Annotated in this window: 64 protein-coding genes (1 of these 64 running past the window's edge); 55 read left to right on the forward strand and 9 right to left on the reverse strand. The window is 32.5% G+C overall.

All coding sequences use genetic code 11. From position 1 onward, the window contains the following. A partial coding sequence (locus tag GMA11_RS09485) for a transposase (RefSeq protein WP_370516562.1) occupies window positions 1–301 on the reverse strand: 301 nt, incomplete at its 3' end. A 74-nt stretch (window positions 302–375) separates the two neighbouring features. On the opposite strand from GMA11_RS09485, the gene GMA11_RS01345 reads away from it, so the two are divergent. The 9 genes from GMA11_RS01345 to GMA11_RS01385 all read left to right on the forward strand — a co-directional run bounded on the left by GMA11_RS01345 (window position 376) and on the right by GMA11_RS01385 (window position 10,095). Continuing rightward, window positions 376–741 carry a GtrA family protein gene (locus GMA11_RS01345; RefSeq protein ID WP_163545414.1) on the forward strand — a complete coding sequence of 122 codons (366 nt, stop codon included), beginning with the start codon at window positions 376–378 and terminating at the stop codon, window positions 739–741. A 22-nt stretch (window positions 742–763) separates the two neighbouring features. After that, on the forward strand, window positions 764–1,591 hold the full coding sequence (locus tag GMA11_RS01350) for a sugar nucleotide-binding protein (protein WP_163545415.1): 828 nt from the start codon (window positions 764–766) through the stop codon (window positions 1,589–1,591). Window positions 1,592–1,631: 40 nt separating this feature from the next. Then, the gene (gene rfbD, locus GMA11_RS01355; RefSeq protein WP_163545416.1) at window positions 1,632–3,329 is read left to right on the forward strand and encodes a dTDP-4-dehydrorhamnose reductase; all 1,698 of its coding nucleotides are present in this window, start codon (window positions 1,632–1,634) and stop codon (window positions 3,327–3,329) included. 1 nt (window position 3,330) lies between these two features. After that, complete coding sequence (locus tag GMA11_RS01360) at window positions 3,331–4,869, forward strand: glucosyltransferase domain-containing protein (protein WP_163545417.1); 1,539 nt, start codon at window positions 3,331–3,333, stop codon at window positions 4,867–4,869. A gap of 16 nt (window positions 4,870–4,885) precedes the next feature. Next, window positions 4,886–5,896 (forward strand): acyltransferase, encoded by a 1,011-nt coding sequence (locus tag GMA11_RS01365; protein ID WP_163545418.1) that lies wholly within the window; start codon window positions 4,886–4,888, stop codon window positions 5,894–5,896. Window positions 5,897–5,927: 31 nt separating this feature from the next. Beyond that, window positions 5,928–7,829, forward strand: a complete 1,902-nt coding sequence (locus GMA11_RS01370) for a rhamnan synthesis F family protein (protein ID WP_163545419.1) — start codon at window positions 5,928–5,930, stop codon at window positions 7,827–7,829. Window positions 7,830–7,924: 95 nt separating this feature from the next. Then, the gene (locus GMA11_RS01375; protein WP_163545420.1) at window positions 7,925–8,701 is read left to right on the forward strand and encodes an ABC transporter permease; all 777 of its coding nucleotides are present in this window, start codon (window positions 7,925–7,927) and stop codon (window positions 8,699–8,701) included. A gap of 27 nt (window positions 8,702–8,728) precedes the next feature. Beyond that, a complete protein-coding gene (locus tag GMA11_RS01380) occupies window positions 8,729–9,460 on the forward strand; it encodes an ABC transporter ATP-binding protein (RefSeq protein WP_163545421.1) in 732 nt (243 codons plus the stop codon). A 29-nt stretch (window positions 9,461–9,489) separates the two neighbouring features. Further along, the gene (locus tag GMA11_RS01385) at window positions 9,490–10,095 is read left to right on the forward strand and encodes a hypothetical protein (RefSeq protein ID WP_163545422.1); all 606 of its coding nucleotides are present in this window, start codon (window positions 9,490–9,492) and stop codon (window positions 10,093–10,095) included. 273 nt (window positions 10,096–10,368) lie between these two features. Here the strand turns inward: GMA11_RS01385 and GMA11_RS01390 are convergent, their stop codons facing one another. Further along, window positions 10,369–11,001, reverse strand: a complete 633-nt coding sequence (locus GMA11_RS01390; protein ID WP_370516563.1) for an IS30 family transposase — start codon at window positions 10,999–11,001, stop codon at window positions 10,369–10,371. A gap of 178 nt (window positions 11,002–11,179) precedes the next feature. On the opposite strand from GMA11_RS01390, the gene GMA11_RS01395 reads away from it, so the two are divergent. The 14 genes from GMA11_RS01395 to GMA11_RS01460 all read left to right on the forward strand — a co-directional run bounded on the left by GMA11_RS01395 (window position 11,180) and on the right by GMA11_RS01460 (window position 24,573). Next, window positions 11,180–12,274, forward strand: a complete 1,095-nt coding sequence (locus GMA11_RS01395) for an MraY family glycosyltransferase (protein ID WP_163545424.1) — start codon at window positions 11,180–11,182, stop codon at window positions 12,272–12,274. 57 nt (window positions 12,275–12,331) lie between these two features. After that, the gene (locus GMA11_RS01400; protein ID WP_163545425.1) at window positions 12,332–12,829 is read left to right on the forward strand and encodes a GNAT family N-acetyltransferase; all 498 of its coding nucleotides are present in this window, start codon (window positions 12,332–12,334) and stop codon (window positions 12,827–12,829) included. Between the two features lie 65 nt (window positions 12,830–12,894). Then, a complete protein-coding gene (locus GMA11_RS01405; protein ID WP_163545426.1) occupies window positions 12,895–14,583 on the forward strand; it encodes a ribonuclease J in 1,689 nt (562 codons plus the stop codon). A 3-nt stretch (window positions 14,584–14,586) separates the two neighbouring features. Next, a complete protein-coding gene (locus GMA11_RS01410; protein ID WP_163545427.1) occupies window positions 14,587–15,156 on the forward strand; it encodes a hypothetical protein in 570 nt (189 codons plus the stop codon). A gap of 52 nt (window positions 15,157–15,208) precedes the next feature. Beyond that, on the forward strand, window positions 15,209–15,706 hold the full coding sequence (locus GMA11_RS01415) for a VanZ family protein (protein ID WP_163545428.1): 498 nt from the start codon (window positions 15,209–15,211) through the stop codon (window positions 15,704–15,706). Between the two features lie 54 nt (window positions 15,707–15,760). After that, window positions 15,761–16,345, forward strand: coding sequence for a thymidine kinase (locus GMA11_RS01420; protein WP_163545429.1), 585 nt, complete (start codon window positions 15,761–15,763; stop codon window positions 16,343–16,345). 3 nt (window positions 16,346–16,348) lie between these two features. Beyond that, window positions 16,349–17,425, forward strand: a complete 1,077-nt coding sequence (gene prfA / locus GMA11_RS01425) for a peptide chain release factor 1 (protein WP_163545430.1) — start codon at window positions 16,349–16,351, stop codon at window positions 17,423–17,425. After that, window positions 17,415–18,251, forward strand: coding sequence for a peptide chain release factor N(5)-glutamine methyltransferase (gene prmC / locus GMA11_RS01430; RefSeq protein WP_163545431.1), 837 nt, complete (start codon window positions 17,415–17,417; stop codon window positions 18,249–18,251). The genes prfA and prmC overlap by 11 nt, the downstream gene beginning before the upstream one ends. Further along, a complete protein-coding gene (locus tag GMA11_RS01435; protein WP_163545432.1) occupies window positions 18,248–19,285 on the forward strand; it encodes an L-threonylcarbamoyladenylate synthase in 1,038 nt (345 codons plus the stop codon). The genes prmC and GMA11_RS01435 overlap by 4 nt, the downstream gene beginning before the upstream one ends. 1 nt (window position 19,286) lies before the next feature. Next, on the forward strand, window positions 19,287–19,739 hold the full coding sequence (locus GMA11_RS01440) for an NUDIX domain-containing protein (RefSeq protein WP_163545433.1): 453 nt from the start codon (window positions 19,287–19,289) through the stop codon (window positions 19,737–19,739). 318 nt (window positions 19,740–20,057) lie between these two features. Beyond that, window positions 20,058–20,783, forward strand: a complete 726-nt coding sequence (locus GMA11_RS01445; RefSeq protein ID WP_163545434.1) for a metallophosphoesterase family protein — start codon at window positions 20,058–20,060, stop codon at window positions 20,781–20,783. 126 nt (window positions 20,784–20,909) lie between these two features. Then, on the forward strand, window positions 20,910–23,075 hold the full coding sequence (locus tag GMA11_RS01450; protein WP_163545435.1) for a Tex family protein: 2,166 nt from the start codon (window positions 20,910–20,912) through the stop codon (window positions 23,073–23,075). Then, the gene (locus GMA11_RS01455; RefSeq protein WP_163545436.1) at window positions 23,065–23,508 is read left to right on the forward strand and encodes a SprT family protein; all 444 of its coding nucleotides are present in this window, start codon (window positions 23,065–23,067) and stop codon (window positions 23,506–23,508) included. Before GMA11_RS01450 ends, GMA11_RS01455 begins: the two co-directional genes overlap by 11 nt. A 351-nt stretch (window positions 23,509–23,859) precedes the next feature. After that, a complete protein-coding gene (locus GMA11_RS01460) occupies window positions 23,860–24,573 on the forward strand; it encodes a LysM domain-containing protein (protein WP_163545437.1) in 714 nt (237 codons plus the stop codon). 159 nt (window positions 24,574–24,732) lie between these two features. On the opposite strand, the gene GMA11_RS01465 is transcribed toward GMA11_RS01460, so the two are convergent. Next, on the reverse strand, window positions 24,733–25,419 hold the full coding sequence (locus tag GMA11_RS01465; RefSeq protein ID WP_205422851.1) for a YjjG family noncanonical pyrimidine nucleotidase: 687 nt from the start codon (window positions 25,417–25,419) through the stop codon (window positions 24,733–24,735). A 108-nt stretch (window positions 25,420–25,527) separates the two neighbouring features. Between GMA11_RS01465 and GMA11_RS01470 the strand changes: the two genes are divergently transcribed. The 5 genes from GMA11_RS01470 to GMA11_RS01490 all read left to right on the forward strand — a co-directional run bounded on the left by GMA11_RS01470 (window position 25,528) and on the right by GMA11_RS01490 (window position 28,050). Beyond that, window positions 25,528–25,863, forward strand: a complete 336-nt coding sequence (locus tag GMA11_RS01470; protein ID WP_163545438.1) for a hypothetical protein — start codon at window positions 25,528–25,530, stop codon at window positions 25,861–25,863. Further along, entirely contained in the window at window positions 25,851–26,339 is a 489-nt protein-coding gene (locus GMA11_RS01475; RefSeq protein WP_205422852.1) for an Lrp/AsnC family transcriptional regulator, read from the forward strand. Before GMA11_RS01470 ends, GMA11_RS01475 begins: the two co-directional genes overlap by 13 nt. Beyond that, entirely contained in the window at window positions 26,336–27,496 is a 1,161-nt protein-coding gene (locus tag GMA11_RS01480; protein ID WP_163545439.1) for a pyridoxal phosphate-dependent aminotransferase, read from the forward strand. Before GMA11_RS01475 ends, GMA11_RS01480 begins: the two co-directional genes overlap by 4 nt. Window positions 27,497–27,629: 133 nt before the next feature. Next, window positions 27,630–27,899: a 30S ribosomal protein S14 gene (gene rpsN / locus GMA11_RS01485; RefSeq protein WP_163545440.1), complete on the forward strand. Its 270-nt coding sequence runs from the start codon at window positions 27,630–27,632 to the stop codon at window positions 27,897–27,899. Window positions 27,900–27,930: 31 nt separating this feature from the next. Further along, on the forward strand, window positions 27,931–28,050 hold the full coding sequence (locus tag GMA11_RS01490) for a putative metal homeostasis protein (protein WP_163545441.1): 120 nt from the start codon (window positions 27,931–27,933) through the stop codon (window positions 28,048–28,050). 266 nt (window positions 28,051–28,316) lie between these two features. Here GMA11_RS01490 and GMA11_RS01495 read toward each other — a convergent pair whose 3' ends face one another. Then, complete coding sequence (locus GMA11_RS01495) at window positions 28,317–28,586, reverse strand: hypothetical protein (RefSeq protein ID WP_163545442.1); 270 nt, start codon at window positions 28,584–28,586, stop codon at window positions 28,317–28,319. Beyond that, complete coding sequence (locus tag GMA11_RS01500) at window positions 28,583–29,464, reverse strand: Cof-type HAD-IIB family hydrolase (protein ID WP_163545443.1); 882 nt, start codon at window positions 29,462–29,464, stop codon at window positions 28,583–28,585. The genes GMA11_RS01495 and GMA11_RS01500 overlap by 4 nt, the downstream gene beginning before the upstream one ends. 103 nt (window positions 29,465–29,567) lie before the next feature. Between GMA11_RS01500 and GMA11_RS01505 the strand changes: the two genes are divergently transcribed. Next, on the forward strand, window positions 29,568–30,176 hold the full coding sequence (locus GMA11_RS01505; RefSeq protein ID WP_205426210.1) for a glycoside hydrolase family 73 protein: 609 nt from the start codon (window positions 29,568–29,570) through the stop codon (window positions 30,174–30,176). 51 nt (window positions 30,177–30,227) lie between these two features. Here GMA11_RS01505 and GMA11_RS01510 read toward each other — a convergent pair whose 3' ends face one another. After that, entirely contained in the window at window positions 30,228–30,575 is a 348-nt protein-coding gene (locus tag GMA11_RS01510; protein ID WP_163545445.1) for a conjugal transfer protein TraF, read from the reverse strand. A 116-nt stretch (window positions 30,576–30,691) separates the two neighbouring features. On the opposite strand from GMA11_RS01510, the gene GMA11_RS01515 reads away from it, so the two are divergent. The 4 genes from GMA11_RS01515 to galE all read left to right on the forward strand — a co-directional run bounded on the left by GMA11_RS01515 (window position 30,692) and on the right by galE (window position 35,064). After that, window positions 30,692–31,411 (forward strand): 16S rRNA pseudouridine(516) synthase, encoded by a 720-nt coding sequence (locus GMA11_RS01515; protein WP_163545446.1) that lies wholly within the window; start codon window positions 30,692–30,694, stop codon window positions 31,409–31,411. Window positions 31,412–31,421: 10 nt separating this feature from the next. Next, complete coding sequence (locus GMA11_RS01520) at window positions 31,422–33,203, forward strand: glycerophosphodiester phosphodiesterase (protein WP_163545447.1); 1,782 nt, start codon at window positions 31,422–31,424, stop codon at window positions 33,201–33,203. A gap of 85 nt (window positions 33,204–33,288) precedes the next feature. After that, complete coding sequence (gene map / locus GMA11_RS01525) at window positions 33,289–34,041, forward strand: type I methionyl aminopeptidase (protein WP_163545448.1); 753 nt, start codon at window positions 33,289–33,291, stop codon at window positions 34,039–34,041. A 15-nt stretch (window positions 34,042–34,056) separates the two neighbouring features. Next, window positions 34,057–35,064, forward strand: coding sequence for a UDP-glucose 4-epimerase GalE (galE, locus tag GMA11_RS01530; protein ID WP_163545449.1), 1,008 nt, complete (start codon window positions 34,057–34,059; stop codon window positions 35,062–35,064). Window positions 35,065–35,117: 53 nt separating this feature from the next. Here the strand turns inward: galE and GMA11_RS01535 are convergent, their stop codons facing one another. After that, the gene (locus tag GMA11_RS01535) at window positions 35,118–35,786 is read right to left on the reverse strand and encodes an amino acid ABC transporter permease (RefSeq protein ID WP_163545450.1); all 669 of its coding nucleotides are present in this window, start codon (window positions 35,784–35,786) and stop codon (window positions 35,118–35,120) included. Between the two features lie 48 nt (window positions 35,787–35,834). Next, complete coding sequence (locus tag GMA11_RS01540) at window positions 35,835–36,716, reverse strand: transporter substrate-binding domain-containing protein (protein WP_163545451.1); 882 nt, start codon at window positions 36,714–36,716, stop codon at window positions 35,835–35,837. Between the two features lie 228 nt (window positions 36,717–36,944). On the opposite strand from GMA11_RS01540, the gene gorA reads away from it, so the two are divergent. The 18 genes from gorA (at window position 36,945) to GMA11_RS01630 (ending at window position 53,575) form a co-directional block, all read left to right on the forward strand. Further along, entirely contained in the window at window positions 36,945–38,291 is a 1,347-nt protein-coding gene (gorA, locus tag GMA11_RS01545) for a glutathione-disulfide reductase (protein WP_163545452.1), read from the forward strand. A gap of 284 nt (window positions 38,292–38,575) precedes the next feature. Continuing rightward, entirely contained in the window at window positions 38,576–38,749 is a 174-nt protein-coding gene (gene rpsU, locus GMA11_RS01550; RefSeq protein ID WP_135125629.1) for a 30S ribosomal protein S21, read from the forward strand. Between the two features lie 65 nt (window positions 38,750–38,814). Then, entirely contained in the window at window positions 38,815–39,258 is a 444-nt protein-coding gene (locus GMA11_RS01555; protein ID WP_163545453.1) for a GatB/YqeY domain-containing protein, read from the forward strand. A 138-nt stretch (window positions 39,259–39,396) separates the two neighbouring features. Continuing rightward, window positions 39,397–40,329: a PhoH family protein gene (locus GMA11_RS01560; protein ID WP_163545524.1), complete on the forward strand. Its 933-nt coding sequence runs from the start codon at window positions 39,397–39,399 to the stop codon at window positions 40,327–40,329. Window positions 40,330–40,350: 21 nt separating this feature from the next. Further along, on the forward strand, window positions 40,351–42,486 hold the full coding sequence (locus GMA11_RS01565; RefSeq protein ID WP_163545454.1) for an HD family phosphohydrolase: 2,136 nt from the start codon (window positions 40,351–40,353) through the stop codon (window positions 42,484–42,486). 13 nt (window positions 42,487–42,499) lie between these two features. Beyond that, window positions 42,500–42,988, forward strand: a complete 489-nt coding sequence (gene ybeY / locus GMA11_RS01570; RefSeq protein WP_163545455.1) for an rRNA maturation RNase YbeY — start codon at window positions 42,500–42,502, stop codon at window positions 42,986–42,988. Beyond that, window positions 42,975–43,355: a diacylglycerol kinase family protein gene (locus GMA11_RS01575; protein ID WP_163545456.1), complete on the forward strand. Its 381-nt coding sequence runs from the start codon at window positions 42,975–42,977 to the stop codon at window positions 43,353–43,355. The genes ybeY and GMA11_RS01575 overlap by 14 nt, the downstream gene beginning before the upstream one ends. A gap of 8 nt (window positions 43,356–43,363) precedes the next feature. Then, window positions 43,364–44,272 carry a GTPase Era gene (gene era / locus GMA11_RS01580; protein WP_163545457.1) on the forward strand — a complete coding sequence of 303 codons (909 nt, stop codon included), beginning with the start codon at window positions 43,364–43,366 and terminating at the stop codon, window positions 44,270–44,272. Between the two features lie 26 nt (window positions 44,273–44,298). Continuing rightward, entirely contained in the window at window positions 44,299–44,712 is a 414-nt protein-coding gene (locus GMA11_RS01585) for a cell division protein ZapA (RefSeq protein WP_163545458.1), read from the forward strand. Window positions 44,713–44,720: 8 nt separating this feature from the next. After that, window positions 44,721–45,263, forward strand: coding sequence for a CvpA family protein (locus GMA11_RS01590; RefSeq protein WP_163545459.1), 543 nt, complete (start codon window positions 44,721–44,723; stop codon window positions 45,261–45,263). 98 nt (window positions 45,264–45,361) lie between these two features. Then, entirely contained in the window at window positions 45,362–47,725 is a 2,364-nt protein-coding gene (locus GMA11_RS01595) for an endonuclease MutS2 (protein WP_163545460.1), read from the forward strand. 18 nt (window positions 47,726–47,743) lie between these two features. Further along, window positions 47,744–48,493, forward strand: coding sequence for a cell wall-active antibiotics response protein LiaF (gene liaF / locus GMA11_RS01600; RefSeq protein ID WP_163545461.1), 750 nt, complete (start codon window positions 47,744–47,746; stop codon window positions 48,491–48,493). Then, window positions 48,490–49,524, forward strand: coding sequence for a sensor histidine kinase (locus GMA11_RS01605; RefSeq protein WP_163545462.1), 1,035 nt, complete (start codon window positions 48,490–48,492; stop codon window positions 49,522–49,524). The genes liaF and GMA11_RS01605 overlap by 4 nt, the downstream gene beginning before the upstream one ends. Window positions 49,525–49,580: 56 nt before the next feature. Continuing rightward, window positions 49,581–50,207, forward strand: coding sequence for a response regulator transcription factor (locus GMA11_RS01610; RefSeq protein ID WP_163545463.1), 627 nt, complete (start codon window positions 49,581–49,583; stop codon window positions 50,205–50,207). Between the two features lie 2 nt (window positions 50,208–50,209). Further along, a complete protein-coding gene (locus tag GMA11_RS01615) occupies window positions 50,210–50,509 on the forward strand; it encodes a HesB/YadR/YfhF family protein (RefSeq protein ID WP_163545464.1) in 300 nt (99 codons plus the stop codon). 11 nt (window positions 50,510–50,520) lie between these two features. Next, a complete protein-coding gene (locus GMA11_RS01620; RefSeq protein ID WP_163545465.1) occupies window positions 50,521–51,453 on the forward strand; it encodes a magnesium transporter CorA family protein in 933 nt (310 codons plus the stop codon). A gap of 16 nt (window positions 51,454–51,469) precedes the next feature. Continuing rightward, window positions 51,470–52,702 (forward strand): peptidase T, encoded by a 1,233-nt coding sequence (gene pepT, locus GMA11_RS01625; RefSeq protein ID WP_163545466.1) that lies wholly within the window; start codon window positions 51,470–51,472, stop codon window positions 52,700–52,702. Between the two features lie 126 nt (window positions 52,703–52,828). Next, window positions 52,829–53,575, forward strand: a complete 747-nt coding sequence (locus GMA11_RS01630; protein ID WP_163545525.1) for an amino acid ABC transporter ATP-binding protein — start codon at window positions 52,829–52,831, stop codon at window positions 53,573–53,575. A 159-nt stretch (window positions 53,576–53,734) separates the two neighbouring features. On the opposite strand, the gene GMA11_RS01635 is transcribed toward GMA11_RS01630, so the two are convergent. Then, on the reverse strand, window positions 53,735–54,229 hold the full coding sequence (locus GMA11_RS01635; RefSeq protein WP_163545467.1) for an aromatic acid exporter family protein: 495 nt from the start codon (window positions 54,227–54,229) through the stop codon (window positions 53,735–53,737). A 186-nt stretch (window positions 54,230–54,415) separates the two neighbouring features. Here GMA11_RS01635 and GMA11_RS01640 point away from each other — a divergent pair, with 186 nt between their 5' ends. From GMA11_RS01640 to GMA11_RS01655, 4 genes are all read left to right on the forward strand, one after another. Next, window positions 54,416–55,582, forward strand: a complete 1,167-nt coding sequence (locus tag GMA11_RS01640) for an ABC transporter substrate-binding protein (RefSeq protein ID WP_205422853.1) — start codon at window positions 54,416–54,418, stop codon at window positions 55,580–55,582. Window positions 55,583–55,646: 64 nt separating this feature from the next. Next, on the forward strand, window positions 55,647–56,075 hold the full coding sequence (locus GMA11_RS01645) for a GNAT family N-acetyltransferase (RefSeq protein WP_163545468.1): 429 nt from the start codon (window positions 55,647–55,649) through the stop codon (window positions 56,073–56,075). A gap of 12 nt (window positions 56,076–56,087) precedes the next feature. Continuing rightward, entirely contained in the window at window positions 56,088–56,954 is an 867-nt protein-coding gene (locus tag GMA11_RS01650; RefSeq protein WP_163545469.1) for a branched-chain amino acid ABC transporter permease, read from the forward strand. Between the two features lie 10 nt (window positions 56,955–56,964). Further along, window positions 56,965–57,671, forward strand: the 5' portion of a protein-coding gene (locus tag GMA11_RS01655; protein ID WP_163545470.1) for a branched-chain amino acid ABC transporter permease. The gene runs 250 nt beyond the window's last position; the window shows 707 of its 957 coding nt (coding positions 1–707); it begins with the start codon at window positions 56,965–56,967; its stop codon lies beyond the right edge, outside the window.

The raw sequence follows: 57,671 nt of genomic DNA on the forward strand, positions 1-57,671 counted from the left end.
ACTTCCGAATAAGTTTGCCATAATTGGCATTCATATCCATAACAAGATAGCGAACGCTATGTCTTGCTTTTTTAGAAAATTGTTTAAAATAAGTGATTAAATGGTCTAATTGGCGACTAGGTAACACATCAATAATACGATGCGTCAGCCCGTCTATACAGATAAAACTCATCTTCCCTAAATGAGATGTCACAGACTTAAATTCATCAATACAAAGTACTTTTGGTAGATATAGAAATAGTGTATAATGTATTTTGATTACAGTTAGGCTGTTACCAAATAAGGATATAGAAAATGAGATGTTTTTTCAATATGTGAAAGAATATCGATTCATCAAAGGAGTGACATACAATTAGAAATATAGCCAATCATTACATGGTTAAATACATTTTCTTTGGCGCATTGACGACAGGTGTTAATTTTCTGTCTTTATGGGTATTTAAAACTTATACGGTCTTACCATTGATTTTGTCTAACTTTTTATCCATTGTTTTATCTATTTTATTTGCTTATTTTGTGAATGCAAAGTATGTTTTTTATTCGAAAGCACAAACAACAAAACAAATATGTCAGGAATTAGGAAAATTCTTTTCTGCAAGAGTGATTACAATTATTGTTGAATTAGTGGGAGTATGGTTATTAGCTGAGGTATTGTTATACTCATTGATGTATTCTAAATTGTTTGTCAATATTATTGTGTTAATTTTAAACTTTATATTTTCTAAGGTTATTTTTAAATAACATCACATGAAGGAGACGGAATATGACTATTTTGATTACGGATTCGGAAAGTCAAATAGGAAAGGAATTACAGAATTATTTTCGTGAGAGAAAAATTGAGTTTCTAGCAACGGATAAAATAAATTTTGATGCAACAAATGAAATTTTAGTAAATCAGTTTATTGAAGATTTAAAACCAGAAATTATTTATCATTGTACTGAATATACGTGTGACGATATATTAATAAATCATCTACAATATAGTGAATCATACCATATTGATACAACAAGATATATTGCAAGTGCTGCTAGTCGTATAGGTGCAAAAATGGTATATTTGAGTTCGTCTTTTGTTTTTGATGGGCAAAAAGAGATACCGTATTTGGTAGATGATATGCCTAATCCACAGTGTAAAAGTGGTATGCTTGCTTATGAAGGTGAGTTAGCTGTAAGAGAATTAGTAGAGTGTGCTTATATTATCAGAACATCCACAGTATTTGGAGAGTATGATCCTCTTTTTCAAGATTTATCTTTTGAGTCAACTGAGCCAAGAGAAGTATTTATAGACTTGCCAAATACTGTACAACAATATACATGGAGTAAATCAGTGGTTGAATTTATGGTGTTTCTTGTTAAAAATGGTGCTGATTATGGTGTGTATCATTTTGCTAATAGAGAACTTTGTAAAAAAGACGAGTTGGTACAAACGTATTTAAGTATGAGAAATATGTCAGTAGAAATTGTAAATAGTGAGAACGCTCATGACGACGAATTTCCTATTTTAGATATTTCTAAGTCAGAAAATCTGTCGTTTTATATTCCAACTTGGAAAGAGTCAGTTATAAATATGTGGAAAGAGATAAGTGATTAAATTGAAAGTATTATGCTATTTTGGTTAAGGGTGATAAATGATGAAAATAATGATTACAGGTGCACATGGCCAACTAGGAAAAGAACTAATCAAATTTTATAGATTGGTTCCAGATGTTGAACTACTATATACGGATATAGACGAGCTAGACATCACAGTTAGGAAAGATGTGCAAAGTTATATTAAAAAGAATCGGCCGAATATGGTCATCAATGCAGCAGCTTATACTGCTGTTGATAGATGTGAAGATGATAAAGAAAAAGCTTTTGCTATAAATGTTGAAGGTACAAAATATTTGGCACAAGCAACACAAGAAATAGGAGCGGTCTTTGTTCATATTTCAACAGATTATGTTTTTGACGGATTAAAGCAAGAACCTTATGTTGAAGAAGATATGACTAACCCTAAAAATTTTTATGGTATTACAAAAGCAGAAAGTGAACAAGTTGTGTTACAAACTGTTGATAGACATTATGTGATTAGAACATCATGGTTATTTGGAGAAGGACATAACTTTGTTAATACAATGCTGAATTTATCAAAAAGACAAAAAAGTATACAAGTTGTAAATGATCAAAAAGGTAGTCCAACAAGTGCGGCTGAACTAGTTCGTGCGATTGATTTCATTGTAAAAACAAATACATATGGTATTTATCACGCCTGCTGTGATGAGGCATGTACTTGGGCAGAATTTGCTGATTACGTCTTTGATTATTTAGGACTAAACATAAAAGTCGAAAAAGTGTTATCTACTGAATATAAAACAAAAGCAGAAAGACCATTGAATACAACAATGAGTACGGAAAAATTGAAAAAAATGGGATTTAGTATGATAAGCTGGAAAGAAGCAGTAGAAAAATATTTAGATAAGAAAAGAGAGTTTGATAGTAATATGGATAAAAAGAAAGTACTGGTAACAGGGGCGAATGGATATTTAGGTAGACATGTAGTAAAAGCTCTTTTAGATAAAGGGCATGACGTTTATGCATCTGATTTAAGATTTGACGATATTGATGATCGTGCTAAAAAATGTGATGTTCAATTATTCTCAAGAAATGAGCATATTTATGATGAATTAGATAGACCTGATATTGTCATTCATTTAGCTTGGAGAAATGGATTTATTCATAATGCAGATACGCATATCGCAGATTTATATGATCACTACATTTTCTTAAAACATTTAATTGATGGTGGATTACCTAGATTAAGTGTTATGGGTACGATGCATGAAGTAGGTTACTTTGAAGGTGCTATCAAAGAAGATACACCAACAAATCCAATTTCTCTATACGGTATTGCTAAAAATAGTTTAAGACAAATGTTGAATGTCGCTAAAAAAGATACAGTTGATGTGACATGGTTGCGTGCCTACTATATTTTAGGAGACGATTTAAAAAACAACTCCGTATTCTCTAAATTGACTCAAAAAGCAATGGAAGGTGCTAAAGAGTTTCCTTTCACAAGTGGTAAAAACAAATATGATTTTATCAGTGTGACAGAGTTAGCCAATCAAATCGCAGAGGCTTCTTTACAAAATGAAGTATTAGGTGTTATTAACTGTTGTACAGGGAATCCGGTATCCCTTGCAGATAAAGTAGAAGAATACATTGCAGAAAATAATTTAGATATAAAATTACAGTATGGGGCATTCCCAGATAGAGAATATGATTCATCAGGTGTATGGGGGGATCCTACAAAAATTAACCGAATTATGTCAAAAGTAAAGAAGGTGTAACATGAAGAAAGGGCGGATTGAATCATTCTTAAGAAATAATATGATGAATATCATCGTTGTTCTATTCTTTCTTTTGTTAACTTATGGCATAAAAATATTTAATATCGTGATTTCTCATGATACAGAGGCAATTATTTCTGTGCGAGATTCTCAGTATGAAGCATGGATTTCAATGGGAAGATATGGATTAGTGTTTATGAAATGGCTAATAGGAACGTATGACTTTAATCCGTATATTGCCTCATTTATGATGATAACAAGTTTATTTGTGGCAAGTCTTCTGTGGATATATGTGATTGGCTATATTCAAGATGATTTAGACATGAAAAAACAATATAGATGGGTGTTTCCAGTTATTTGTTTAACATCGCCTGTTTTTGCCGAGCAATCAGCTTTCTTATTACAGTCATATGAGGTATCTCTTTCATTAAGCATCAGTGCGATAACTGTTCTGTGTATCTATAAAGGCATTATGAAGAAAAATATAGCGTATCTGATTGCATCTGTTGTATCTATTGCCTTTTTACAATCTGTTTATCAAGCGTTATTGCTTATTACCTTTACTGGATCCGTGTGTGGATTTGTTGTTTTTTATGACAGATTCACACGTTCAGAAAAGTACGATACCAAAGGGTACTTGATGATTGTCGGAAAAATCCTACTAGTATTTGTGGGGGGCGTTCTATTATGTGCAATAACAGAAAAAATCGTATTGAGTGTATTAGGCATTCACAAAACAGCGTATATTACAGAGCAATATTTATGGGCTCATGCAAATAAATTAACTGTGATTAAAAGCATCTTATCGCATATAGGTGTTGTTTTATTTGGAGGACGAATTTTTTATTCATATACATTGTTCATTTCTATGTTAATTACATGCTTATTTGTGGCATTAAAATACAAAAATCATCAAAAAGGTTATTTTGTTTATATACTCTCTATTTTTGGTGTGTTTGTTTGTCCTTTTTTATTAACGTTCATATTAGGGCAAAGTCTTTCAGCACGTTCAGAGTTGACAATTCCCTTTGTGTGTGGATTTTTAGTTTATTATAATATAGATCAATTACAAAATATTAAAAAGTATGATGTTTTAAAAACAGCAGTTGTGGTTTTGACAGGGCTTGTTGCAATCAATCAAGCCAATACATCGGCTAGAATTTACTATACAGAATATGTAAAATATCAAGAAGATGTTATGTTGGCAACGAAGTTGTCAAATCGTCTTGAAGAAAAATTCGGAAAAGATGCGTATACAAAACCCGTTGTTTTTGTGGGATATAGATCAGCATCGCTAAACGAATCAACGTATCCAGAGAGTGCGTTAGAATTAACGGGTCGATCATTTTTCTCCGTATCATTTTCAACATTGCATGGTACATTTGTGATGGAGAATTATTTAAGAACGATTGGTATCAATTTTAAAAGTCCTTCTCAAAAGCAAATTGACATAGCAGAAAAAATCTCTCAAAACATGACATCTTGGCCGAGTGATGAAAGTATCATCGAATATAATGGCATCATTATTATAAAATTATAGAAAATAGGTGATTACTTTGAAAAAAAGACTATTTTATCTTGATTTTATAAGAGCAGTAGCAGTCATAAGTATTGTGCTAACACATTATAATGCTGTGTTTTTTTATCGAGCAGTACAACTCCCTGAAAAAACAGTTTTTACATATATGGTTGGAGGTATTCCCATCGGTAGTTGGGGTGTGTCATTGTTTTTAATCATATCAGGCGCAGCATTGATGTATACATATAATGATTCTATTTGTTTAAAAACTTTTTATAAAAAGCGACTGCTTACGCTTTTTCCTATGTTTTATTTAGTGTATAGTATGGTGTTTTTCGTCTTACCATTAGGGTATCGAGCTTTTTCTTCTGGTATTATTCCTAGAAAAAATATTTTATTTACTTTGATAGGTATGGACGGGTATTTAAGTGAAGTCGTTCCAACTTTTTATTTAGTGGGTGAGTGGTTTTTAGGGTTTATTATTTTACTCTATATTATTTTTCCACTTTTGAGAAAAGGTGTGACAGAGTATCCTAAATCTTTTGCAGTAATTTCTTTAATGGTATATATTTTTTTAGTTTTTAACTATCATATTCCATTTCATAAAGAAAAATTCTTATTACTGCGTTTGCCAGAGGTTCTGTTTGGAATGTATTTCGTTAAATACATGAAGAAAGTGTCTGTCATAACGTTGATAGGCTCATTATGTGTATTCTTTTCAGGAACACTGTTTTCAATACAGATAGATCAAATATTTAAAATAACATTGATAGGAATTAGTTCTTTCTTGATACTGGTGTATGTATCTGAAAAAGTTAAAAATAAATACACAGTGTCAGTCAGTGCTTTTCTATGTAAATATTCTTATGCAATCTTTTTAGTACATCATGTCATTATCGACAGTTTTATGAGTAGAATTAACTTAGATTTAATTGGTCTAAAGAAAAGTTACGCATTCTTTTTTGTTTGTCTTGTCCTAATAGGTATTGCCTCAATGAGTGTTTATAAATTAGATAGTATAATCAATAAGAAAATTTTTAATAAATAATTGATGAAATTCTTTGTAGAAGGGAATAAATATGATTTTAACAGAAAATATAAAAAGATTAGGTATATATTTTTTCTTTGATAAACATGGAGATGTCGATGACTATATTCCATATTTTTTAAAAGACTTGAATAAGAGTTTAGACAGAACTGTGATTGTTGTTAATGGTAAATTGACTGATAAAGGCTCACACATATTACATCAATATGGAGATATTCTTGTTAGAGAAAATAAAGGATTTGATGTTTGGGCATATAAATCTGCATTAGAGTATGTTGGTTGGGAAACATTAAAAACATATGACGAAATTGTTCTTCTAAATAGTACCATCATGGGACCAATATATTCATTCAAAGAAACATTTGATAAAATGAATTGTATGGATCTTGATTTTTGGGGATTAACAAAATTCTTTAAATATGATGCAGATCCATTCGGTTGTATCAAATATGGTTATATACCAGATCATATCCAATCGCATTTTATTGCGATTAGGAAACCTATGATAAATAGTGAAGAATTTTATCAATATTGGTCTAAAATGCCAATGATAAATAGTTATAGCGAAGCTGTTGGAAAACATGAGGCTATTTTTACGAAGCATTTTAGCGATTTAGGTTTTAAATGGGATGTATCTGTTCAATGTGATGATTTAAGAGAGTTTACAGGTTATCCATTATTGATGTGTCCTAAACTTTTGATCAAACAATATAGATGTCCTATTTTTAAAAAGAGAAGTTTTTTCCATAACATTGATGATTATTTAGACAATACGACTGGAGAGCAAACGAGTGAGTTGTATGATTATTTAGACAATCATACACAGTATCCAGTAGATTATATATGGGATACAATTTTGAAATCTTATCCTCAAGCAGATATTGTAAAGAATATGAATTTAGTATACATTTTACAAAAGAATGGAAAAAAAGATATTTCTCATATTCTAGCAACAAGAAAAATCGCATTAGTCATGCATGTATATTTTATGGATTTACTTGATGATACGTTTGAAAAAGTGAGTGTAATGCCAAAAGAAGCACATATTTACTTAACAACTAACACACGTGAAAAACAAATTTTGATACAAGAAAAATTCAAACATTCAAAATTTGCTCATCTTGATGTACGATTGATTGAAAACAGAGGAAGAGATGTGAGCAGTTTGCTCGTTGGTGTCAAAGATGTCATCATGGATTATGATTATGTATGTTTTGCACATGATAAAAAAACAGCTCAAGTAACACCAACCATTAGAGGAGCTGGCTTTGCCTATAAATGTTTTGAGAATACATTAGGTTCTCAAAGATTTGTTTGTGAAGTGATTGAAACATTTGAATCAAATAGTAGATTAGGGTTGTTAACACCACCTGAACCTAACCACGCCATTTTCTTTCCAACATTGGGAGCAGAGTGGGGGCCTAATTACGATATTACAAAAGAGTTGGCTAAAGAACTACAGTTGACAGTACCAATTAGTTCTGACAAGCCACCAGTTGCACCATTTGGCACGATGTTTTGGTTTAGACCTAAAGCAATGAAACCATTATTTGACAAAGATTGGGAATACACAGATTTTCCAGAAGAGCCAAATAAAATAGATGGTACACTACTACATGCTGTTGAAAGAATTTATCCATTCATTGTTCAACAGTCTGGTTACTATCCTGCCATTGGTATGACGGATAAATTTGCTGCGATTGAATATGGTAACTTAAAACATTATTTAAGAGGTTATAATCTTGGTATTTTAGGCGCCGGTGTAGGTCCATACTATCCAAAAATGAGAGAAGAAATGTGTTATCGTATGGCTTCTAAAGGGGGCATTGTTGTATTCACTAAAGCGTTGATAAAAAAAGTGTTGAGAAAAGTCTTACCACCGAAAATGAAAATGCATCTTCGAGAATTTTATGGAAAAATGCGTAATAGATGATGAAAAATAGGTAGTAGTATTATCAAAACTGTTTCACTTAAAGGTGCTAACAATTTAGATGTATGATTTCTTAGTGTTAAGAAAGGTTAATCGTTATGAAAAATAGTTTAATAACATTAAAAAAATATCTTCCGTTATTATGGGAATTGATAATGCGAGATGTGAAATTACGGTATAGAAAATCTGTTTTAGGAGTTTTTTGGACACTTCTAAATCCTTTAATGATGATGGCAGTGATGTCTGTTGTATTTGCGCAACTATTCAGATTTGATATTGAAAATTACCCGTTGTACGTTTTAAGTGGACAACTAGTCTTTAACTTCTTTTCTGAATCGACCTCTTTGGCTATGTCATCTATTATTTCTAATGCAGCGTTGATAAGAAAAATATATATTCCTAAATACTTGTTTACGGTATCTAAAATATTATCAAGTTTAATCAATATTTTATCATCTTTATGTGCATTGATTATTGTCATGATGATTACAAAAGCAGAGTTTCATTCTACTATATTTTTTGTATTCATTCCGATCGGCTTATTAACAGTATTTTCGTTAGGAGTAGGCTTGTTTTTATCAAGTTTTGTTGTGAAATTCAGAGATATTATCCACCTTTACAGCGTTTTATTAACAGTTTTATTATATTTAATGCCTGTTATTTATAATATGTCTATTTTACCATCATTTATATTACCTTTTGTTAAATACAATCCATTAACACAGATTTTAGTTTTTTTCAGAGATGTGACTTTATATGGAGTGTTTCCTGATCCAATGATGTTATTATACACAGTTGTTGTTTGTTTTGTAACGTTGGGTATTGGATTACGAGTATTCTATAAATTACAAGATACATTTATTTTGAATATTTAGTTTACATATTTGAAAAGAGGTGATTATATGTCAACGATGATAGAAGTTGATAATGTGGAAATCAAATTTAGTCTTTCTAGGGAAAGATTGGATAATTTAAAAGAGATGATTATAAAAAAAATAAAAGGACAAATTGCAACAGACGACTTTTGGGCATTAAAAGGCGTATCGTTAACCGTTAATAAAGGTGATGCTGTTGGACTGATTGGGTTAAATGGTAGTGGGAAAAGTACGTTATTAAAAGTGATTGCAGGTGTTTTAAAACCAACTAAAGGAACCAAAAAAATTTATGGGACGATTGCACCATTGATTGAATTAGGTGCAGGGTTTGATTTTGATTTAACAGCTAAAGAAAATATCTTTTTAAATGGAGCAATTTTAGGATACTCGAGAAAACAAATGATGTATTATTACGATGATATCGTTGATTTTTCGGAATTACATGATTTTATGGATGTTCCGATTAAAAATTTTTCATCAGGAATGCTAGCACGTTTAGCGTTTGCTATTGCAACTATTGGTACACCGGATATTCTTATTGTTGATGAAGTGCTTTCGGTAGGTGACTTTAGATTTCAACAAAAATGCGAACAAAGAATTCGTAAAATGATTGAAGCGAATACGACGATTTTATTTGTGTCGCATAGTATTGAACAAGTGGAAATGTTGTGTAATAGAGCGGTGTGGTTAGAACATGGCGTTGTGAAAATGGAAGGACCAACGCACGAAGTTGCCCAAGCATACAAAAATGCTTATTAAGATAAAGGTTAAGAAAAGAGCGTAAAAATATGAAAAAACATATTCAATACATCATAATGACCGTTATCATTATTTGTGGATTGTTTTGGTATTCTTCTCAAAGTGTCTTTAGAAGTTTATACAACACAGATCCTAATTTGAAAGCGGAAGTTTTAGGTAATTTAGATGAACAAATGACATTGAAACAATATTTTGTTCCAGAGGATTCAACCATTTCTGAAATTGAAGTTGCAATTAAAGAATTTTCTCATGATACATCTAGTAAAGTTAAGTGGTCACTTGTAGAAGTAGAGTCTAATAAAGTCATAAAATCAGGAGAGTTTGAATTAAACAAATCAACTCCAACAGGAGGAAAAGTTGTTTTATCTAAATTTTATTTAGATATGACAGATGTGACTTTAAAAAAAGGCAGTGCGTACTATATAGAGTATAAAGGCAATATAGGTGATTTATTTAAAGTGACAAAAGCACGCCAAAAAGAAACAACAATTATTGTGAATGGCGTAGAAATAGATCAAGCAACATTTACTAAAATAAAATACAATGGGTTTCATTTACAAACATTCATTATTTTATTGTTGCTGTCTGTTTATATCATTGTCTTTATGAGTGTGATGACGAGATTTTTTAGATAATGTTTATTTTATTGATTATCAAAAGAGGCTATTCCAAAAGTTAAAAATTGAAAGCACTATATGGTATCGTTTGGATTCTATAATAATTGGTGTTGCTGGCTTCCAATTGAAAAGATTAATAAGTGCATTAAAAATATTAAGCGTTTTGAGAGGTATCGTAACTTTTACAATTTAAGAGCTAGAATATGAATCGTTAATCATTTGTTTAAAAATAAGAAAACCGATAGCGAAGAAAAATCTTCGTTGTCGGTTCATAACATCGCTTAATTTTGGTCACCAACACCATTTAATATATGGCCTTTTGTTAGTATCGCGTTCATAAGAAGAGAATGGATGTGCGTCATAAATAGGACAAGTGATGGCTTCGTCTAATCTTAAAAATTCAGAACCGTTGTGTGCTGTTAGAGACTGGATGAAATAGTCTTGTTGAATAGACGTCAAAGTGGTATTCACACTTTGAGCCGTTTTATCAGGAATCAGACGAATGATTTCATAGCGTGTTTTTCTGTCTGTTAATGTCAATAATTGTTGTCTACGTTTCTTGTTTAAAATCACTAAATCTATTTCAAAATGCCCAATTTCTTTTCTCTCGTTAATCTCTTGTGTTCGCTGTTCGATAGAGAGTACATTAGCCTTTCTTGGTGGTCGTTTTTCAGTTGATGTTATCGGTTTATGTTTTCTAGGATAAAGTAAATGTTTACGCGAAATACCTGTAATCCATCCTTTGTATACCCATGTGTAAATCGTTGTACAAGAGGGCATATCAGGTAGTTGACTAATCATTTCAGGGGAATATTTATCCATGATTTTTTCTCTGATGAGGGCTTCTTTTTCTACCGTCCACGTATCTGTTCTACCTATGGCTAAACGCAAACGATGATAATCGTTTTGTGCCTTTTGTGTTATAGTATTCTTGCATCTCTTGGTATCCTTTTTTTGTGGTTATGAAAAGTATATCCTATGAGATGCTTTTTTTGTACTACTGGCTAATTTAATTATATAATTTATTTTAATATAGTACGTTGTGAAAAAATCAACAGTAGAGTATAATGTTACTAACAACTTTTGGAAGGAGGCACATCCGGTGAGTTTTCAAATGGGCTTTGTGCTAATGTTTATAGCAACCATGATTATGTCGTATATTGGCACACATATATGGTGCAAGTGGGCGACTAAAAAAGGCTTTTTAGATGTGCCGAATGAGAGAAAGGTACACAATCGACCAATTATTACAATGGGTGGTGTTGTTATCTTTATTGTGTATTGGTTAGCTGTTTTTTTGTTAACGGTTATGTTTAGATTAGTTGTTAGAGAACAAGTGCCATTATTTTTTGCATCTTTAGTCATTTTTGTGACAGGTATTATTGATGATAGATATGATATCTCTCCTTTGCAGAAATCACTTGGCATTATTATTGCAGCTACTATTGTGTATTGGACGACCAACTTTAGAATATATGGATTATTTGAACAGATTTTTGGAGACAATTTAACGGCAGATATTGTCGGATACATTGCCACTGTTGTGTGGATTTACTATATTACAAATGCCTTGAACTTGATTGATGGATTAGATGGCTTATCAACGGGTGTGTCCATTATTGCATTGAGTACTTTAGGGTTTATTAGTTATTTATTTTCTCCAGTAAGTGTTTTTATTTTGACAATGATGGTTCTCTTGCTTGTGGCAACATTATTAGGTTTTTTACCACATAATTTTCATCCTGCTCGGATTTTTATTGGAGATACAGGCGTCTTATTTATTGGGTTTATGCTCTCTGTTTTTTGTTTAATGGGGATACAAAGACCAGGGATTGTCGCAATTATTACGCCGATTGTGATTTTAGGTGTTCCATTAACAGATACGACAATGGCTATTTTAAGACGTTTTTTAAAAGGACAATCTGTCACAAAAGCAGATAGAAAACATATGCATCATTGTTTTATGATGAAAGGGAAACCTCATGCACGTGCAGTGATGTCTATGTATGGTATTGGTTTTATTTTTGCTGTTATAGCATTGATGTTAACATTAGCTGATGTTGAAGTTGACGTGTATGTGATTTTAGCTTTAACGATTGTCGGCGAGTTTTTACTCATTGATTACTTGAATTTATTAGATTTAAAAAATCCGATTTTGTTTAAAGAAACATCATATCGTGATAAAGATAAAAAATGAGAGTGAATAGCCTATTCTATTCGCTCTTTTTCAATAAATAAGAATAAGGAGAAAGAAATGATTAGGTGGGCAACATTAGATGATATAGAAGAGATGAGTAAAGTACATGCTACGACTTGGAAAAGTGCTTATAAAGGGATTTTATCTCAAAAATTTTTACAGACACTATCTGATACCTATTGGGTGAACGGATTTAGAAAAGGGATGGAAGGTCAAAAACGAATTTTTGCTGTTGCTGTAGAAAATCATGAGATTGTTGGTGTGATTGGCTTTGGAAAAAATCGGTGGGATTTTGTAGAAACGATAGCAGAAATTTATTCACTATATATTTTACCGTCCCATCAAAATAAACAGTATGGCAAAAAACTGATAGATTTTGCAATAGAGGCACTTACTGAAAAAGGATATACTAAAGTGATGCTGAATGTTGTCGATAAAAACACGCCTGCTAGATTATTTTATGAAAAAATGTCATTTGTAAATACGCAGCAGATCATGACCTCTGAAATCGCTGGTGCAAGATTTAATTGTCTTGTGTATGAGCGATTTATGTAATATTATGATATAATGTATAGGCATGAAGTGAAGAGTAGAGTATATAAATGATGAAGGAGAAAGAAATGTCAGATATAAAAATTATGTCATTGGGTGGCGTACGTGAAAATGGTAAAAATATGTATGTCGTTGAAGTTAACGATACGATATTTGTATTGGATTGTGGGCTAGTTTACCCAGAAGATGAAATGTTAGGGATTGATGTTGTCATTCCTGACTTTACCTATTTAGAAGAAAATGTGGATAGAATTGCTGGTGTTTTCTTAACACATGGGCATGCAGATGCGGTTGGTGCACTTCCGTATCTTTTACAAAATATTGAAGTACCTGTATTTGGGACAGAATTAACGATTGAAATTGCAAAATTAGCTGCTAAAGAACAAAACTTATTAAGTCGAACAGATGATTTCCACGTAGTAGATGAAGAAACAGAAATTGAATTTGACCATGTAGTCATCTCGTTCTTTAAAACGACGCACTCTGTTCCAGATTCTGTAGGTATTGTATTAAAAACAGACGAAGGTTCGATTGTATACACGGGAGATTTCCGTTTTGATCAAAGTGCAACGCCGATGTATCAAACAGATTTTAGACGTTTGGTTGCGATTGGGCAAGAAGGTGTACTTGCTTTATTGAGTGATTCAAGTAATGCAACAGCGCATATTGAAAGTGGTAGCGAATTAGAAGTTGCTTCAGATGTGTTAGATACATTTTTGAATGCCAGTGGACGTATTGTGGTGTCTTGTATGGCAAGCAATATTTTACGTGTTCAACAAGTATTAGATGCTGCACATAAGTCTGGAAGAAAAGTATTTTTAACAGGACGTTCATTAGTCGAAATAATGGATGTCGCTTTGCGATTAAAAAAATTGGTATTGCCAGATAAATCTATTTTATGCAAATTAAACGATTTGAAAAAATATGAAGATAACCAAGTTGTGATTTTAGAAACAGGACAAAAAGGAGAGCCGATTCACGCATTGCTACGTATGGCAAAACAACGTCATCCACAAGTGAATTTAAAAGAGGGAGATTTAGTGTATATCACCACTACCCCGTCTGTTGCTATGGAAACTGTTGTTGCTCGTACGAAAGATTTTATTTATAGAGTTGGTGCAAGTGTAAAATCTGTTTCTGATAATGTACGTGTATCAGGTCATGCTTCTCCAAATGATTTACAACTTTTAGTTAATTTATTAAAACCTAAATATGTCGTGCCAGTAACAGGTGAATATCAAATGATGATGAAAAATGCAGAACTATCTCAAAAAGTAGGTATTCCAGCAGAGTCAACATTCTTATTACAAAAAGGCGATGTATTACATTATCAAGATAAAACGATGCGTATTGCTGGGGAAATTCCAGTAGGGAATGTCCTAATTGATGGTATTGGTGTAGGTGATATTGGTAATGTAGTGTTGAGAGATCGTAAAATTTTATCTGAAGACGGTGTATTAGTGGCTGTTTTAACGATTTCTCGTCGTTTAGGTATTATTTTATCTGAGCCTCAAATTATTTCTCGTGGATTTGTTTACTTTAAAAATAGTATGGATATTATGAAAGAAAGTAAAGAATTAGTTAGACAAGTAGTTGAAAATCATCTGGCACAAGATGAGTTTGAGTGGAGTCGTTTGCGTAATGAAGTACGTGATGAATTAAGTAAATTCTTGTTTGATAAAACAAAACGTCGCCCAATCGTTTTACCAATTATTATGGAAGCGTCTGGGTACAGATTACCAGAAGAAAGAGGTTAGTCTATGAATCAAGTGACAGTCAAAAATATCAAAGAAATAAGCATTGCTCTTATGATGACTTTGCTTTTAACCGTCATTATTTGTTATGTTAGACCGGAACTACTACTTCCGGTAGCAATGCTACCATTTATTACAACGATATATCGTTATGGTTTTTCTGCTTTATATGGTGTAAGTATTTTATATGGTGTTATCGCGGGTATTTTAACAAGCATTATTTTAAAACAAGATATGACAATCAATATATTTATGTTTGTTGCTGCGTCATTGATATTATGTGCTTGTGGATTTTTCACAAAAAATATTCATCGAACGGTCAATAATCGTCGTATGAAATCAGTGTGGTTAAATATTGTCACAGCAACTGTTTGCAGTAGCCTTGCGTTTGTAGGATTGTACTATGTGTCTATGTCAATGAACTATGCGCTTATTAGCATTCAAAGTATTATCTATTTAGAAGTATATATGCTTTTGTCTGTTTTATTTTCAGCGTATCAATACCCAATTCTGATTTTAACAAAGCGTAGTCCGTTTTTATCGAGTAAAGAACGTTCAAAATTGTTAAATGATTAAAAAAAGTGACGTTAGGTCAATGCTATTGCCTAACGTCTTTTTTGGAGGAAATATGTCACACAAAAGAAAAGGGCAAATATGGATAGGAATTGCCATTACCATTATGGCATTTTTGTTTTACATGTCATCTAAGCCATATCATGAACAAAGTTTAGTGTCGCCTTTAGAAAAATTACTCTCTCATTTTCCATTTATAGATACATTCAGTCATATTTCTTTTTTATATGGTGGAAAAGAGATAAGTATTCAAGCGAATGGCTATATTGCTTTTATTGAATTTTTTATTCGGAAATTTGCTCATTTTATGAGTTTTTTTATATTAGGATATGCCTGGTTTAAAGGATTGAAAGTGTATATAAAAGATAGAAAAATTGTTTTTTTTCTTGCATTGATTTTATGTATATTCTATGCGGGTTTTGATGAATTTCATCAAAGTTTAACACCAAATCGTACACCACTTTTAGAAGATGTTATTTTAGATTCAAGTGGAGCGTTTCTAGCTATTCTATGGTCTATGATTTTCTCAAAAATTACACGAAAACATCGGTAAACGATAAAGATTTATGCTATAATAAATCGTTGTATATAGAAAAGGAGTATAAATATGGCGCAATTATTTTTTAGATATGGTGCAATGAACTCAGGAAAAACAATTGAAATTTTAAAAGTTGCCCATAATTATGAAGAACAAAATAAAGCTGTTGTTATTATGACGAGTGCAATAGATAATCGAGATGAGATCGGATATGTTTCTAGTCGTATCGGCTTGCGTCGAGAAGCTGTAGCCATTTATGACGAAACGAATATTTTTGATTATATTGCAATGTTAGAGATTGTGCCATACTGTGTGTTGATTGATGAAGCACAATTTTTGAAAAAAGAACATGTCTTACAACTGGCCAAAATTGTTGATGAATTGAATATTCCTGTTATGGCATTTGGTCTAAAAAATGACTTTAGAAATGAATTATTTGAAGGGTCACAATATTTATTATTACAAGCAGATAAAATTGAAGAAATGAAAACTATTTGTTGGTTTTGTCATAAAAAAGCAATTATGAATATGCGTGTTGTGGACGGAAAAGCCATTTATACAGGAGAACAAATACAAATAGGTGGGAATGAATCTTATTATCCAGTTTGTCGTAAACATTATCATCACCCGCCAATAAATGAAAATAAGGAGTAAAATATGTTTGATCAATTAGAAAGTTTAATTATACGATATGAAGAGTTATCTGAATTGATGAGTGATCCAGATGTTATTGCTGATACAAAACGTTTTATGGCATTGACAAAAGAAGAAGCTGGACTTCGTGAAAAAGTAGCAACGTATAAACGTTACAAAGACGTCGTACAAAGTATTTCAGATACAGAAGAAATGCTTGGTGAAAATTTAGATGCAGACATGGTTGAATTAGCGAAAGAAGAATTGTCTAATTTGAAAAAAGAAAAAGAAAAATTAGAAGAAGATATTAAAATTATGATGTTACCAAGTGATCCAAATGATCAAAAAAATATCATTATGGAAATACGTGGTGCTGCTGGTGGAGATGAAGCAGCATTATTTGCTGGAAGTTTATTCAATATGTATCAAAAATATGCTGTAGCACAAGGATGGCGCGTAGAAGTAATGGACGCTAATATTACAGGAATTGGTGGCTATAAAGAAATCACATTGATGATTACAGGAGATAAAGTTTATTCCAAGTTAAAATATGAAAGTGGTGCACATCGTGTACAACGTGTTCCTGAAACAGAATCTCAAGGCCGTGTTCATACGTCTACAGCGACAGTTGTTGTCATGCCAGAAGCAGAAGAAGTCGAAGTGGATATTGCTGAAAAAGATATTCGTGTGGATATTTATCATGCAAGTGGAGCTGGTGGACAGCACGTGAATAAAACAGCATCTGCTGTTCGTTTGACACACTTACCAACAGGTATTGTCGTTGCTATGCAAGATGAGCGTTCTCAGTTGAAAAACCGTGAAAAAGCAATGAAAGTATTACGTGCTCGTGTATATGATCAGTTACAACAAGAAGCACAATCAGAATACGACGCTAATCGTAAATCAGCGGTCGGAACAGGAGATCGTTCAGAACGTATTCGTACATACAATTTCCCACAAAATCGTGTAACAGATCATCGTATCGGATTAACGATTCAAAAACTAGATCAAATTCTATCTGGAAAATTAGATGAAGTTGTTGATGCATTAGTGTTATATGATCAAACGAAAAAATTAGAAGAGTTAAATAATGGAAACTAATTATGCTACGTTCATAAAAAAGGCACAATTAGAGTATAGTCATAGACCTGATTTAGTTGAACGATTACTATGTGACCGATTAGATTGGACAAAATCAGATTTGATATACCACTTACAAGATAATGTGCCAAAAACAATACAAGAGCAGTTTTTCAAGGATTTTGAAAAATTAAAACAAGGTGTTCCTTTACAATATATTGTTGGCAAAGAATGGTTTTATGGACGAGAGTTTATGGTGACAAAAGATACACTTATTCCACGTCCGGAAACGGAATTACTTGTTGAGCAAGTATTAAATCGCATGCCGATAGACGCACAGATAAAGGTATTGGATATTGGGACAGGAACGGGTATTATCGGTCTTACTATAAAATTAGAAAGACCGAATAGTCTAGTTGATATGGTTGATATTTCTAAAGAGGCATTATGTGTGGCAACACATAATGCCAAACAGTTACATGCCGATGTACATTGTTTTGAAAGTGATGTATGTTCTTCGGTTACGGAGCAATATGATGTGATTGTAAGTAATCCCCCTTATATTAGTCATGATGAAGTATGTGATATGGATGATAGTGTTTTACAATATGAGCCACATCTTGCATTATTTGCACAAAATAATGGCTATGCCATTTATGAAGTTTTGGCAAAACAATTACCTGCTGTGTTAGCAAAGAATGGTTGTGTATTATTAGAAATCGGGTATCAACAAGCAGAAAAACTAAAGAAACTATTTCAACAATCTTTTCCAGATAAATACATTAGTGTATTAAAAGATTATATGGGGTTGGATAGAATGTTAATCATTGAGGAGAGAAGAATATGAGAACAGAATTGATTACATTGGATCAAATAGATGAAGCTGTCCGTTTGTTGCAAAATGGGCATATTGTAGCTTTTCCAACGGAAACGGTGTATGGTTTGGGAGCGATTGCCAATAATGAAATAGCTGTGAAACGTATTTATGAAGTAAAGGGACGTCCTAGTGATAATCCTTTAATTGTTCATGTTGCAACAAAAGATGTATCGCCTTATATTGTCAATCCTCCAGAATATTTACCTCGATTAGTTGAAACATTCTGGCCAGGACCTTTAACAATCATTTGTCACATTAAAGAAAATGTATTTGCACCTGCTATCTCATCTGGTCGAAAAACGGTGGCGTTGCGTATGCCGAATCATTCTACGACTTTAGAATTGATTGATAAAGTAGGTTTTCCTTTGGTAGGACCAAGTGCCAATACGTCAGGGAAACCAAGTCCGACACGTGCAGCTCATGTTTTGGATGACTTTTTTGGAAAAATTGAAGGGGTTTTATATGGTGAAAATGCATCAATAGGAATTGAATCAACAGTAGTAGATTTAACAAATCCTAAAGGCATTGTTATTTTAAGACCGGGGGCTATTACAAAAGAAGAGTTAATGAAATATGAATTTCCTGTTTTTGATATGGAAGAAAAAATATTAAAAGCAGAGGATATTCCTATGGCTCCGGGAATGAAATATAAACATTATGCACCAAGACAACCTATTTATTTGGTAGATTCTCAAAGTCCAGAATTATGGGATTTAGCTATTCGTCATTTTCAATCTGAAAATAATCGTATTGGTATACTTGCTGATGAAAATTTAGTGGAGTGTTATCAAGAACAAGTCGTTCAAACATATAGTTTAGGTGGCATTGAAGATGTTGAAAGTGCATCAAAACATCTGTATGACGGGTTACGCTATTTTGATAAATCAAATGTAGATGTCATACTCGCACAAGTGTATGAAAAAAAAGGTATGGGTATTGCTTTGATGAATCGTTTGGAAAAAGCGGCAGGAAATACTTATTTTATTGATGCAAAAGGAAAATAATATGCGAACAAAAGAACGTTATAAAACAAAAAGTGCTGTCTTTGTGATGTTTATTTATGATGATAAAGTATTATGCCAAAAACGACAAAATACAGGTTTTATGGATGGCTTTTATGATATGGGAGCCAGTGGACATGTTGAAGAGGAAGAAACATTAACGCAAGCAGCTAAAAGAGAAGTCAAAGAAGAATTAAATATTGATATTGATAAAGAACGTCTAAAATTAGTGACGACCATTCATCATAAAAGTGAGGATGAAGTGTATTATTATTTTTATTTTAGTTATATATTACATGCACAAGATGAATACGATTTTTCCATTAACGAACCAGAAAAAAACGAAAAATTGATATGGTTAAATATGTCACAATTACCAGAAGATGTAACGGTCTATAATCGACAAGCTGTTGACAATTATTATCGTCATATTCCCTTATCAGAACTAGGTTTTTAATTATTAAATTATTAGAATATAAATCAATGACGAATAAATCATATATAGATAAGATAGTATATGGGTTAGCCTATATACTATCTTTTTTATTTTATGAAGAAGTCTTTGTAAGAAAAACAGACATTGGTGTATGAAAAAGTCATACGGATAGTCATAAAAGAGGATAAATATACCATGAATAAATGAAATGCTTAATATAACAGCATAAAACGTTTATTGATGATTTTTAAAAAGGAATTGATACGATATTGCACAATAAGAATTGCTCTTATTTTATGGAACGTGTTATAATAAATTGACGAGTTTGGAGGCGTGAAAATGAAAGAAAAGCTATTTATTGTTGGAGATATACATGGAGAATATGATTTATTAGAAAAATTATTACGGTATTGGAATGAAGAGGAGCAACAATTAGTTTTTTTAGGCGATTTGGCAGATAGAGGGCCAAAAACAAAGGAATGTTTTTTAAAAGTAAAAGAATTGGTTGATAAAAAAGGTGCGATTTGCATAAGTGGGAACCATGAGGATATTTTATTAAAATGGTTAGGGGATCCTCAAGAAAATATGGATTGGTATTTAAGAAATGGTGGTCAAGCAACGATTGAGGGATTGCTTTATAAAGGTGTATTGGAAGAAGAAACACCTCAAGAAGCAGCATCTATGATACAAACAAGATACCCTGAGTTGATAACTTTTATTAAGGAATTACCTTTATATTACGAAACAGATTATTGTATTTGTGTGCATGCAGGCGTTAATTTTGATTTAGAAGACTGGCATCAAACATCTAGACGTGATTTTATTTGGATTCGTGAGCCTTTCCATCAAAAAGAAAACACGCTTGGTAAACCAATTATTTTTGGGCACACACCTGTTCAATCTTTACACAGTCGTTTATTTGATACACATTTATGGTATCATAAAGGTAAGTTTGGTATCGACGGTGGGGCTGTCTACAATGGTGCTTTACACGGATTGATTATATCTAAAAGTGGCGTAGAAGAACATCATCAAATCATTCATCCAAAACATCGTTGGGAATAGCCTTTTTTCAAAAATTGTGTTGTTGATAAGAATAAAGTAGTGTGTCACTGCCATGATTTAATGATTGTCAATATAGAGAGTGAAAACTCTCTTTTTATATGCTAGAAAAGAATAGAAAGGAACGCTATGGAAGAAAAAGTATTTTCATTAACAGTTAAAAAATTACCGCAATTTAAAGCAAATCAAATTCAAACAGTATTATCATTATTAAAAGAGGGTAATACAGTTCCGTTCATTGCACGCTATCGTAAAGAAATGACTGGAGCATTAGACGAAGTACAAATTAGAGAAATCGAAGACGTACATCATTATTTAGAAAATTTATTAAAACGTAAAGAAGAAGTACAAAGATTGATTGAAGAACAAGGCAAACTAACACCTGAATTAGAACAAGCTATTCAAAAAGCAGAAAAAATGCAACAATTAGAAGATATATATCGACCTTTTAAACAAAAAAGACGTACAAAAGCAACAATCGCTAAAGAAAAGGGATTAGAGCCATTCGCTTTATGGATATTGTCTAGCCCTAAAGATGCTGATATTGATGAAAAAGCGTGTCAATTTTTATCTGAAGAAGTAGAAACGATAGAAGATGCTTTAATAGGAGCACATGAAATTATAGCAGAAACAATTAGCGATACAGCAAAGTATCGTGAATGGATTAGACAATATACATTTAAATATGGTTCTATTGTGTCTACTGTAAAAGATGAGAGTAAAGATGAAAAACATGTTTATGAAATGTATTATGAGTTTCAAGAATTGGTTACTAAAATACGTCCGCATCGTGTTTTAGCATTAAATCGTGGAGAAAAGGAAGATGTTTTAAAAGTAGATGTGACTATTGATACGCAGAAAATTATGGAGTATTTGGAAAAACAGCTTATCAAATACCCTAATAATGTTACTGCTGAATATATAAGAAAAGCAATCGAAGATGCTTATAAACGTTTTATTGCACCAAGTATTGAACGAGATATTCGTAATGAATTAACAGAAATAGCAGATACACAAGCTATTCAAGTATTTGGTGAAAACTTAAAAAATTTATTGTTACAACCACCAATGAAAGAACGTGTTATTTTAGGATTAGACCCAGCCTATCGAACAGGATGCAAATTAGCGATTATTGATGAAACAGGACGTGTACTGGCAAAAAGCGTGATTTATCCTCATAAACCAGCTCCAGAATATAAACGACAAGAAGCTGGAAAAATTTTCTGCGACTTATTAGAAATGTATCATGTTACGATGATTGCGATTGGGAATGGAACAGCTAGTCGTGAATCTGAACAATTTGTTGCTACTCAGATTAAACAGTTAAATCGTCCAGTACACTATGTCATTGTGAATGAAGCAGGCGCATCTGTTTACTCTGCAAGTGATATTGCGAGATTGGAGTTTCCAGATTATCAAGTAGAAGAACGCAGTGCCGTGAGTATTGCACGTCGTTTACAAGATCCATTGGCGGAATTAGTAAAAATTGATCCTAAATCTGTAGGAGTTGGGCAATATCAACATGATGTTTCACAAAAACAACTAACAAATCAACTAGATTTTATTGTTGAAACAGTTGTGAACCAAGTAGGTGTTAATTTAAATACAGCGAGTGCATCTTTATTACAATATGTTGCCGGTATGAATAAAACGATTGCGAATAATATTGTTGCTTATCGTGATGAGCATGGTGCCTTTAAAAATCGTTTTGAACTAAAAAAAGTTGCTAGACTAGGTGATAAAGCTTTTGAACAAGCAGCAGGATTTTTACGAGTGGTTGGTGGAGAAACGATATTGGATAATACGCCAATACACCCAGAATCTTATACAGAAACCAAAGCATTATTGCATGCATTTAACATTCAAATAGATGCTCTTGGACAAGAAGAAACAACAGATGTTTTAAAAACGATTGATGTTGAAAAAGCAACACATCTAACAGGATTAGGACAAGAAACCGTCACAGATATTTTAGAAGCACTACAAAAGCCGGGTAGAGATATGCGTGATGATATACCCGCACCAATTTTAAGAAGTGATGTCATGACAATGGAAGATTTAAAAGTCGGCATGTCACTAGAGGGTACAGTTCGAAATGTTGTTGATTTTGGGGCTTTTGTAGATATTGGTGTAAAACAAGATGGGCTTGTTCATCTATCTAAAATGAGTCAAAAATTTGTAAAATCTGCCAGCGATATTGTGTCTGTTGGTGATATAGTAACGGTATGGATTGATGCCGTCGATATAGTAAAAAACAGAATTTCTTTAAGTATGGTACCTTTAGATGACAAATGAGGAACTACAAAAACTTGTTGAATGTATCTCTTTAACATTTTTTAAACAGCCATTTGTTCATCAAGCAATTTTTAACCCTCGATTAAAAACAACGGGTGGTAGGTATCATCTTAAAACACACAATTTAGATTTTAATCCCAAAATAGTAGTTATATTTGGAAAAGATGAATTGATTGGTGTTATTAAGCACGAATTATGTCATTATCATCTACATTTACAAGGTTTAGGATATAAGCATCAAGACAAAGATTTTAAACAATTATTAAAACAAGTTGGTGGCAGTCGCTACGTCAAAAATGTCAATCAAAAACAACCAAAATATACTTATCAATGTACCGGTTGCCAACAAGTGATTTATCGACAACGACGATTTAATGTGTCGAAATACATTTGTTCAAAATGTCGTCATTCATTTAAAGAAATCCCATTTTAAGAGTGAAAAACTTTATGAAATGGGGTTTTTATTTTGCTTTTTTGATGAATTTTAATGGCATGTGGGAATTTTCTTTTTTTGTAACAAAATCATGACAAAAATAACAAACGTGTAACATCGGAAAATTTATGTAACAGAGATATTAAAGATATATAAAAGAAAACGTTTTCTTGTTTTAAACGAAAAACTTTTTGTGCTAGCATGACAAGGTGATTAGAACATCACTAATTTTTGTATAGTTAAAATACAAAACATTATTTGCTAAATAAAAGATAAAAAGAGCAAATAAGTAAAAATGAAATCAAAACATCGAAGAATGTTTCGGTTTCAAAAAGAAATGGAGATTATATCATGCATTTAAAAAATTTATATAAAAAGATGTTATCAAAAACAGCAGTAGCGATGACGGTACTAACAATGACAGCAATGTTTATACCACAGTCAGTAACAGTACATGCAGAATCGACTGTTAAATTATGGGAACCAAGAAGTATTCAACACATTAGACAAAGTATCCAAAAAACAAACGAAGGAATGAAACAATATACCGTTCAATTTGGAGATACACTATTTGGTATTTCATGGGCAACAAATATTCCTTTTTACCAATTATTACGTTTGAATGATGTGTCGGATGGACAATTACTAAAAATTGGGACTGTTTTAACACTGAATGAAGACGAAACACAATTAACGATTGAAAGAGAAGATTATAATAAAATATATGATTTAAATACAGGGGAAGAGATTGAACAAGTAAAATTTGTTGAAAATCCCGTTTTAACTCCAGCAAGTTATTCATTAAATCAATTTATGTTTTTAGGAATTATTAACTGGAGTGGTTATAAATTTACATATTATTCACAATCAGTCTTACCAGGAGGCGGATTGCGCATCCCAGGGCGTCATGTCAATGCGAATGGATATGTTGTTGACGGAGATGGTTATATTGTTTTAGCAAATAATGCACCTATTGGGACAGTAATTGATACACCATTTGGTGCAAAAGGAAAAGTGTATGATCGAGGAACCGTAGGTAATCATTTTGATGTATATATTCGATAATATAGATAGTCTGTAGAGAATTTAGATTCAAATAAGAAATAGGCTATACATCTTTTACATTCATTAAGTATATTTAAAACATACAATGATATTAACAGAAAAGAAGCGATATCCTAATATCTAAAAATGTTAGGATACTGCTTCTTTTAATATATGTAGTTAAAATAAGGTGTATAAATCTTGTAATGCATCAACTGTATAAGTAATAGGGTGTGCCAATGTATTAGGTTGATGTGTTGGGTTAATCCAACATGTATCAATTCCGGTATTTTGTCCACCTTTTATATCTGCTCCTAATGAATCACCGATGATTAAAACGGATGATGTATCAGTAATGTTCATCTCTTGCCATATTGTATCAAAGAAACGTTTGTCGGGTTTTTGAAATCCAACTTTGTCTGATACAAAAATATGTTTAAAGTAAGGCAATAATCCATTGTTTTTCAAACGAGCCATTTGTGTGTCATAGACACCATTGGTAACAATAGCAAGTTGATGTGTTTTTGATACGGTATCAATTAATTCTAAAGCCCCGTCTAGTAGTTGATTGCCTATTGTTAAATAGGAACGATATAATATATCGCATTCTTTTCCAGATACAGAGAGTTGATAGTGTGCAAAAAATTGTTCAAAACGACTTGATAAAACAGTGGCTCTATCTAGTTTGCCTAATTCATAATCTTTCCATAATGGTTCATTGATAGATAAATAAAGTTGAAATGTTGTGTCCGTATAGTCGATATTGTGATGTGCTAATAATTGTTTAAAAGCAATATGTTCAGCCTTTTTAAAATCTAATAAAGTATCATCTATATCAAATAAAAGTGTTTTATAATTTTTTAACATAATTTAGCCTCCGTTTTTATTATAGGGGAGGAAGTCCTTTTTTTCTAGTAGCAATTTAGACACAAACAGTATAAAATAGAAGGGACTAGGAATAAAGGAAGTACAAACATGGCTACAAAAAAGAAGAAAGCAATTATAAAATCAGAACCACTAGAGTTAGTAGATGGCTACTACATTCCCGTAGAAATAGTGGATTCTTATAAACGATTACGTGCTTATTGTGTTTCTGAATTACTAGATGTTTTTCGTACCTTTTGTCATTCGGTAGAATGTATGTATGAGGACGGGTTAATGGTTGTATCTGCTATTGACAATCAAACAAATGTTGCTTATCGCGTTGATATAACACCGCAGACGGTATCTCAAATTGAAAAAGCTATTGGGACGAAAAAAATACAAAATTATATTGAACAATTAAAGGAGAATGGCGTATGGATAAGATAAAAGAGCAAATTCTAGCTTTATTAGAAAATAATGGTAGATTAACATACGAAGAATTGGCAGCATTAGTAGGTGAAAGTGTCGATACTGTAAAAGAGATTGTGAAAGCATTAGAAAAAGAAGGTATTATTTGTGGCTATCAAGCACTTGTTAATTGGGATAAAACAAATGATCATGATGTATCTGCCGTTATTGAATTAAAAGTAACACCACAAAAAGGTAGTGGATTTGATGATATTGCAGAACAAATTTACCGTTATCCAGAAGTAGAAGCACTGTATTTAATGTCAGGAAGTTATGATTTCTTAGTGATTTTAAGAAAAGCACCAATGAAATCTATTGCGAAGTTTGTCAACCAACTAGCTGTGTTAGATGATGTTGTGAGTACGGCAACACATATTGTATTGGTACGTTACAAAGACCATAATAAAATTCTTTTCCAAAACAAAAAAGATCAACGAATGGTGGTAAGTCAATGAGAAACCCGTTAAACAAAAAAGTAACCTCTTTAACATCTTCGGGTATTCGTCGCTTTTTTGAAATAGCAGCAACGATTGAAGATGTCATTTCTTTAGGTGTTGGGGAGCCTGATTTTGATACACCTTGGCATGTTAGAGAAGAAGCGATTACGAAATTGCGACAAGGGAGTACCTTTTATTCGCCAAATGCAGGCTTGTATGATTTACGAGTAGGCATTGCCGATTTTAACAAACGAAAATATCAATTAGATTATGATCCGAAAGATGAAATTATTGTGACTGTAGGCTGTAGTGAGGGGATTGATTTAGCACTCCGTACGATGATAGATAATGGAGATGAAGTTATTGTATTAGATCCATCTTATGTATCTTATATACCAACCATTACTTTAGCAGGAGGAGTACCCGTACTCATTTCTTTAGATGAAAAAGAAAAATTTCGTCTAACTCCTGAAAAATTAGAAGCTGCCATTACACCTAAAACAAAAATGGTTATTATTTCTTATCCAAATAATCCAACTGGGGCGATTATGGAAAAAGAAGATTTAGAAAAAATTGCTGAAGTAATTAAAAAGCATGATATTTTTGTATTAAGTGATGAAATATACAGTGAATTAACCTATACAGATACTCCGCATTATAGTATTGCGAATATTGAAGGTATGAAAGAAAGAACTATTGTATTAAATGGTTTTTCAAAAGCTTTTGCCATGACAGGTTGGCGTTTAGGATATGCTTTAGGACCAGCCATTGTCATTAACGAAATGATAAAAATTCATCAGTACACTGTGATTGCTCCTTCAACTGTAGGACAGTATGCAGGTATTGTGGCAATATCTGATTGTGATGATGAAATAGAATATATGCGTACATCCTATAATCAACGTAGACGTTATTTATTAAGTATGTTTGAATCAATGAATTTAGAGTGCTTTGAACCAGAGGGTGCATTCTATGTCTTTTTAAATATCAAAAAATTTGGTTTAAGTTCAAATGATTTTTGTGAAAGATTATTAAGAGAACATAAATTAGCGATTGTACCAGGATCAGCTTTTGGAGAAGGCGGAGAGGGATTTGTCCGTATTTCTTATGCGTATTCTATTGAAGAATTACAAGAAGCAATGAATAGATTAAAAATTTTTATTGATACAATTTAATAAAATAAGAGAAGCACGTTGGTTATCAACGTGTTTTTTAGTGTATCTAAAATAATATTTTTACTTGCAATTTAGAATACGATACTTTATAATAAAACGTAATTATTACTATTTAAGGTAATTAGGAGGTAAAATGGCCAAAAAATCAAAAATAATAAAAGCGATGAAGCAAAGAGAACTCATTGAAAAATATGCATCTATTCGAAAAGAATTAAAAGCAAAAGGCGATATAGAAGGTTTAAGAAAATTACCGAAAAATGCTAATCCAATTCGCTATAAAAATAGAGATTTATTAGACGGACGTCCAAGAGGCTATATGAGAAAATTTGGTTTATCACGTGTGAACTTTAGAGAATTAGCTTTAAAAGGTCAGCTTGTAGGCGTGAAAAAAGCAAGTTGGTAATATACTAAGAACGAAGAAAGAAGACGAGGATATGGAAAAACAAGATATTTCAAGTGCGTATCGCAGATTAAAAAGTCCAAATAAAAAAACGAGAGAACGTGCTTTAAAAATTATTAAAGCAATCAAGAAAAAAAGAAAGCTATCTGCGTAGTATCACATTATATAGGTATAGGCTAAAAAACTTGGTACACGTACCAAGTTTTTTTATATGGTTCTTCTTCCAATCTGTTGGAGAATGTCCTCCACTAATACGATTTATTATAGAGTTTTAATGGCTATTCGTTAAGTTGTGTTGGTGGAGAAAAAAGGAACGAAAAAGATGGAGCCATTCACCACCTTTTTCGTTCCTTTTTTCTGCCATGAGAATGATGTTGTATGATTAAAATAAAAAGGTATTTCTCATGTATGGTTATATATTTATTTATTGATGAAGTGTTCAATATCGTTTTGTAATTGTTGAATTTGCATTTCTTGTGTTTGAACAGTTTGTTTTAATGTTTGGATTTCTTGTTCAAGTTTTTGCATTGTAGTTGGTTGATTGACACTGCTAGCTGATGTTGACGTACGGTAAAGTTGTACAAGAACAATGAGTAATAGACTAATCGCTAAAATATAAATCCAACTTAATTTAAGGACTTCTTTATTAAAATGTTTAATGTATGTTCTTAATGATGTCTTTTTTGTCATGCTAAGTTCTCCTCATTTACAAAATGATAAATGGCTTTTGCAACACCACTTTCAAAATTTTTATCTGTGACATAACGTGCGGCTTTCTTTAAATTTGGTACAGCATTCCCCATAGCAACACCATATCCTACAACAGAAATCATAGAATAGTCATTCATATTATCGCCGATTGCAAAAACATCTTCAAGTGAAATATTCATTTGTCTTGCCATATCTTTTACAGCAATGCCTTTTTGAGCATAAAGACTATTGATTTCAATATTTTCAGGATGTGATGATGTAATAGATACATCGCTTAGCTGAGAGATGTCTTGTCTAAACGCATCTAATTGTTCGTTTTGTACTGTATTACAAACAAAAATTTTTAATACTTTATCTGTCTTTTCTTCTTTAATAAATTGTTGTAATGATGAAACATAAGATACGGGAAATTCTTTTAATTTTTCTTTAACAGCCAATTCAATTTCTTCAGGTGTACCATTGTGTAAACGTCCAGAGATAAATGTTTTCATCATCATTTCCCGCTTTTTAGGTTGATCTGATAAAATACCTGACAACATCATCAATTCGATGAATAATGTATCATATTTTTCTGCAATTTCTAGAACTGCTAAGACATTATTAGGCGATATGGCGTTGACTTTTATCAATTCTTGATGCTCGTTATAAATGGCTGCACCATTTGCAGAAATAATCGGGCAATGTAAATCAGCAGCTTTTAAAGCTGGTAATGCTTCATTGAGATGACGACCGGTTGCGATGACAAAGGGAATTCCCTTTTTAGTTGTGTATAAAATGGCATCTTTATTTTCTTTTGTAACATTTAATGTGTTATCTAATAAAGTGCCGTCCATATCAGAAACAATTAATTTTATCATAGTTACCTCCAATCATTAGTATAGTGTAACATGTTTTAAAAGGTTTGTGTTGAAAAAAGATACACGAAGGTGTATTCTTTACAAGATAGGAGATAATACATTGATGAAAAGAAAATATAAAATAGTGGTATCACGTGCTTTTGGAATGAGTTTGATGATTATAGCGTCCTTTTTAGTTGTTTTATTGATATTGGCGCAATCACATTCAAAGCAAGAGGAAAACCAAGCAAATCATACCGGAATTGCAGAGCAAGAAAAAATAGATTTTTTTTCAAAAATAGCAGTATCTGCACAAGAAAATCAAGAAAAATATGGTGTTTTATCTAGCATTACAATGGCACAAGCAGGGTTAGAATCAGAATATGGACGTAGTCAATTAGCATCAAAATATTATAATTTATTTGGTGTAAAAGGTAGTCAATACGATGGTGTTGCATTGCCAACTAAAGAATTTTATAATGGGCAATGGCATACGGTTCATGCTTATTTTAAAGTATACCCTAGCTGGAAAGAGTCTATTGAGCAACACGGGCGATTATTACATAAAGGAACGAGTTGGAATGAAGCACAATATAAAGCGGTGATTGAAGCAAAAAATTATAAACAAGCAGCGTTAGCACTTGTTGAGGGAGGCTATGCGACAGATCCTCAATATGCAGAAAAAATTGTGTCTATTATTGAAACGTATCAACTATATAAATATGACAAATAATAAAATAAAGAGCATGAATCGTTTTAGCTATTCATGCTCTTTATTTTTGTTTTATGCGTGCATAAATGTTTTGATTTCTTCTTCGCTCATTGAAGAATCGCATTTAACAAATACATCTTCTCCATGTACATGTAAAAATGCAGGTACTGTTGGCATATTGTATTTGTCACGGAATGCTTTTAATGCTTCCAACTCACTTGGTTCTTCACTGTTAATGAAGTAGACTTTAGCACCTGTTTCTTTGACAACATGTGATAATTTTGTTGCGAATTTACGACAATATGGGCAAGTACCACGACCAATGAAAAATGTTTCATCTTCTTTATTTTGAATTGCTTCAATTGCACGTGAAACAGTTGTTTCTGTTAAAACAGCAATATCTTGTTTAAATTGTTCCATAAGACACCTCTTTATTTTAGATAATAATAGTATGCCATAAAATAAAAGAATGACAAAGAAATTTGCTTGAATTTGTGTTATGATACACATGAGTTTAAAGATGATAAGGAAAAGATATGAGATTAGATAAATTATTATTTGAATTAGGTTACGGTTCAAGAGGATTCGTTAAAAAAATACTTTCGGCTAGACAAGTTCGTGTTGACGAAGAGATTGTTACGTTGGGTAATACAAATGTTAGTCCAATGATACAAAATATATATGTACAAAATAAGCGTGTTATTTACACCAAAGAGGCGTACTATATGTTAAATAAACCAATTGGTGTTGTCACGGCAGTGACTGATAAAAAGCACCAAACGGTTATTGATTGTATTGATGAGAAAGACAAAAAAATAGGACTTTATCCAGTGGGGCGATTAGATAGAGATACAAAAGGCTTAGTTTTTATCACAAATAATGGTCCTTTAGGATTTAGAATGTTACATCCAAAATATCATGTATCCAAACGTTATGAAGTTGTTGTAAATGCTTGCTTGACGCAAGAAGATGTGATTGCGTTTCGAAACGGTATTACTTTTTTAGACGGATATACTTGTCAATCAGCATCATTGACTATTATTCAAGCAAGTGATACAAAAAGTATAGCTTTGGTCGATATACATGAGGGTAAATTTCATCAAATTAAAAAAATGTTTTTAAGTGTAGGAAAGAAGGTTATTTCTTTAACAAGAATTTCCTTTGCAGAGTTAGTGTTAGATTCTTCGCTAAAAGAGGGAGAATATAGAGCCTTAACGCCAAATGAACTACAACAATTAAAAAAATATTTACAATAGGGGGTAAAAAATGGTCATAAAAGAAACATATCGTTTAATGACAAAAAATAAATGTGAATTTTTAAATATTATTTTATTTACCCAATTTATGATTTTGTTTGGCAGTTTTTCAATTATGAAATATTGCTTGAAATGGTTATTAGTATTCGTGGGTACAAAAAGTTTAACATTAGATAGTATACCGAATATTTTATTTTCACCAATAGCTTGGCTACTGCTGATTGTGATACTACTGATTGCGACAATAAGTATTTACTTTGAATTGTCTACTATTATGCTAGGTATTATGGCGTACAAACATCAAAAAAGTCTTTCTTTGAGAGCTATTTTTCATCATACAATAAAAAATTTAAAAGAAGATATTTCTCCACAATTTATATGGCTATTACTGTACTTTGTATCCGCTATTCCAATTACACAGCTAGGGTATCATAGTTTTTTATTAAATAAACTTTCTGTGCCGACTTTTATCTCATTAGAATTACAAAAATATTTTTTCTTTATGTTGTTATATATTGTATTTCTTCTTGTGTCAATTTATATTCATATTCGGCTTATATACGCTTTACCTTTACTTGTACTAAGTCGTTTTACTATAAAACAATCATTTGTTAAAAGTTGGGCATTAACGAAAGCAAAAGGTAGTTTTGTGGTCGTGCCATATTTATGGATATGGGGTGTATTTCAAATAGGACAGCATAGTGTTGCTTTTTTGAGTGAAAAAAGCATTTTGCTGCTTGGACATGAGATGACCTTTATAAAACTGATGATGAGTAGTACTATACTGGCTTTGAGTATATTGATTATTTGTTTTTTACATTTTTCACTCAAAATTTGCATTTCTGTATTATTAGTTGATGTGTTGTTTAAAAAAGAGTTGGTGACAGATACATACTATTTAGACAAACAATATAAGCAGTATCCTATTATGCGTTGGATAAAGTATTTTGGATTATCTAGTATTATTTGTTTTATTTATGGAATAACTTGCGTGTATATGTTTTTCTATCAATTTGAAGATAAAACAGTTGTTATTGCACACCGAGGAGATAGTGTACATGCAGTTGAAAATTCCATTGAAGCATTGGAAAATGCTGCAAAACAATCTGCTGATTATGTTGAAATTGATATAAGATTGACAAAAGATAATCGCTTTATTGTTAGTCATGATAATAATATAAAACGTCTGTCTAAACTCAATAAAAAAATTTCGGATAGTTTATTCGACGAAATACATGGTGTTTCCGTCACAGACGGTATACATGTTTCGTCTTTAGTATCATTAGAAGAATACATTGAAAAAGCAAAACAACTCGGTATAAAATTGGTAGTTGAAATAAAACATCACGGAAAGGAAAAATCAGATTATTTGGCATTACTCGCAAATATTTTTAAACGATATGATGTTGAAAAAGATTATATTGTACAATCTTTAGACAAAGAAATAATTGAAACATTCCAACAAAAAGCACCGAATATGAAAGTGGGATATATTGTTCCATTCCAGTTTGGTGGCATTCCAGATACAACTGTTGATTTTCTTGTGGTAGAAGAAAGTTCTTACAATCATCATGTACAAGATTTAGCACATTTTTCTAGTAAAAAGATGTTTGTTTGGACTGTTAATACAAAAAAAGAAATAAGACGACATTTATTTGAACAAACGGACGGTATTATTACGGATAAATTAGATTTAGTGCATCAAACTAAAAATGAATTATCTGATAATCATTCGCTTATTCAACGTTATAAAAATGTCAGCCAATATTTATTTGTCCAATTAGTGAAGTAACCTGTTTTTAAAATAGACAAACATTTGATTGAATAAGATAACATGATATAATGAAAGGGACACTATATAGTAAGAGGTAAATAAAATGATTACATTAAAATCAAATCGTGAAATTGAAGAAATGGAGAAGTCGGGTGCTCTATTGGCAAGTGTTCACGTAGCACTACGTGACTTTATTAAGCCGGGTATTACAACATTAGACATTGATAAATATGTTCATAAACTCATTGAAAAAGGTGGCGGGATTGCTGCTCAAATTGGATATGAAGGGTATAAATTTGCGACGTGTACGAGTGTGAACGATGAAATTTGTCATGGATTACCTAGTCACCGTGTTTTAAAATCAGGAGATATTGTTAAAGTAGATATGTGTGTTGATTTAAATGGAGCGATTTCTGATTCTTGTTGGTGCTACGCTGTTGGTGATGTGTCAGAGGATATAAAAAAACTAATGGAAGTTACTAAACAAGCCATGTATTTAGGTATCGAACAAGCTAAAGTAGGTAATCGTATTGGAGATATTGGTCATGCCATTCAAACGTATGTAGAAAGTCATGGTTATGGCGTCGTACGTGATTTTATTGGACATGGTGTTGGACCAACCATCCATGAAGGACCGGCAGTACCGCACTATGGTGAAAAAGGAAAAGGATTGCGTTTGAAAGAAGGTATGACCATTACTATCGAGCCAATGGTTAATACGGGAACATGGCAAATGAAAATGGATGATAATGGATGGACAGCACGTACAAAAGATGGCGGATTGAGTTGTCAGTATGAGCACACATTGGCGATCACGAAAGAGGGTCCAAAATTATTAACACAACAACCAGAATAATAAGGAGAAAATAATATGAGTATTCTAGTCACAGGTGGAGCAGGATACATCGGTTCACATACCGTAGTAGAATTATTAGAGCAAGAAAAAGATGTTATCATTGTGGATAATTTTTCAAATAGTAGTCCAGTTGTTTTAGAACGTATTGCACAAATTACAGGGAAGCAACCACGTTTTTATGAAGTAGATGTTACAGATAAACAAGCATTAAGCTATATTTTTGCACAAGAACAAATTGAAGCAGTTATTCATTTTGCTGGCTTTAAAGCTGTTGGAGAATCTGTTCAAAAACCAATTATGTATTATCAAAATAATTTAATATCCACATTAACTTTAGTCGATGTGATGTCTAAATACGGCGTGAAAAACATTGTGTTTAGTTCGAGTGCTACGGTATATGGTTTAGATAATGTATTTCCATTTGTTGAAACAATGCCAACAAGTGCAACCAATCCTTACGGATACACAAAAGTGATGTGTGAACAAATTTTAAAAGATGTTTCTGTATCAGATAGTGACTTTAGTGTTGCTTTGTTGCGTTATTTTAATCCGATTGGAGCACATGAATCGGGCATGATTGGTGAAAATCCAAATGGTATTCCTAATAATCTAATGCCATATATTTCTCAAGTAGCAGTAGGGAAATTAAAAGAATTAACAGTATTTGGTAATGACTATGATACGATTGATGGGACAGGTGTCAGAGATTATATCCATGTTGTCGATTTAGCAAAAGGACATGTGAAAGCACTAGAAAAAATTATGACACAAACAGGTGTTCGTATTTATAATTTAGGCTCAGGAAAAGGAACAAGTGTGTTAGAATTGTTACGAGCATTTGAAAGAGTATCAGGTGTTCATATTCCGTTTAAAATTTCAGAACGAAGAGCAGGAGATATTGCCACATGCTATGCTAATCCAACATTAGCATTGGAAGAATTGCATTGGCAAACGGAAAAAACGATTGATGATATGTGCCAAGATACATGGCGTTGGCAATCGCAAAATCCTAAAGGGTATTGATAAATAAGAAAACGAGTTGAAATGATGTTTTAAAGCATCGTTTCAACTCGTTTTTAGTAAATGGAAAATCTTTTTTCTAAATAATTTTGTCCTATGGCGTAACTAGTACAAATTACCCAATAAACTAGTGCTACAACGATATATGCTGTCATATAGTCGGAATTAGCTCCTCCAACAATTTTTGCTTTATTAAAAATATCGGGTACAGTAATCATCGCTGTTAATGACGTACCTTTTACCATATCTAATAAAACATTACTCAAAGACGGCACGCAAATACGTATTGCTTGTGGGATAATGACTTTTTTAAAGATTTGCCATGTATTTAATCCTAATGAATAAGAAGCATCCCATTGTCCTTTATCAATCGACAATAGTGCCGCACGGATAATTTCAGATGTGTAGGCACTCGACATCATTGTAAAAGCAATGATAGAAGCTGTAATGGCATCAAATTGGATTTTCATAAATGGCAAGCCAAAGTAAATGAGAAAAAGTAATACCATCAATGGTGTGCCTCGCATCAATGAAATATGTATGTTTGCGATCCAACGTAAAGGTGTAAAGGTGGACATTTTCATTAAGGCGATTATAAAACCAAAAATATTTGCTAGTAAAAAACTAATAAGCGATAGAGATAAAGTGTAGGGTAACCCTTCTAAAATGATAGGGAGAGCTTTTTGTGCGAGTTCTACATTAAAAAATGCTTGCCAGTTTATCAATGAAATTCCTCCTGAATAAGTATCCCCACTTAAAAAGTGGGGATATGTTTATTTTGAAACGTCTACTACGGGAAGTGATTTTACATCTTCTGCTTGATGTGTTAAATCTTGACCTGCATAATATTTTTCGGAAATAGCTTTTAAAGAACCGTCTTTTTTCATGGCTTCAATTACTTCGTCTAGTTTTGTTTTTAAAGAAGTATCTTCTTTTGACATAACGATACCTTGCTCTGTTGGATTATATTTTGCATCGCCCATTTTAACTTTAATATCTGGGAATTTTTGTTTTACCCAAGCTACAGCGATTACTTGTGTGTAATAGTCATTTGGAATAAAGTCGGTACGTCCGGTAGACACATCACGTAAGTAAACATCATTTGTTACATTGTCGTAAATAACAGGTTCTGCTCCTAGTTTTTCGGCGATTTTCATATATTGTGTTCCTGCACCACCACCGGCTTTTTTTCCAGTCCAGTCTGTTAAATCAGCTTTTCCGATATTTGATGAGCCGTCTTCTCTAACAATCATGCCACCAACAGAATATTTATAAGGGATTGAAAAATGATATTTTTTTAAACGTTCAGGCGTTGTGTCAAAATTATTGACAGCAATATCCACTTTTTGACTATCAACAGATGTGAAAGCTTCGGCAACACCGATTTCAACAAATTCAATATTGATGTTTAAACGTTTTCCAATTTCTTTTAGCATGTCAATTTCATAACCGACAAGTTCTTTATTGTCATTATAGTAAGAGGTTGGAAAGAGTGTTCCGGGTGTAGCCACTTTTAATACACCGGCTTTTTGGACACGTTCCCAAACACTTTCTTTGTTAGTTGTTTCTGTTGCTTTTTCATTTGTTTTTTGAGAGCAAGCAGTTAATGTAAAGATAAATAGAAAGCTAAATAATAGCATCAATTTTTTCTTCATAGTTATATCTCCTTTTGATTTGTTGGGGAAATAGTATCATCTTATATAACAGAAGTCAATATAAAAGAAACAGATAAACGTTAATAAATCAATGTTTTCGTGTGTTATAAAACAAAAGAGATTTGTGTTATATAACAATTTGTCTTATGTTTTTGAGCAAAGTAGTAGGCAATTTATTGTTTTTATGGATAATTAAGGAAGAAGAATAAACAAAGGAGATACATGTTTATGCATAAAGTAGATTATATTGTTATTGGTGGAGGTAGTGGAGGTATCGCTTCTGCAAACCGTGCTGCTATGTATGGTGCAAAAGTTGTTGTGATAGAGCAAAGTCATTTAGGTGGGACATGTGTGAATCTTGGATGTGTACCTAAAAAAATTATGTGGTACGGTGCTCAAGTAGCGGACACATTAAATTTGTATGCTAAAGGATATGGCTTTACAGTTGATAACACATTTCGTTTTGAAACTTTATTAAAAAACAGGGATGCCTACATTGAAAGATCTAGAGCATCTTATACACGCACTTTTGACAAAAATGGGGTTCAAGTCATTGATGGATTAGCAAGTTTTATTGACAATCACACAGTAGAAGTGAATGGGGAGTTTTATACAGCACCACATATTTTGATTGCAACGGGAGGTAAACCAAGTGTGCCTGATGTAGAAGGTGTGGAGTTAGGAGAAACATCGGATGATTTCTTTGGTTGGACGACATTGCCTAAGTCAGTTGCTGTTGTAGGTGCAGGGTATATTGCGGTCGAATTAGCAGGTGTGTTAAATAGTTTAGGGGTTAAAGTTGATTTATTAGTTCGAGGAGATAAACCATTACGTTATTTTGATGATATGTTATCGGATACTTTAGTATCTGAAATGGAAAAAAGTGGTATCGTACTTCATAAACATGCCATTACAAAATCTCTACATAGACGTCTTGACGGTTTATTAACACTAACAACAAGAACAGGGCAAGCGATTGATGTAGAACGTGTGATTTGGGCAACTGGAAGAACGCCAAATACGCATAAATTAGGACTTGAAAATACAGATATTGTTGTAGATGAGTTAGGGTTTATTAAAACAGATGATTATCAAAACACAACTGTTTCTGGTGTGTATTCGGTAGGAGATGTGACAGGTAGACCGGCTTTAACGCCAGTTGCGATTGCTGCAGGTAGACGTTTATCAGAACGATTGTTTAATGGTAAAACAAATGAAAAATTAGATTACCATTTAATTCCAACTGTTATTTTTTCACATCCTGCCATTGGATCGGTTGGTTTAACAGAAAAGCAAGCTATTGATGAATTTGGAAAAGAAGAAATTAAAGTATATACGGCAGAATTTGCTTCTATGTACACGGCTGTGACCGACCATAGACAAGTTGTAAAAATGAAACTTATCACACAAGGTGAACATGAAAAAGTAGTAGGGTTACATGGTATTGGATATGGTGTCGATGAAATGATACAAGGGTTTGCCGTAGCGATGAAAATGGGAGCAACCAAAAAAGATTTTGATAATACCATTGCTATTCATCCTACAGGTTCTGAAGAATTTGTTACAATGAGATAATATGCGTATTAGAATACGAATATGTCGGTTATAGAGCATATAGAAATGAGTATGTAAATATTGATAAATTCTGATAAGATACTCGATGTTTTTGTGGTGGAAATATATTCATAAAAGCAGTCTATTATGGCTTGTTGAAGAAAAAAATTAGAATTTCTATAAAATAAAACTTGACGTTTTTTAGGAATGTTTAGTATAATATATGGGAACAATTTCTTTACATATTAGATAACTTTATATTTAAAGAATCGTTACACACAGTGTTCGGAGGGAGGGAAGCTATTATGTCAAAAACAGTTGTTCGTAAAAACGAAACGCTTGATGATGCTCTTCGTCGCTTTAAACGTAATGTGTCAAAAACTGGTACTCTACAAGAAGTTCGCAAACGTGAATTCTATGAAAAACCAAGTGTAAGACGTAAGAAAAAATCTGAAGCAGCACGTAAACGTAAGTTCTAATAATAGTGAAAACAGGCTGAGCATCGCTCAGCCTGTTTTGTAAATAAAAGAAAGGGAGTGTGTATATGACACTAATGGAACAATTAAATACAGATATGAAAGAAGCAATGAAAGCCAAAGATAAAGAACGTTTATCTGTCATTCGCATGTTGAAAGCATCTGTACAAAAAGAACAGATTGAAGTAGGTAGAGATTTAACAGATGATGAGGCTTTAACGATATTATCTCGTGAATTAAAACAAAGAAAAGATTCTATTCGTGAATTTGAAAAAGCGGGTCGAACAGACTTGGCAGAAAAAACACAATTTGAAGTTGGCGTTGTGGAACAATATATGCCAAAACAGTTATCAGAAGATGAAGTAAAAGAAGTGTTAAAGGCAATCATTCAAGAAGTTGGTGCAACATCTGCAAGTGATTTTGGAAAAGTCATGGGAAAAGCAATGGCAACATTAAAAGGTCAAGCTGATGGGAATATTGTCAACAAATTAGTGAAAGAGTTATTGCAATAATGATAAAACAGCGGTAAACATCTTGTTTACGGCTGTTTTTATTCATATTTTAAATGATTTATGTTAAAATAAAGAGAAGTATTCTTGAAAGAAGGTATCTTATTGGAACATATTCGTGAAACACTGACAGTGTCAGATATGAATGAGCAAATAGCCTTATTTGGTGTTGAACATAAGTTTATGGAAATGATTGAAAAGCATTGTGGTGTGGATATTTCTACTAGAGGCGAAGCTATTCATGTTTCAGGAGAACAACAATCTGTTGAACAAGTAATTTCATTACTTGAAAAATTATTATGGCTGATTAGAAAAGGAATGCATTTATCTGAAACAGATGTTGTGACAGGATTAAAATTATTAGATAGACAAAGATTAGACGCATTTGAACAGTTGTATAGCGATGAAGTCGGAAAAACAACAAAGGGAGATATTATTCGTGCTAAAAATTTTGGGCAAAGACAATATGTTCGTTCGATTAAAAAATACGATATTGTTTTTGGGATTGGACCAGCAGGAACTGGTAAAACATTTTTAGCAGTTGTTTTGGCAATTAACGCTTTAAAAAATGGAGATGTGAAAAAAATTATTTTAACAAGACCTGCCGTAGAAGCTGGAGAAAATCTGGGATTTCTACCTGGAGATTTGAAAGAGAAAGTTGATCCTTATTTAAGACCTGTGTATGATGCGTTATATCAAGTGTTAGGTATGGAGCAAACCACACGTTTAATGGATAGAGGTGTAATTGAAATAGCGCCTTTGGCTTATATGAGAGGACGAACACTAGAAGATTCATTTGTTATTTTAGATGAAGCGCAAAATACAACGATTGCACAAATGAAGATGTTCTTAACTCGTTTAGGTTTTGGATCAAAAATGATTGTAAATGGAGATATTAGCCAAATAGATTTGGGCAAAGGTGTTAAAAGTGGATTGATTGATGCACAAGAAAAATTAGCGAGTGTGAAAGATATACGCTTTGTGACGTTTGATCAACATGATGTGGTGCGTCATCCTTTAGTAGCAAGTATTATTCAAGCGTATGGCACTCAAAATCAAAGGAAAGAAGAGTAGTGTATGAGGAGGGATAATTCGGTGTTCAAAAAATTTATTCGACAATTTGATGAAAAATTAGGTAGTTTTTATGTGCCCTTTGTGTTATTAGTGACGACAGCTATTTTGCTTTTGATGAGTTATCCAATCGTTAAACCTACAGAAACAGCCATTACATTAAATTCGGTTGCGACACAAACTATTCGGGCAAACAAAACCATTGAAGATATAGAAGCAACTGATAAAGCAAAAGCAGCCGTGGCAAAAAATGTGCAAGATATTTATGAAAATGATGAAACGATTGCTGTTAAAAAACTAGGAGAAGTGACTAAGTTTTTTGAAATTATTACAAATTTCAGAAAAGAATTAGCACAATCAGCAGATGCAACCATTCCGATTGCACAAAAAACAGCAGATATTATTTCGCGATTTTTTACAAGTTTAAATGATGAAAACAAAATCATTCATAATTACGCATACGGTTTTTCAGAGGCACTAATCAAAAAATTATTAGTAGCTTCAGAAACAGATTATAAAACGTATGAAACATTGACAAAAAAGGTCGTTGAACAAATTTTAAAAGAAGATATTTATCCGACGGATATTGCCAAATCACAATCTCAAGCAAATGCGCAAATATTGACATTAACGTATTTTGACGATGTACGTGAAACAGTGACAGAATTAGTAAGACCAGCGATTGTCGCAACAATGGTTGTGAATAAAGAAGCAACAATTTTAGAAGGTGAACGTGCTAAAGCGGGGGTTTTACCTGTTATGATTACACAAGGTGAAGTAATTGTACGTGAAGGCGAAGCCATTGGAGCAACAGCTTATCGAAAACTAACACTATTGGGCATGACGAATAATACTTATAACAATCAATTATTGATTGGTTGTTCGATTGTATTAGTGATGCAGTTTTCTTTAGTGTGGTACTTCATTTGTAAACAAGCAAAAACAAATACGAAAAGACATCTATATGTGAATATGTACGCAACACTTATGGTAATGCTAACTGGACTTGTGCTAGTAGCCAATTTAGTGCAAAAATCTGGATTAGAATATTTTTCACTTATTGTTCCAATTGGTGTGATTCCATTGTTTTTAATTCCTAAGGCAAAACGTCGTTTGGCAATTTTGTGTGTAAGCTTCCTAGTGACACTGTGTTTCTTCTTAGGAGATGGAGGCAATACCATTCAAACACAGCTTGTTTGGAAATTTTATGCACTCATTGCAATGTTTTCAACGGTTGTCGTTTCTGGCAAACGTAAAAAACCATTATTACAACACTTTATTGTGTTACTTATTTTGAATGTTGGTTTTATTATTGCATTAGCATTCTTCCATGATATTGCGATTACATCAAATACATTCATTCAAATGATGCTATACAGTATTTTAAATGCGATTTTAACAATTGGTATTTTGCGTATTGGGCAGCCGTATTTTGATATTTTATTTGAAGATAAAGCTGTGTTACGCATGTTGGAATTATCCAATCCGAATCAGCCGATGTTAAAAGAATTGATTGCTAAAGCACCGGGAACATATCATCATAGTATTATGGTGGCGAACTTAAGTGCCAATGCTGTTGAGTTGATTGGTGGAGATTCCTTATTTACAAGGGTGGCATGTTATTATCATGATGTTGGTAAATTGAAAAAGCCAATGTTTTTCGTGGAAAACTTGCCAAGTGGTATGGAAAATCCGCATAAATTATTAACACCTCAAGAAAGCCGTGATATTATTTTTGAACATGTTACAGCCGGTGTAGAGATGTTGAAAGAAGCTGGTATGCCACAAAGTATCATTGATATTTGTGCACAACATCATGGTACAACAATCATGAAATATTTTTATGTGACTGCTAAAGAAGATGATGATACTGTTGATGAAAAAGATTTTCGTTATCCAGGGCCAAGACCGACAACAAAAGAAGCTGCGGTGATTAGTATTGCTGATACAGTTGAAGCAGCGGCAAGATCAATGAAAAATCCTAGCTTTGAAGCAATTCGTGATTTGGTCAAAGGAACGATACAATCAAGAATAACAGATGGACAATTTGATGATTGCCCAATTACAATGAAAGAATTAAAAATTGTAGAAGATTCACTTATTACTGGGTTATCAAGCAGCTATCATACAAGAGTTGAATACCCAAAATTAAAAAAATAGAGAGGATAATATAATGAACATTGATTTGATTGATGAAACCAATCAGGTTTCTTCGGAGCATGCAGATTTAGTTGAGGAGATTATCATTTTTACAAGTGAGTATTTATCTTTACCTGAACAAGTAGAATGCTCAGTGACATTTGTGGATAATAAACGTATTCAAGAAATAAATAAAGAGTATAGAGGTAAAGACATGCCTACGGATGTCATTAGCTTTGCGTTAGATGATGAGGTAGATGGAGAAGTAGCCATTGATTTAGAAAAAATTGATAGTATGTTTCCACATCACATTGGAGATATTATTATTTCCATTGATAGAGCTAGAGAACAAGCACAAGAATTAGGACATTCCTTTGAAAGAGAATTAGGCTTTTTGGCATTACACGGCTTTTTACACTTGAATGGTTATGATCACATGACACCAGAAGAAGAAGTTGAAATGTTCAGTTTACAAAAAGAAATTTTGAAAACGTACGGATTAGGTCGTGATGGGCGTGCATAAGCAAACGACAAAAAATAAACATTTTTTACAGTCATTACGTCATGCATTACACGGTGTTAAAACGGCGTTTAAAGAAGAAAAGAATATGCAAAAGCACGTCATTACAGCGTGCTTTGTTATTACTTTAGGATTTTTATTACAATGTAATATATCAGAGTGGTTATGGTTAATACATTGTATTGTACTCGTATTGATTTTAGAACTTTTAAATACAGTAGCTGAAACATTAGTAGATGTTTTAACAGAAGGTAAGTATTATGAATGGGCAAAAAAGGTAAAAGATGTTGCGGCAGGAGCAGTGCTTATTGCATCTGTTTATGCGGCAATTGTAGGTATTATGATTTTTTTACCTAAATTATTAACATAGGAGAGTATATGAAAGAAAAGCAGTTTAAATCAGGATTTGTGGCGATTGTTGGTAGACCAAATGTCGGGAAATCGACACTATTAAATCGTATTATTGGTCAAAAAATTGCCATTATGAGTGATAAAGCACAAACAACACGAAATAAAATTCAAGGTGTTTATACAGATAAAGAAAGTCAAATTATTTTTATGGATACGCCGGGTATTCATAAACCCAAACATGCTTTAGGTGAATTTATGATTGATGCTGCATATAGTGCTTTAAAAGAAGTTGAAGTTGTTCTTTTTTTAGTTAATGCAAGTGAACCAATTGGACGAGGAGATAAATATATTATTGAACGTCTAAAACAAGTAAAAGCACCTATTTATTTGTTAATCAATAAAATTGATTTAGTACATCCAGATGCTTTACTTGATATTATTGATACCTATAAATCGGAAATGGATTTTGCACAAATTATTCCAATTTCTGCATTGCAAGGTAATAACGTGCCTGAAATGGTAGAGATTTTGAAAAATCACTTGCCAGAGGGACCGCAATATTATCCAGCTGATCAAGTAACGGATCACCCAGAATATTTTGTAGTTGCTGAATTTATTCGAGAAAAAGTGTTACAATTAACAAAAGAAGAAATACCACATTCTGTTGCTGTTGTAGTAGATCAAATGCAACGGAATGAACAAGGTAAAATTCATGTTTATGCAACTATCATTGTAGAACGCTCTAGTCAAAAAGGAATTATTATTGGAAAAGGCGGACGATTATTAAAAGAAATCGGAACACGAGCAAGACGAGATATTGAAGCTTTACTAAATGATAAAATTTACTTAGAATTATGGGTAAAAGTACAAAAAGACTGGCGTGATAAACAAAGTTATTTGAATGATTACGGTTATAAACAAAAAGATTATAAATAACAGACGTTATGGAAGGTGGCGAAAAAATGGACACAGGCAAAAGACGTTATAAAGCTGTGATAAATGGTGAAACATACATTATTGTTGGAAATAAATCTGATGAGCATTTAAAAGTAGCCACACAGCTTGTAGATGAACAGCTAACCTTATTAAAACAAAAATCCCCTAAATTATCTAAAGTGGATTGTGCTGTTTTATTAGCACTGAATACTGTATCGAAGCAATTATCTCAAGAACAAGAGATTATTCGTTTACAACGAAAAATTGCTCAATTAGAATCAAAAATTAAAACATTAGAAGATCCAGAACAGCTGCTTATCAGAGGGGTACACACATTCGACCAAGATGTGAATGTATCTGTTGAAAAAAAAGAGCATATGTTAGTGGAACAGTCACTTTTTTCTGATGATGACTATGTTCCAGCAATTAGAAAGAAATGAGGAATGATATGGTAAATATTGTAATTTTACTAGTATTGGCAATTGGTGTTTATTCAGGAGCAAGACGTGGACTTATTTTACAAGCTGTTCATATGGCAGGATATGTTGTCACATTGCTCATTGCAAGTACATTTTATAGTAGTTTGTCGAAAACATTAGAAATGATTGTACCATACCCTTCAGATACTACAGCAAGTGCATTTTCATTATATAATTTATTGAAAAATGTTCAATTTGACAAAACATTTTATAATGCACTAGCTTATGTTGTTATTTTATTTATAGGGTGGGTTATTACACGTATTGTTGCTGCTACTTTAAATAAATTAAGTCGAATTATTGTGATTAAACAATTGAATACTTTAGGCGGTGCTATTCTAGGTTTTGTATGTAACTGGATAGGTTTATATTTTCTGTTTACTTTATTATCTGTTGTGCCGATTCAAAGCATTCAAGATGTCTTTAGTGGAACATCATTTGCGACATTTATTGTACAACACACACCAATCATTTCAGATATTATTATGAAAACGTGGTTAGCGTATGTATAGGAAGGAGGTTTTTATAACCTCCTTTTTGAGTAAATATAGGATTTATGATAAAATACTCTTGATATTTTTTTATTGTAAAAGTAGGTGAGATAGATAAAATGGATACAAAAACATTAAAAAAGCTAGAATTTGATAAAGTATTACAACAATTAGCTAGTTTTACATCAAGTGAATTAGGGAAACAAAAAGTATTTGCTCTACACCCCTTTTCAAATAGAGAGCAAGTTATGAAACATTTAGAAGATACTGATGATGCTGTGTTATTATTGCGCTTAAAAGGAGGTATTCCTTCTCCAATCTTAAAAGATATTACGCCACATGTGAAACGATTGGAAATAGGTGCTACATTAAATGCCAAAGAAATAGCAGACATTGGACGTGTTTTAACAACAGCAAAAGAAGTCGAACGATTTTTTGTTCAAGTAGAAGAAGCAGACATCGTTTTAAAAAGAGTGCATCATTTAGCAAAAGAATTAGTAGTCTTACCTCATGTTGTTTCTCGTATTAAAGAAGCTGTTTCAGATGACGGAGAAGTATTGGATACTGCAAGCCCAGAACTAAGACGTATTCGTACATCACAAAAACGAGCAGAACAACAAGTGAAGGAAGCTCTTGAAAATATTTTAAGACAAAAACAAAGCCAATTAACAGATGCTGTTATTACTATACGTAACGACCGGTATGTTTTACCCGTAAAACAAGAATTTAAACATACATTTGGTGGGTCGGTTCAAGATCAAAGTGCATCGGGGCAAACAGTGTTTATTGAGCCAACACAAGTACAAGATTTAAATAATAAAAGACATGCTCTACAAGTGGAAGAAAGACAAGAAATTGAAAGAATTTTATGGGAAATTGTTTCTTTATTAGTCCCACATATTTCGGATATTTATATCAATCATCAAATTTTAGCAGAATTAGATTTTATTAACGCAAAAGCCTTATATGCGAAACAACTTCGTGCTATGAATGTAGATGTTAGTGATGAAAATGAAGTTGCATTGTATGGGGCAAGACATCCATTAATTGATGCAAAGTTGGTGGTGAAAAATGATGTTTTACTTGGTGGCGAGTATCAATGTATTGTGATTACTGGACCAAATACGGGCGGTAAAACAATTTTGTTAAAAACGGTAGGGTTATTACAAGTAATGGCACAATCTGGATTACACATTCCAGTTGATGAAGGTAGTCAAATTGCTGTTTTTGAAAATGTTTTTGCAGATATTGGTGATGAGCAGTCTATCGAACAAAGTTTGAGTACATTTTCATCTCATATGACAAATATTATTTCTATTTTACAAGGAATTACTCATAAAAGTTTGGTACTATTTGATGAATTAGGTGCGGGGACAGACCCTCAAGAAGGGGCAAGTTTAGCCATTGCTATATTGGATCATATTGGTACAGTTGGTTCTTATGTTATTGCAACAACACATTATCCAGAGTTGAAAATGTATGGATACAATCGTTCGGGGACCATCAATGCTAGTATGGAATTTGATACGGAAACATTAGCACCAACATATAAATTTTTATTAGGTATTCCGGGACGTAGTAATGCATTTGATATTTCAAAACGTCTAGGGCTAAATGAACATATTATACAAGAAGCACGAGAATTGATTGATGAAGAAACACAATCCTTAAATGAAATGATTAGTGCTTTAGAAACGATGCGACAAGATATTGCTAAAGAAAAAGAGCAAGTTGAAAAAGACTTGAAACAAGCAAAAGCAATGCTAGCAGAAGTAGAAGAACAAAAACGTCAATTCGAAGAAGAAAAAGATACTTTAGAAGAACGTGCGAAAAAAGAAGCAAATGCGATTGTTGAATCAGCATCTCAAGAAGCAGAAAGTATCATTTCAGATATTCGTCGTATGCAACTCGAACAAGGGAAAGCGGTTATTAAAGAACATGAATTTATTGCTAAGAAAACGGCTTTATCACAACTGAAACATGAAGAGAGTTTGAAGAAAAATAAAGTTTTACAAAAAGCAAAACGACAAAAAAACTTGAAAGTTGGCGATTCTGTAGAAGTAATGTCTTATGGACAAAGAGGTATCTTGAACCAAAAAGTTAATGAAACAGAATGGGTCGTTCAAATGGGTATGCTTAAAATGAAAGTACCTGTTCATGATATTCGCTTGATTGATTCAGAAAATCCAAAACAGAAAAAATATATTCCAACCTTGAAAGGTGGGCGTGCAACTAAAGTAACGAGTCAACTTGATTTGAGAGGACAACGTTATGACAATGCACTTGTTGAATTAGACAGATATTTAGACGCAGCAATATTATCTGGATATCCACAAGTGACAATTATTCATGGTAGAGGAACAGGGGCCATTCGAGAAGGCGTGACAAAACATTTGAAACAGCATAGAGGCGTTTTAAGTTTTGAATTTGCGCCGATTAACCAAGGTGGAAATGGTGCGACGATTGTGAAATTTAAAAATTGATGGAGTGTGAAACATAATATGAAGCACAAAACAGCAAAACAATCTTTAATCATAGCAGGTATTCTATTATTTGTAGTTATCGTTTTGAGTGTGATGCTCCTATTTACGATTGTAAAAACAGTCGATATTCTGACAGTGACATTGATTTTAATTACAACAGGTTTAGGTATTGCTTTTTTTAAATACATTATTGGCAAATTGACACTAGGTGTTTCATTAGCATTGTTTTTTGTGTTTTTTTTATCGAATCCGATATTTTTTGCTATTTTAATACTCATTGTGGCTATTTCCTTTTTTGTGTGGAAAGGCATTGTTGATATTATTGTGACAAGATTTCATCAATTCGATAGAAAAATGGTATTGCACGTAAAAGATAAAGACACTCAAAAATATGGACGTGTTCAAAAACGAAATTGGTGGACAAACGAAAATCGTTTAACACAAACGTATGAATGGGATGATATACATTTAGTGACATGGTTTGGAGATACGATGATTGATTTGGGTAACACCTATTTATTAGAAAATAATGCAAATATTATTGTCATTCATAAAGGAGCGGGTGATGTTTGTATTGTTGTTCCTGTTGAGATAGGGGTTGTTTTGAATCATAGTACCTTAAAAGGAAATGTATTGTTTGAGAATGAAGAGTATTATTTAACAAATGAGCAATTAACGGTGTATTCTGAAAATTATACCTCTGCTTTAAGAACAGTTAAAATTGTGACAACTGTTTATTTAGGAAATCTTGAGGTGATTCGTGTATGATGAAACAGTTCCGATGGTTAAATATTTTCCTCATTATTTTAAGTATTATGACATTAACATGTGCATTAACCATTTTTGCTTTAAAACAATATGTTCGTTTTTTAGAGCTATTGACATATCGTGTGTATAAAGTACCTTTTTATATTTATTTAGGTGGTATTTTACTTTTCTTGAGCATGATTTTAGCAAGTTTTTTATACTATGGCTTAAAATATAGTCAAAGAGGATTGGTTCAAAAATTACATTGGCTAGTGGTAGGCAACTATCACCACGCTATTTTTTCAGAAAGTCATCAAAAAAGAGGGATGATTGCGACGTATTCGAATGTGCTAGATGAACAAATAAATACATTGGCACATAAAATGCAAATGTTATCTGAAAATATGAAAATTTGGACAGATACACATACATCTATTAGTGAAGAAGAACGTTCAACAATATTAGAAGAAGAAAGACATCGTATTGCAAGAGAATTACACGATTCAGTAAGTCAGCAACTATTTGCAGCGATGATGATGCTATCTGCTGTTAACCAATTAACAAAGGATCAATCAGATGCTTTGAAAAATCAATTAAATATGATTGAATATACCATAAATGAGGCACAAAAAGAAATGCGTGCACTTTTATTACATCTACGGCCAGTGAAATTAGGAGATAAGTCACTTTCACAAGGAGTTATGTATTTATTAGAAGAATTAGATTCAAAAATGAATATTACTATTGTTTCAGATATTCAATCTGTTCACGTGTCTACTTTAGTCGAGGATCACCTGTTTCGTATTGTTCAAGAATTATTATCGAATGTATTAAGACATGCCAAAGCAACAACTTTGGAAGTGTATTTATACGAAAACAAACAGCATACACATTTGCGTGTTGTTGATAATGGTGTGGGGTTTGATACGAATACATTGAAAATGAGTAGCTATGGTTTATCGAATATTAAAGAGCGTATTGCAGGCTTGGGTGGAACGGTTAAAATTGTAAGTGTGAAAAATCAAGGAACGGTTATTGATATAAAAATATAATTGATAAAACAGAGTAATCAGTGTATGATAAATTTTATAAGATGAGGGGTGTTTCGATGATTAGCGTATTATTAGTAGACGATCATGAAATGGTTCGATTAGGTGTGTCGGCATATTTGTCTATACAGGAGGATATTTCCGTTATTGGTCAAGCAAGTAATGGAAAAGAGGGCGTAGAAAAAGCATTGGCACTAAAACCGGACGTGATTTTAATGGATTTGGTGATGGAAGAAATGGATGGCATTGAAGCTACTCAGTGTATTTTATCACAGTGGCCAGAAGCTAAAATTATTATCGTTACAAGTTTTTTGGATGATGAAAAAGTATTTCCAGCTTTAAAATCAGGAGCTAGAGGCTATTTATTGAAAACATCAATGGCACAAGATATTTCTGATGCGATTTACAAAGTATATGCCGGTGAACAAGTTTTAGGAAAACAAATTATTGAAAAAATTCAACAACAAGCATCGCATGAAAAAGAATTACATGAAGATTTAACATTAAGAGAAAACGAAGTGTTATTGTTGATTGCTCAAGGTTATTCAAATCAAGAGATTGCAGAGAAATTATTTATTACATTAAAAACGGTAAAAACACATGTGTCTAATGTTTTATCAAAATTGGAAGTAGAAGATAGAACACAAGCAACCATTTATGCGTTTAAGAAAGGATTGGTAAAATAGTGATGAATATTATTGTAAAACCAAAAGCTCAACAGTGGTATGAACGTGAAATGGGCATTTCAAAAGGGAGAGGCGTTCGTTTTTTTGGACAAGTATATGGATGTAGTCCAATACATGAAAGTTTTTCTTTGGCACTTGAAGTAAATGAACCAAGTAGGCCTTATGCTGTCACTATTTTAAATGATATTCCATATTTTATTGAATCTGGAGATGAATGGTTCTTTGATGGCTATGATTTTATTATCGATTATGATGATAGATTAGATGAACCAAAATATATTTATGAAAAACGAGCTATGTAGGAGTGAATCATGTGATTACTAGAACATTATTGGAGACAAAAGCAGAAACAGTTGAATGGATTAACATAAAAAGTTTATCTATTGAAGATAAGCAAATTTTAAACGAGCAGGACGATTTATCGAATGAGTTTTTAGAGTATGCAACCGATATTGATGAAAGTGCTCGTGTGGAGGAAGACGATGAAAACCATGCTCGACTGTTAAGTTTTGACGTGCCATTTTTTGATTCTGATTCTAAAAGCTATACAACAAGACCACTTATTTTTATTATGAAAGACAATAAAGTGTATACGTTCATGAATGAAGATAAAGATTATTCACAAATCAATCATTTGTTAAAACGTTCGTTTGAGTTAGTGGAATACGACAGTTTATACCATATGATTTTTTCGGTTGTGTATAATTTTTCACTTCTATACCATGAAAAATTACGTATTTTACATAAAGAATGGGACAATATTGAAAAATCATTTAGAAAAAATGCAAGTAATAGTGAAATCTACCGCTTGCTAAATGTCGAAAAAGGACTTGTGTATTTATCAACCTCTTTAAAAGCAAATAAAATTGCTTTAAACACATTGCGTCGTCGATGGGGCTATGGTCCTGTTCAATTTTCAGATAGAGAATCTGAAAAATTAGAGGATGTTCTTGTTGAGATTATGCAGGCGATTGAAGTGTCTGAAATTAATATTATTTTAGTAGAAAAAGAAAAACAATCTTATTCAACCATTATCGACAATAATATGAATACAACAATGAAAGCATTGACGATTTGGACGGTTTTACTAACCGTACCAGAAATTGTTTTTGGGTTTTATGGTATGAATACAAAAACATTACCTCTAGCAGATTCATCACTTAGTTGGCTCATCACGATTTTAATTTCTATTGGGTTCTGTTTTGTTTTATGGCATGTGTTTAAAAAAATGAAAATGTTAAAATAAATAAGAGGTGATTGAAATGTATCCTAATTTACTAGAGCGTTTTATTCGCTATTGTCGTATAAACACACGTTCAGATGCGAAAAGTACAAGTGTCCCAACAACACAAGTGCAAGTTGATTTTTTAATGCTATTAAAAAAAGATTTAGAAGATATGGGTTTAGACGATATTTTTTATAATGAAAAAAATGGTTTTTTAACAGCTACTTATAAAGGGAATGTTCCTCATGCTAAAACGATTGGGTTTATTGCCCATGTGGATACAGCGGATTTTAATTCAGAAAATGTGCAACCACGTATTCATGAACATTATACAGGTTCAGATATTGTATTAGATGAAGAAGGTCAATATATTTTATCTGTGGAAGAATTTCCAAACTTAAAAAATTATATTGGTGAAACATTGATTACGACAAGTGGGGATACACTTCTTGGTGCAGATGATAAAGCAGGTATCGTTGAAATTTTATCAGCAATCGAATTTTTACAAAAAAATCCACATATTCAACATGGGGATGTGCGCATTGCTTTTGGTCCTGATGAAGAAATTGGTAGAGGGGCCGACTTATTTGATGTGGAGCAATTCCATGCAGACTTTGCTTACACAATGGATAGTGGCACAGTTGGGCGTATGGAATATGAAACGTTTAATGCGGCACAAGCAACTATTCGCATTAAAGGAACTAGTGTACATCCTGGAACAGCAAAAGATAGAATGGTAAATGCTATGAAAGTAGCAATGGAGATTGATGGCAAATTACCACAAAAAGAAGTGCCTGAGAAAACAAGTGGCTATGAGGGATTTTATTTACTGCACAATATGACAGGGACGATTGACGAAGCAGAAATGGTGTATATCATTCGAGATCATGATAAAGAATTGTTTGAGCAACGTAAACAAAACATCATTGATATTGTGAAAGAAGTCAATGCGTCTTATGACCAAGAACGTGTGTTCATAGAAGTTTTTGATCAATATTACAACATGAAAGACATTATTGAAAAAGATATGTCGATTGTTGAGTTAGCAAAACAAGCAATGTTAGACTTAGGCATTGAACCGATTATTGAACCATTTAGAGGTGGAACAGACGGTTCAAAAATTTCTTATTTAGGATTACCAACACCAAATCTATTTGTTGGTGGTGAAAATTTCCATGGACGTTATGAATTTATTACATTAGAAAGTATGGAAAAAGCGACGTCACTCATTGTAAAAATATTAAACTTAAACACGCAAATCACTGAGTAGCGATTTGCGTGTTATATTTTATAACATGTAAAGAGATGTTCTTTTTGAGTTATCCGATAAATCAAGTATAATAGAAACAGTGATACTAGATTTCTAGTAAAAACTTACCGGAGGATGTTAAAAATGATGACAAAAAGAAGTGATTTAGTAAAAATTTCTGTTCAAAATTTAAAAAAGAATTATGGGAAATTAGAAGTATTAAAAGATGTAAATATGACGGTTACTGAAGGGGAAGTTGTATGTATCATTGGTCCATCTGGTTCTGGAAAAAGTACATTTTTACGTTGTTTAAATAAATTAGAAGATATTACAGATGGACATGTTATTGTGAATAATCAAGATTTAGTTGACCCTAAAGTAAATATCAATAAAGTTCGTGAAAATATTGGTATGGTGTTCCAACATTTTAATTTATTTCCACATTTAACTGTTATGGAAAATATTACTATGGCACCAGTTGAGTTGAAAAAAGAGGATAAAGAAACGGCAGAAAAAGAAGCTATTAAATTACTAGATATGGTTGGACTAGCAGACAAAGCAAATGTATATCCAAAATCGTTATCAGGCGGACAAAAACAACGTGTTGCCATTGCTCGAGCTTTAGCGATGAAACCAGAAATTTTATTGTTTGATGAACCGACATCAGCACTTGATCCAGAAATGGTTGGAGATGTTCTAGAAGCGATGAAACAATTAGCCAAAGATGGTATGACGATGATTATTGTGACACATGAAATGGGATTTGCACGTGAAGTGTCGGATAGAGTAATATTTATGGATGGTGGCTATATTGTTGAAGAGGGAACGCCAGAAGAAGTATTTGGTAATCCTCAACATAATCGTACAAAAGATTTTTTAAATAAAGTATTGTAAAGAGTGAAAAATCTCTATAATAAATTGTGTTGGTAGAAAAATCTACCAACACAATTTTTATATAAACGTAAAAGAGAAAAGGCGTATAAAGCCAATGTTTTAAATAATAAAAATTTGTCACTAATATTGGAAAATGTTAGTGACAAATTTGTTTATATATCATTTTGTATGAGAGGTATATACTTTTTTTGAAGGAAGTAGCCAGTCAATCACAACAGCGACGGTTGCCCCCATTGTGACGTCTAATAATCGAAACATCGCATAACCAATACTTTCTGTATAAGGTGTGTTAAAACAAATGATTAAGAATGTAGACATGGCTGTAATAATACCTTCGGGGTGTTTTGCTAGATTACAAATAACAATGACTAAAATAGCTCCTGAAAAAGCAACAAAAGCATCAACGAATACGGAACGTATAAATATTTGTTGGATAACAATAGAAAGCATCGAAACGATAACGCCCACAAAAGTACCAAATAGACGGTGTTTGCTAAAATGTAGGCTAGATGTTGGATCTGTACGTAAACAATATACTGCTGCAAGACAAGCAAGAACAGGGTTATCTCTTTTGACAAGCCAACAAATAATGACACAAAGTGCTACTGAAATAGCCGTTTTAAGTGTTCTTAATCCGATTTTAAAATGATGCATAGTCTGAAAAACTCCCTTATAATCAAACAAATTTATGTTTACTATATATGATTTAAATGTATAAATCAACCAGATGAAAAGAATATGAGAAAAACTTGTTCTTTTTTAACAAAAAGTATTGACAGAATTGTCAGAATATTCTATAATCTCTACCTATAATAACTATTTTTATTAAAGGAGAAATTTATGAATAAGAAATTATTAAGCATGTTAACTGTTGCAACATTAGCATTAGGTGCGTGTTCGACAGCTTCAAATAAAGCAACAACAAATACAGCAAATACAGAAACAGTTAAATTAGGTGCCAACTTTGAATTATCTGGAGCAGTAGCAGCTTATGGGACACCAATGTTAGATGCAATGAACTTAGCTGTTGAAGAAACAAATGCAAGTGGTGGTGTTTTAGGTAAAAAAATTGAAGTCGTTAAATTAGACAATAAATCAGATTCAACAGAATCTGCAAGTGTCGCAACAAAATTAGCGACGGAAGAACAAGTTGTAGGAATTGTAGGACCTGCAACAACTGGAGATGCGAATGCACAAACGCCAGTTATTACAAAAGCAAAAACACCAGTTGTATTACCGGCAGCAACAGGAGATAATGTAACAGTAGATCACTCAGGAAAAGTATTAGATTACGTTTATCGTGTTGCTTATAGTGATTCATTCCAAGGAAAAGCATTGGCACAATTTGCAAATGACACATTAAACTCTAAAAAAGTTGTCTTATTAAAAGACTCATCTTCTGACTATGCAAAAGGTTTGTCAGAATCATTCCAATCTGCATACACAGGAGAAGTAGTTGCAACAGAAAGTTTTGCCTCAAAAGAAACAGACTTTAACGCTGTTTTAACAAAAATAAAAGATACAGGATTAGATACTTTAGTTATTGCTGGATATTATGAAGAAGCTGGTTTAATTATTAAACAAGCTCGTGAAATGGGTATTACAGCGACAATCTTAGGTGGAGATGGATTTGCAAGTAGTAAATTAACAGAATTAGCAGGAAAAGAAAATGTTAATAAAGTATACTATACAAACCATTTCACAACATTATCAACAGACGAAAAAGTTCAAAAATTCTTAAAAGCATATAAAGAAAAATATGGTAAAGAAGCAGATGCGTTTGCAGCGTTAGCGTATGATGCAGCAGGTGTTTTATTAAAAGCTATTGAAAAAGCAGGTTCAACAGATCGTGCCAAAGTAACAGAAGCATTAGGTCAAACAAAAGACTATGAAGGTGTTACTGGTAAATTTAGTATTGATGATAAACACAATACAGTAAAATCAACGTATGTCATTGAATTAGAAAACGGTCAAGAGAAAGGTTATACAGTTGTAGAACCTAAATAATGTAAAGGTGTATAGGATAGTATCGCTAGATACTATCCTATGCTTGATTATTGGAGGAGATAGTATGTTTTATTGGACACAAGATATAAATAGCCTGATATACCAACATGGTTTAATCATTCGACAAGATGTGTTTATTAAAGAACAACAAGTACCCGAAGAATTAGAGATTGATGAATATGAATCGCTTTGTCACTACGTTGTTTTGTATAAAGATGACCAACCAGTTGCAACGGCACGTTTACTTCCAAAAACGGATGTATTGGCAAAAGTTCAACGTGTTGCGGTTGTTAAAACGGCAAGAGGTGCACATCTAGGAGAAAAGCTAATGCTTGAAGTAGAACGTTATGCAAAAATATTAGGCTTTCGTACATTAACACTTGGTGCACAAGTACATGCCATTCCATTTTATGAAAAATTAGGTTATGTCATTGATAGTGATGAATATGATGATGCAGGTATTATGCATAAAGATATGAAGAAAATACTATAAGAGGAGGATTTTATGGAACAATTAGTAAATGCTATTTCGTTAGGTAGTATTTATGCGCTCGTTGCATTAGGATATACCATGGTATATGGTATCATTCGTTTAATCAATTTTGCACATGGCGATATTTTAATGTTAGGAGCGTATATTGGTTTTGCATTAATTTCTATTTTAAAACTTGATTTTTTCAGTGCTCTAATTTTATCCATGTTAGCATGTGCAATTATTGGTGCTGTTATTGAAAGGATTGCGTATAAACCATTACGTAAATCAGCTAAAATTGCAGCATTAATTACAGCCATAGGAGTATCTTACTTTATTGAGAATATCATGATTGTACAAGTTGGAGCAGAAACAAAAGTGTTTCCAGATGTATTAGGAAAACAATCATTTCAATTATTTGGTGTAGATATTACATTGAAACAAGTACTTATTTTTCTAATTACGATTTCCTTAATGGTTGTATTGACATTGGTTATTCAACGTACAAAAATGGGGAAGGCGATGCGTGCAGTTAGTACAGACGAAGAAGCAGCACAGTTGATGGGAATAAATGTAGATAATGTGATTACATTTACATTCTTATTAGGGTCAGCATTAGCTGGAGCAGCAGGTGTGTTGGTAGGTGTCTACTATGGAGCAATGACACCTTTAATGGGTGTTACGCCAGGATTAAAAGCATTTATTGCTGCTGTTTTAGGTGGTATTGGTAGTGTGCCAGGAGCGATGTTAGGTGGCTATTTAATTGGTCTTTTAGAAACTATTGTGAATGCTTTAGGCTTCTCATTATATAAAGATGCTTTTGTATATGCTATTTTAGTTGTGATTTTAATTGTTAGACCGGCAGGTTTACTTGGTAAAAATGTAAAAGAGAAAGTGTAGGTGAATGCGCATGAAGAAACATTTAAAATTACATATTATTTGGATTGCTTTGATTGTGCTAGTTGCCCTTTTAATTGATTTTCTCATTGCACAAGGTATTATTACACAAGTATATGAACGAACATTGGTAACGATTTTTATCAATATTATTTTAGCTGTAGGATTAAATTTAGTGATTGGTATCGCAGGACAGTTTTCTTTAGGGCATGCAGGATTTATGGCGATTGGTGCTTATGCAGGTGCTATTTTAATGATGCAAGTAGACGGTATTTTAGGATTGCTTTTAGGTATGCTCGTTGGGGCTATACTTGCAGGTGGTGTTGCCGTTATAATCGGTATTCCAACACTTCGTTTAACAGGAGATTATTTAGCTATTGCTACACTTGGTGCATCAGAAATTATACGTATTATTATTTTAACATCAGATAATATTACGAATGGTGCTATTGGTATCAGCGGTATTCCAGATACAGCAACATGGTCTATTGTTTATGTGTTTGTCATTATAACAACTGTTCTTGTTTTAAATTATATTCGTAGTAGTGCAGGGCGTGCGACATTGGCTATTCGTGAAAATGAAATTGCTGCTGAAGCAATGGGCGTTCACTCACTTAAATATAAAGTTACAGCTTTTGTTATAGGTGCTATGACAGCAAGTGTTGCTGGTACTTTATATGCAAGTTATTTAGGTGTTGTTGCACCAAAAGATTTTACATT

This window comes from Granulicatella sp. zg-ZJ, assembly GCF_010892355.1.
Lineage (GTDB): Bacteria > Bacillota > Bacilli > Lactobacillales > Aerococcaceae > WM01.

Coding starts and splice junctions, on each gene's coding strand:
- gorA (WP_163545452.1), top strand. CDS start 36,945: ATGCATAAAGTAGATTATATTGTTATTGGTGGAGGTAGTGGAGGTATC.
- GMA11_RS01380 (WP_163545421.1), top strand. CDS start 8,729: ATGTCAACGATGATAGAAGTTGATAATGTGGAAATCAAATTTAGTCTT.
- GMA11_RS01520 (WP_163545447.1), top strand. CDS start 31,422: ATGGTCATAAAAGAAACATATCGTTTAATGACAAAAAATAAATGTGAA.
- GMA11_RS01470 (WP_163545438.1), top strand. CDS start 25,528: ATGGCTACAAAAAAGAAGAAAGCAATTATAAAATCAGAACCACTAGAG.
- map (WP_163545448.1), top strand. CDS start 33,289: ATGATTACATTAAAATCAAATCGTGAAATTGAAGAAATGGAGAAGTCG.
- GMA11_RS01450 (WP_163545435.1), top strand. CDS start 20,910: ATGGAAGAAAAAGTATTTTCATTAACAGTTAAAAAATTACCGCAATTT.
- GMA11_RS01650 (WP_163545469.1), top strand. CDS start 56,088: ATGGAACAATTAGTAAATGCTATTTCGTTAGGTAGTATTTATGCGCTC.
- GMA11_RS01405 (WP_163545426.1), top strand. CDS start 12,895: ATGTCAGATATAAAAATTATGTCATTGGGTGGCGTACGTGAAAATGGT.
- GMA11_RS01455 (WP_163545436.1), top strand. CDS start 23,065: ATGACAAATGAGGAACTACAAAAACTTGTTGAATGTATCTCTTTAACA.
- GMA11_RS01415 (WP_163545428.1), top strand. CDS start 15,209: ATGTCACACAAAAGAAAAGGGCAAATATGGATAGGAATTGCCATTACC.
- GMA11_RS01435 (WP_163545432.1), top strand. CDS start 18,248: ATGAGAACAGAATTGATTACATTGGATCAAATAGATGAAGCTGTCCGT.
- galE (WP_163545449.1), top strand. CDS start 34,057: ATGAGTATTCTAGTCACAGGTGGAGCAGGATACATCGGTTCACATACC.
- GMA11_RS01555 (WP_163545453.1), top strand. CDS start 38,815: ATGACACTAATGGAACAATTAAATACAGATATGAAAGAAGCAATGAAA.
- GMA11_RS01630 (WP_163545525.1), top strand. CDS start 52,829: ATGACAAAAAGAAGTGATTTAGTAAAAATTTCTGTTCAAAATTTAAAA.
- rpsN (WP_163545440.1), top strand. CDS start 27,630: ATGGCCAAAAAATCAAAAATAATAAAAGCGATGAAGCAAAGAGAACTC.
- GMA11_RS01400 (WP_163545425.1), top strand. CDS start 12,332: ATGATTAGGTGGGCAACATTAGATGATATAGAAGAGATGAGTAAAGTA.
- GMA11_RS01490 (WP_163545441.1), top strand. CDS start 27,931: ATGGAAAAACAAGATATTTCAAGTGCGTATCGCAGATTAAAAAGTCCA.
- GMA11_RS01440 (WP_163545433.1), top strand. CDS start 19,287: ATGCGAACAAAAGAACGTTATAAAACAAAAAGTGCTGTCTTTGTGATG.
- GMA11_RS01515 (WP_163545446.1), top strand. CDS start 30,692: ATGAGATTAGATAAATTATTATTTGAATTAGGTTACGGTTCAAGAGGA.
- liaF (WP_163545461.1), top strand. CDS start 47,744: ATGAAGCACAAAACAGCAAAACAATCTTTAATCATAGCAGGTATTCTA.
- GMA11_RS01645 (WP_163545468.1), top strand. CDS start 55,647: ATGTTTTATTGGACACAAGATATAAATAGCCTGATATACCAACATGGT.
- GMA11_RS01590 (WP_163545459.1), top strand. CDS start 44,721: ATGGTAAATATTGTAATTTTACTAGTATTGGCAATTGGTGTTTATTCA.
- GMA11_RS01560 (WP_163545524.1), top strand. CDS start 39,397: ATGAATGAGCAAATAGCCTTATTTGGTGTTGAACATAAGTTTATGGAA.
- GMA11_RS01480 (WP_163545439.1), top strand. CDS start 26,336: ATGAGAAACCCGTTAAACAAAAAAGTAACCTCTTTAACATCTTCGGGT.
- GMA11_RS01595 (WP_163545460.1), top strand. CDS start 45,362: ATGGATACAAAAACATTAAAAAAGCTAGAATTTGATAAAGTATTACAA.
- GMA11_RS01360 (WP_163545417.1), top strand. CDS start 3,331: ATGAAGAAAGGGCGGATTGAATCATTCTTAAGAAATAATATGATGAAT.
- GMA11_RS01495 (WP_163545442.1), bottom strand. CDS start 28,586: ATGACAAAAAAGACATCATTAAGAACATACATTAAACATTTTAATAAA.
- GMA11_RS01350 (WP_163545415.1), top strand. CDS start 764: ATGACTATTTTGATTACGGATTCGGAAAGTCAAATAGGAAAGGAATTA.
- rfbD (WP_163545416.1), top strand. CDS start 1,632: ATGAAAATAATGATTACAGGTGCACATGGCCAACTAGGAAAAGAACTA.
- GMA11_RS01385 (WP_163545422.1), top strand. CDS start 9,490: ATGAAAAAACATATTCAATACATCATAATGACCGTTATCATTATTTGT.
- GMA11_RS01505 (WP_205426210.1), top strand. CDS start 29,568: ATGAAAAGAAAATATAAAATAGTGGTATCACGTGCTTTTGGAATGAGT.
- GMA11_RS01420 (WP_163545429.1), top strand. CDS start 15,761: ATGGCGCAATTATTTTTTAGATATGGTGCAATGAACTCAGGAAAAACA.
- GMA11_RS01445 (WP_163545434.1), top strand. CDS start 20,058: ATGAAAGAAAAGCTATTTATTGTTGGAGATATACATGGAGAATATGAT.
- GMA11_RS01460 (WP_163545437.1), top strand. CDS start 23,860: ATGCATTTAAAAAATTTATATAAAAAGATGTTATCAAAAACAGCAGTA.
- ybeY (WP_163545455.1), top strand. CDS start 42,500: ATGAACATTGATTTGATTGATGAAACCAATCAGGTTTCTTCGGAGCAT.
- pepT (WP_163545466.1), top strand. CDS start 51,470: ATGTATCCTAATTTACTAGAGCGTTTTATTCGCTATTGTCGTATAAAC.
- GMA11_RS01605 (WP_163545462.1), top strand. CDS start 48,490: ATGATGAAACAGTTCCGATGGTTAAATATTTTCCTCATTATTTTAAGT.
- GMA11_RS01610 (WP_163545463.1), top strand. CDS start 49,581: ATGATTAGCGTATTATTAGTAGACGATCATGAAATGGTTCGATTAGGT.
- GMA11_RS01475 (WP_205422852.1), top strand. CDS start 25,851: ATGGATAAGATAAAAGAGCAAATTCTAGCTTTATTAGAAAATAATGGT.
- era (WP_163545457.1), top strand. CDS start 43,364: ATGAAAGAAAAGCAGTTTAAATCAGGATTTGTGGCGATTGTTGGTAGA.
- GMA11_RS01540 (WP_163545451.1), bottom strand. CDS start 36,716: ATGAAGAAAAAATTGATGCTATTATTTAGCTTTCTATTTATCTTTACA.
- GMA11_RS01500 (WP_163545443.1), bottom strand. CDS start 29,464: ATGATAAAATTAATTGTTTCTGATATGGACGGCACTTTATTAGATAAC.
- GMA11_RS01510 (WP_163545445.1), bottom strand. CDS start 30,575: ATGGAACAATTTAAACAAGATATTGCTGTTTTAACAGAAACAACTGTT.
- prfA (WP_163545430.1), top strand. CDS start 16,349: ATGTTTGATCAATTAGAAAGTTTAATTATACGATATGAAGAGTTATCT.
- GMA11_RS01615 (WP_163545464.1), top strand. CDS start 50,210: ATGAATATTATTGTAAAACCAAAAGCTCAACAGTGGTATGAACGTGAA.
- GMA11_RS01410 (WP_163545427.1), top strand. CDS start 14,587: ATGAATCAAGTGACAGTCAAAAATATCAAAGAAATAAGCATTGCTCTT.
- GMA11_RS01635 (WP_163545467.1), bottom strand. CDS start 54,229: ATGCATCATTTTAAAATCGGATTAAGAACACTTAAAACGGCTATTTCA.
- GMA11_RS01575 (WP_163545456.1), top strand. CDS start 42,975: ATGGGCGTGCATAAGCAAACGACAAAAAATAAACATTTTTTACAGTCA.
- GMA11_RS01375 (WP_163545420.1), top strand. CDS start 7,925: ATGAAAAATAGTTTAATAACATTAAAAAAATATCTTCCGTTATTATGG.
- GMA11_RS01465 (WP_205422851.1), bottom strand. CDS start 25,419: ATGTTAAAAAATTATAAAACACTTTTATTTGATATAGATGATACTTTA.
- GMA11_RS01585 (WP_163545458.1), top strand. CDS start 44,299: ATGGACACAGGCAAAAGACGTTATAAAGCTGTGATAAATGGTGAAACA.
- GMA11_RS01345 (WP_163545414.1), top strand. CDS start 376: ATGGTTAAATACATTTTCTTTGGCGCATTGACGACAGGTGTTAATTTT.
- GMA11_RS01370 (WP_163545419.1), top strand. CDS start 5,928: ATGATTTTAACAGAAAATATAAAAAGATTAGGTATATATTTTTTCTTT.
- GMA11_RS01640 (WP_205422853.1), top strand. CDS start 54,416: ATGAATAAGAAATTATTAAGCATGTTAACTGTTGCAACATTAGCATTA.
- prmC (WP_163545431.1), top strand. CDS start 17,415: ATGGAAACTAATTATGCTACGTTCATAAAAAAGGCACAATTAGAGTAT.
- rpsU (WP_135125629.1), top strand. CDS start 38,576: ATGTCAAAAACAGTTGTTCGTAAAAACGAAACGCTTGATGATGCTCTT.